Consider the following 52,677-nt stretch of genomic DNA (forward strand, 5'->3'; position numbering starts at 1 on the left):
CGGCTGACCGCCAGGTCGATGCCGAACATGCGCCGCCGCAGCACCGTGACGAGGATCGCGGCCGGGAAGAACGCCTGCGAGGCCAGGTGGGCGAGGGTCGTGAAGAGGCCCACGGCCGGGGCGGGTTCGCCGTCCGTCCACATGAGCAGCGGCACGAACGTCGAGGAGATCAGCGCGACGCCGATGGCCAGCCAGCCGAGGCCGCGGGCCGCCGGGTCCCGGTACCGGTGCACGGCCGCGTGCCCCGCGGCGGCGAGGCCGAGCGCCACGACGGCCAGCTGGATCCACCAGGAGACGGGCTCCGCGAGCCGCGCCCACGCCTCGTCGCGGACCGCGAACGGCGAGAACGGCTCGTCCGCCCCGGGCCACGGCCACGGATCGGCGAGCCGCACGACGAGCGTGGCGCCGATGGCCGCCGCGCCGACCCCGATCGCGGCGCGGGCCGACCGGCGCGGCCTCTCCTCGGCCAACAGGTACGGCACGACCAGCATCAGCGCCAGCGTCCCCGGCACCCAGGCCGTGCCCTGCAGGATGATCCAGCGCGGCGGCAGGCCGTCCGGCGACGCCCGGTACACCACGCCCAGTTGCGCGACGACGGCGGAGGCGCCCGTGCCCGCCGCCGTCAGGGCGACGAGCCAGCCCACCGGGTGCAGCCGGCGGCCGAGGACCACGGCCGCGACCAGCCCGTACACCAGCGCGTCGGTGGTGTCGACGAGGAAGAACCCCTGGTCGCTGCTCCAGGGCGCGCCCGCCCTGACGGCGAGCACGATCCCCGTGACCGCCAGCCCCCAGGTCGCCACGAGCACGCCGACGGCCACCCCCCGGTGGCCCCCGTCCCGCTCCCGCCGGCGCCCCGCCACCCCGAGATCCCCCAAGTCCCCCATGGGGCAAGGGTCCCAGGGCGGCGGGCCCTTGTCACAGGGTCAGGCCGGGACGCGCCGTCCCCAGGCGAACGCGGCACCGAGGACCAGCAGATACGGGACGCCGACCATCAGCGCCATGTACTGGAACGGGGTCACCTGCGTCACGGCGAGCAGCAGCCCGAAGACCACGCTCACCACCCCGATCCACCGCCCGACGGCCCCCTGCCGGAACGCGGCCACGACCAGGGCGGCGGCGGTGAGCAGCAGCCCGGACCACAGCCAGCCGTAGGTGCCGAGCTGGCCGAGCGAGGCCATGACGGTGTCCGGATCGCTCTCGGCCCGCTTCCGCAGCAGGTGGAACGCCTCGGTCCCCATCCCGCACCCGGCCAGGCTCATCGCCCCGGTGAGCAGCATCCCGAGGAACGCGGTCATCGGCACCAGGCTCCCCGCCGGGCACTGCCGCTCCAGCCGCCGCTTGAGCCCGGCCCCGAAGACCACGGCCCCGAACGCGGCCAGCGTGAACGCGAGCTGCGTGACGAACACCCACCACATGCCCGTGTCGTCGAACCGGGCCACCATCGCCGCGTTGTCGGCGAGATCCGCCTCCTCGAAGGGCCACAACGGCCCCGAGGCGACGATCACCCCGATCCCCGCGAGCCCGGTCACGACCCCGCCCCACGCCCAGGCGCGCCCGTCCTCACCCGTACCGGCCATGTCATCCCCCTACGACCCCGGGCGGGAGCCCTTCCCCCGCCCCCACCAGGGTCACCGGCCCGCCGTCCCGGGCGCACGGGCCCGGCGTCCCGAGCGGCCGGGATTTCGCGGGGACGGGGACGCCGGTACGGGACTGGGCCGCCGGTACGGGACCGGGGCGCCGGTACGAGACCGGGTCGTCAGTAGCGCAGGGCGGCGGCGATGTGCCGCTGGTCGGCGAGGGTGCCGCCGGGGACGAACTGGACCTCCGCGCCGGTCTCCAGCGCGTGCTCCACGATCTCGTCGACCATGTCGTCCCGCGCCCCGGCGTCGCCGGCGGAGGCGGGTTCGAGGTGGTCGGCCTCCTCCCGTACGACGGTGCGGTAGTCGTCCTCGACGGCGAGGAGGCGTACGCGGCCCTGCTTGACGGCCTGCCACACCTCGTCGATCCCGCCCGCGAACTGCTTCTGGCCCCGGGCGGCGTCGAGTTCGGCGACGACGGTGGAGACGGTCGCGGCCCGGCGGGCGGTCAGCCCCGGGGTGACGGCCTCGTGGACGGCGGCGGCGGGACCGGCGGCGAGACCGCCGTGCTGGATCGTCACGGCGCCGGCGGCCAGCGGGCCGAGCTCCTCCAGGAGGGCCAGGGCGGCGGCGGAGCCGATGACATAGAGGGGCCGGGGCTCGGAGGCCAGTACGGTGCGCAGCCGCTGGTGGGCGTCGCGCAGGAACTGCCGGGTGGCCTCGTCCTGGAAGGTGCTGGGGAGGTCGCCGACGCGTTCCTTGCGTTCGGGGTCGGGGTCCTCCAGGCTCCGCTCCAGCGGGAAGCCGTCCTCGGTGGCCTCGGTGGCGCGCTCGGTCTCGCCGCTCCACAGGGAGACCCGGTCGGCGGCCACGGCCAGCGCCCAGTACGGCTGCTCGGCGGCGCGGGCCGCGACGAGGTTGCGGGTGAGGAAGGTGTCCGACACCACGACGCGCTCCGGAAGCGTACGGGCCACCTTCCAGATGTGGTGCTCGCCGGGCGCCGCGTAGATCACCAGACCGTCCTGGGCGTGGACGAGGTCCACCTCCGTGAGGGCCTGCTTCAGCTGATCGAGCACGTCCAGGCGCCGTTCCCGGGTCACGTCCGGGTTGCTCTGCAGGGCCTTCTCGGCCTCGGCGACGAGATTGCGCAGCCGTACCGGGTCCTGGGTGTTGTCCGGCTCGCGACGGTGCGTCGGCATGACCAGGGAGACGGCCGGGTACGGGCGGGGCTGGCGCAGCCGGCCGAGTGCTTCATTGCTGAGCAAGGGGTCCATGTCGGGGGCCTGCCTTCTGGTTCGGGCGGACGAGTGGACCGGCGCACGGCGCGCCCTTCACAGGCCCACAGAGCGTCATCTTGTCCCGAGATGTCCTGCCCGGCGAGTCGGCGTGGGCGGCTGGGGGTGCCGTTCGGGTCCGGTCACCCGAACGGCGGCTTCCGGCCGGAACCCGCCCCGCCCCCGCTGCCCGGCCTTCCCCTGTACGTCTCCCTGTACGTCCCCCTGTACGCGGGGTCCGGCGCGGGTCGCGCTGTGGGTGCCGGGCGGGGCGGGCGCGGATAGCGTCGGCGGAGGGGCCGGGGAGCACCGCTCCCCACCGAAGCGAGGAAGGCGGTCGAAGTGTCCAGGAATCGCCGGTTGATCCTGAGCCCGCCGTCCCGCGTCTGGGGCCTGCTGGCCGACGGGCACCGCTACGGGGAGTGGGTCTCGGGTACGCAGCGGATCATCGCCGCCGACCCGCACTGGCCCGAGGTGGGCGCCCGGCTCCAGGTCCGGGTGGGCCTCGGTCCGCTCACCCTCGACGACACCTGCGTCGTCCGAATCTGCGAGCCCGAGCGCCGTCTTGAACTGGAGGCGAAGGCGGATCCCTTCGGGGCGGCCCGCATCGCCATGAACCTGATCCCGTGGGGCGAGAACACCCTCTTCCTGCTCGAATGGCATCCCCTGCGGGGGCCCGGCACCCGGATGCACGGACTCCCCGTCGACTATGTCGTCTCCATCCGCAACGGCATGATGCTGACGAAACTCGCGCGGATCGCCGTCCGCGAGCAGCGGGACCGCGCCGCTTCGCGGGCGTGAGCCCCGTCGGACGGCGGCGTCACCGGCCGGGCGCCCGCCCCATCCACCAGTTGCCCGGGGCGTCGGGGTCGGCGCTGGACCAGTACGCGACGACGGCGGACTCGAACTCGGCGGGCGACAGGGTGCCGTCGCCGTCGAGGTCCAGATGACGGAACGCCTCGTCGAGGTCGGCCTGGCCGATCGCCGGGAAGTGGCTGCGCTGGAACGCGTCGAACTCGTCCCTGCTGACCCGGCCGTCGCCGTCGACGTCGGCGATGGCGAAGAACGCCCGCGCCAGCGCGCCGACGGTGGCGGCGGCGGCCTCGGGGTCGGCGGCCAGCGTGAGGGTGCTGGCGACGAACTCCGCCTTCGTCATGCGGCCGTCGGGGCCACCGACGTGCGGAGCGTGCAGATCGCGCCAGACGGCGACGTACGCGTCGACCATCCGGGTGTGCTCGGCCGAGCCGCGCGCGTACCCGAGCTGGTCGGCGGCGCGGTCGCCCATGGTGACGTGATCGGCCTCGGTCAGGGCCCCGTCGCCGTCGGTGTCCAACAGGTCGAAGCCGTGGCTGATCTTCTCGCGCAGGATGTCCATGCCGTGAACGTAGCGCAGGAGTCACGGTCCGTGAGGTGTGTTCGGGCGGGTCGCCCGAGACGGGGATTGACCTGCCGTCAGGAGCGGCGGCGGCGCCCGGGTTAGGCTGCCCTGCCCACCCGGCCCCTCGTGCGTGCGGGCCGGAGGGACACGTCGTACCGCAGACGGGACGGCTTGTGTCCGACTCGTCCTACCGAGGAGTGTCTTGCCCAGACTTCGTCGCGGCCTCGCGGCCGCCGTCGCCCTGACGTCACTGATCGTGCTGCCGCCCGGCGCGTCGGCCGTGGCGGAGGAGCCCGGCGGCACCGCGCAGCACATGCCGCTGGGTCCCGCCGATCTCGAAACGGTGGCGGAACCCGTACAGACCCTGGCGCCCGGGATCACGTACCAGAAGTTCAGCCAGGGCCGGGCGTCCGACCTGTGGTCGGTCGAGGTGGAGATCGACGTCCCCGGCGGCACGAGCTGGCGGGTCGGCAACAGGACGTACGCGGACGCCATGGTGACGGCTCTGGCCGACAAGGGGTTCGCGGGGCGCGTCGACTCCCGGCAGGTGCCCGTCCTGACGGGCGGCGGCGGCTTCCTCTCCGAGAACATGGTGCGCGTCGGGCGCTTCGGCCCCGACGACCAGACCGCCGCGAGCCGGTTGAAGGGCTGGCTGGATTCCTCCGGCTACTCCAGCCGCGTCGTCTACACGGCCCAGGACGGGGCCGCCACCACGGGGCCGTGGCGGGTCCAGGTCGTCACGGTGGATCCCACGGCGGCCGTCGCCTTCAAGGCCGTCCACGGACAGGACGTCAGCACGACGCAGACGGTCCGCGACATGGCGAAGTCGGCCGGCGCCCTGGTCGCGGTCAACGGGTCCGAGTTCGACATCCACGCGCCGAGCTACGACGGCGACCCCGAGGGGCTGTACGTCCAGGGCAACAACCTCCTCAGCGAGGCCAACAACGGCCGCACCGCCCTGCTCCTGGAGGGCGCGGGCGCCCGGGTCCGCGTCGACGAGATCACTTCCAAGACCCAGGTGACCGCGCCCGACGGCCAGGTGCGGCAGATCGACGGCATCAACCGCGTGCCCGGCCGGATCCGCGGCTGCGGCGGGATCGGCGCGGACCACCGGTTCGACGGCAAGGGCGCCGACCCCGAGACCAGGCCGTGGCGCGGGATCCTGTGCGTCGACCCCGACGAAGTCGTCGTCTTCCGGCCCGAGTGGGGGACGGCGACCCCGCGACCGGAGGCCGCCGACAGCGTCGACGTCGTCATGGACGGCAACTGGACCGTCAAGGAGATCCGTCCGGCCGGGGGCCCGGTCCCGGCGGGCAGCAGGATCATGCAGGGCATCGGTACCGGGGCGGAGTGGCTGCGCGCGCACGCCGTCGTCGGGCAGGCCTTCAAGCCCGGCACCACCATCACCGACGCCCAGGGCAAGCCCGTGACCAGCCCGACCCTGTCCGCCGTCGCGGGCGGCGGCCCCGCCCTGGTCCGCAACGGCGAGATCATGCTCAACACCGTGGCCAACGGCATGTACGACGCCGTATGGGGGACGCCGACCACCGCCGTCGTCGAGCGCCACCCCCGCACGCTCGCCGGGGTCACCGCCACGGGCGCGCTCCTCCTGGTCACCATCGACGGGCGCGACCCCCGCACCAGCGTCGGCGTCACGATGCGGGAGGCCGCCGAGGTCATGAAGTGGCTCGGCGCCAAGGACGCGCTGAGCCTGGGCGCCGGCGGCGACACCACCCTCGTCGCCGGCGACACCCTCTACAACCGCCCCATGGACAGCTGGACCGCGGCCGGCCCCACCGAACGCAAGGTGGGCAACGCCGTCGTCGTCGTGAACAAGTAGCCCTTCACGGACCGGGTACGGGGCTCCCGCTCAGAGGTGGGCGTCCAGGAACTCCCGTACCTCGGCGGTGGTCATCGGCCCCGTGCCGTGCGCCACCGCCTCGCCCGCCTTCAGGAGGACGTACGACGGGGCTCCGGTCACCCCGTACCGCCGGGTCGCGGCCGGACAGCGCGTGATGTCCGTACGGACGGCCGTCAGGCGGCCCGTGTACGCGTCGGCGATGCCGCCGATGACGAGGTCCATCGCCCGGCAGGGTTCGATGGCCTTGGGCCACGTCCCCGTGAAGTAGGCGAGGACCGGGACGTCGCTCATCCCGAGGATGAAATCGAACTCCGCGTCCTCGCGGGGTTGGTGAATCCGCTTCGCCATGGAAGCTCCTGACCTCGCGTTCCGTCATTCCGTCCCCATCATCTCCCGCCGCGCGGAACGGGCGGGGCCCCCGTCTCCCGGGGCCCCGCCCTCAGGGGTCGGTCAGGGTGCCGTCAGAAGCGGTCCTGCCCGATCGGGAGGCGCTGCGGGAGCTCCGTGGAGCGCTGCGCCTGCCCGGCCGGGGTCCGGCAGGTGAGGTCGGTGGCCGGCAGACGGCCGGTGACCAGATAGGCGGTGGCGGTCGCGTCGGCGCAGGACCCGAGGCCGAAGACGCCGTGGCCCTGACCGCCCAGGACGGTGACCATCCGGGCACCCTTCATCGCCCGGCGCAGCCCCTGCCCGCTGACCAGGGGCGTCTGCGAGTCCCACTCGTTCTGGAGGACGAGGGCGGCGACGGAGTTGCCCACCTCGGTGGCGGGCTCGGCCCCGCGCCCCCAGAACGCGCACGGCTTGATGTTCGACGCGAAGTCCCCGTACAGCGGATACCTGGCCCTGTCGCGGATCGCGTCGCGCCGGTACCGCTCCGGGTCACGCGGCCACGCGCGGGTGTCGGCGCACACCACGGACCAGAAGGCCGCGTCCATGTTGTCCACGGGGACGGCGGGGGCGGCGGGGACGGCGGGGGCGGCGGGGGCGGCGGCCGGACCGGCCGGTGCGGCCGGGGTCTCGGCGGCGCGGGCGAAGGACGGAGGCGCGGGGGCGAACGGCGTGGCGCGCGCGGCGGGCGCCGGAGTCCGGCCCTCGGCGGCGTCCTTGAGCCGGACCACCGACTCGGCGGCGTACGCCACGTCGAAGAAGACGGCCCGCGCCCTGAGCCGGATCCCGTCGCCCGTCAGGGAGACGCCGTCCAGCTCGATCGGCTCACGGTCCGCCCGGGCGACCAGCGCCCAGAACGTCGCCCCGACCTCGGCCGGGGTGGCGCCCAGCTTGTACGTCGCGTTCCGCTCGGCGGTCCATGTCGCCCACCGCGCGAACGCCGGCTCCGCGCCCTCGGCCCACACCTGGATCATGCCGCGCCAGACACGCGCCGGGTCGACCGCGCTGTCGAGCACGAACCGGTCGGCGCGCCGGGGGAACATCTGCGTGTAGACGGCTCCCAGATAGGTGCCGTAGGAGTAGCCGAGGTACGAGATCTTCTTCTCGCCCAGCACGGCACGGACCACGTCCATGTCCCGGGCCGTGTTGCGGGTGGTGAGGTGGGGGAGGACGGCTCCGTTCCGCGCCCGGCACTTCTCCGCGACGGTCCGCGCCCACTGGACGTCCTTCTCGAACGCCGCCGCGTTGTACGGGCGTTGCCACGCCGTCTCTTCGTCGTTGAGGCCGCAGCTCACCGGGGCGCTCCGGCCGACGCCCCGGGGGTCGAAGCCGATCAGGTCGTACCGCTTCTTGACGTCGTCCGACAGCATCGGCGCCATCCAGACCGGCATGTCGAGGCCCGGCCCGCCGGGCCCGCCGGGGTTCAGCAGCAGCACACCGCGCCGCTCGCGGGCGCTGGTCGCCTTCATCCGGGAGACGGCGAGATCGAGGGTGCGCCCGTTCGGGCGGGCGTAGTCCAGGGGCACCTTGATCGTCGCGCACTCGTACGCGGCCGGTGCGGCGGCGTCGCAGCGACTCCAGCGCGGCTTCTGCTGTCCGTAGCGGGCCAGAGGGTCGGCCGATTGGGTGGCGGCGGTCGTGCCGGGCCGGGGCGCCGGTCCGGTCGCCGAGGCCACGGCGGGGGTGAGAACGGGAAGGAGCGTCGCGATGGCGCCTAAGGCCACGCCGGACGCTATTCGTCGGCTTCGCACGGTGATGGGGGTCCTCGCGTGAGGTGGACGTTCGGTCCCAAGAACCCTTTCTCACACGCGACTTGCCCGAATCCCCCCGAAGGAGGGCATCGCCTCCCCCCGAAGGAGGACCCGACCCCGACGGACGCCCCCTCACCCCGTCGGCACCGGGATGGATCCACCGGGTCGCGACCCTCCGTATATCGGGACAAGATGATGCCGTGTGGGCCCTGGCCACGACGGTCGCCGTCGTGCCGCCGACCCCCCAGCCGACCGGAGGAGACTGTCCATGTCCGAGCTGATCGTGATCGGATACGAGGGCAAGGCGGTCGCCGACAAGGCGTTCGCGGCCGTCCAGAAGCTGCGCGACGACAAGGTCCTGGAGTTCAACGGACTGGCCGTCGTGTCGGTGGACGAGAACGGCGAGACCCATGTCGACACTCCCGCCAGGAGTGAGGAGGTGGCCCTCTCGGCCACGGCCGGCGCCCTCTGGGGCCTGGTCTTCGGCATGGTGATCCTGACCCCGGCCATGGGCGTGGTGGGAGCCGCCCTCGGCGGCCTCATCGGCAAGCTGAACCAGATGGGCGTCGACAACAAGTTCCGCGGCAAGGTGCAGGAACTGCTCCGGCCCGGCCATGCCGCCGTCATCGTCATGGCGTCCGAGATCGCGGAGGACACCTTCGCCGAGGCCATGGCGCCCTTCGGCGGAACGGTGCTCAAGACCACGCTCTCGGAGGAGAGCGAGCGCGAGCTCGCCGAACAGCTCGCGGGACCGTCGTCGGACGCCTGAGGGGCGGTGCTCGGCGCGGTTGCGGGGGCGGCATCACATCGGGATGCCGCCCCCGCGACCGCGCAGACGTCGGCGACCGGACGTCAGAAGTCGACGGCGTCGCGGATCAGCGGGCAGGTCATGCAGTGGCCGCCGCCCCGGCCCCGGCCGAGCTCCGCGCCGACGATGGTGACGACCTCGACACCCGCCTTGCGCAGCAGCGTGTTGGTCTGGGTGTTGCGGTCGTACGTGAAGACGACGCCCGGCTCCAGGGCGACGGCGTTGTTCCCGCTGTCCCACTGCTGCCGCTCGGACGCGTAGACGTCGCCGCCCGTCTCGATCACCCGCAGCCGCGGCAGGCCGAGGGCCTCGGCGACGACGTCGACGAAGCGGGCGTCGCCCTCGTCGGTGATCTCGACGCCGGGCGCCGTGTCGCCGGGACGCAACGAGAAGGTGTGGACCGCGTCCATGATCGTCGGGTACAGGGTGACGATGTCGCGGTCCGCGAACGTGAAGACGGTGTCCAGGTGCATGGCCGAGCGGAGCTTCGGCATGCCCGCGACGATCACCCGCTCGGCGGCCCCGTTCTCGAAGAGCGCGCGGGCGACCTGGGTGATGGCCTGGCGGGAGGTGCGCTCGCTCATCCCCATGAGGACGACGCCGTTGCCTACGGGCATGATGTCGCCGCCCTCGAACGTGGCCTGGCCCCAGTCCCGCTCCGGGTCGCCCCACCAGACGGTCGAGCCCCAGTAGTCCGGGTGGAAGGTGTAGACCGCCTTCATCAGGAGGGTCTCGCCGTGCCGGGCCGGCCAGTACAGCGGGTTGAGCGTGAGCCCTCCGTACAGCCAGCAGGTGGTGTCCCGGGTGTAGAGGGTGTTGGGCAGCGGCGGCATCAGGTACTCCCGGGCGCCGACGCCCTCGCGGGCGAGGGTCACGTACCCGGACCGGAAGTCCTCCGGCAGGTCCGTGGTGGACAGACCGCCGATGAGGAACTCGGCGAGCTGCCGGGGCGCGAGGGAGTCGAGATAGGCGCGGGTGTCGTCGACGAGCCCCAGACCCACCTCGTTGGGGACGATCTTCCGGTCCAGGAGCCAGGCGCGGGCCTCGGGGAGGGCCATGGTCTCGGTGAGGAGGTTGTGCAGCTCGACGACCTCGACACCCCGCTGGGTGAGCTTGTCGACGAAGTCGGCGTGGTCCCGCTGGGCGTTCTCCACCCACATCACGTCGTCGAAGAGGAGGTCGTCGGAGTTGGTCGGGGTGAGCCGCCGGTGGGCGAGCCCGGGGGAGCAGACGAGCACCTTGCGGAGCCGTCCGACCTCGGAGTGGACACCGAGCGGGGGCTTGGCGCTACCGGTCTCGGGGGTGGTCATGGGCGGCCTTTCCGGTGGTGGGGCGGGGCGGCGGGGACGAGGGGCGGGGCGGCGCGGCGGAGGCGGGGCCCCACGCGTCACAGCTCGATCCAGTCGGCGGCGAGGGCGACGACGCCGACGACCGCCCCGGCCACGGAGACGGCGCAGATGACGGCCTCCCTGGGGGAGAAGAGACGCCGGTTCTGCTCGCGGCGGGCCTTGACGAACAGGAAGGTGGCGGGGGCGTAGATGATGAAGGAGACCAGGACGAACTTGAGCCCGGCCGCGTAGAGGAGGAAGGCCGTGTAGACGGTGGCGACGACCGCGACCACGAGCTCCGGCCGGGTGGTCCGCCCCGTCACCCGCTCCTTCTCCGGTCTCAGCGCGATCTTCACGGCGAACGCGGCGGCCAGCAGGAAGGGGATGAGGCTCAGCGCGCTGGTCAGGTCGAGGGCGAAGTTGAACGCGTCGTCGGAGAAGGCCGTGACGACGAGGACGATCTGACTGAGGGCCGTGCTCAGGAGCAGCGCGGGGACGGGGACGTCGTCGCCGCTCGACCGGCCCAGGAAGCGCGGCATGTCCTCGTCCTTGGCGGCGACGAAGAGCACCTCGGCGGCCATCAGGGTCCAGGCCAGATAGGCGCCGAGGACGGAGACGATCAGGCCGACGCTGACGAACACCTTGCCCCAGGTGCCGACCGCCGCCTCCAGGACACCGGCCATGGAGGGCTGGCGGAGCTCGGCGATCTCGCTCATCGGCAGGATGCCGTAGGACACGATGGTGACCGACGCGAAGATCGCGAAGACGCTCAGGAAGCCCAGGACGGTGGCCCGCCCGACGTCCTCGCGGCGCTTGGCGTGGCGGGAGTAGACACTGGCGCCCTCTACTCCGAGGAAGACGAAGACGGTCGCGAGCATCGTGCCGCGGACCTGGTTGAACAGGGAGCCCGCGTAGTCCGCGCCGGCGAAGTTGTCGGCGAAGACGGAGGGTTTGAAGAAGACGAGCGCCAGAATGATGAAGACGATGATCGGCACCAGCTTGGCGACGGTCACGATCCTGTTGATCGCCGTCGCCTCCTTCACCCCGCGCCGGATGAGGAAGAAGAAGGCCCACAGGCCGACGGAGGACAGGACGATCGCCAGCGCCGTGTCCCCGTCGCCGAGGGCGGGCGCGATGGCGCCGACCGTGGACATGATCAGCACCCAGTAGGTCACGTTGCCCACGCAGGCGCTCGCCCAGTAGCCGAAGGCGGAGAAGAAGCCGAGGTACTCGCCGAAGCCGGCCTTGGCGTACGCGTAGACACCGGCGTCCAGGTCGGGGCGCCGTACCGCCAGGTTCTGGAAGACGAAGGCGAGCATCAGCATGCCGACACCCGCCACCGCCCAGGCGATCAGCGCGCCCGCGACCCCGGTCTCCTGGGCGAACCGCCGGGGGAGGGAGAAGACGCCGGCCCCCACCATGGAGCCGACGACCATCGCCGTGAGCGTCGGCAGCGTGAGCTTGGCTGTCGGCGGGGACCCGTCCGGGGCTGTGCCGGCATGCTGGTCGGCAGGGGACATCGCGTACCTCGTAGCGCCGCGGGGCTGGAGAAGACCGGTCCGATGATGGACAGAAATCTATTCCCCAATACCCCTTTTGTCCCTTCTGTTGGCCCGAATGCGCCCCTGCGTGCGCCGCCGCCGATACGGGGTGCGGCGGCGCGCTGGAATTGCAGGGACGTGCCGGTCGGGCGAGGCTGGGGATCCGGAGCCTGAAGTGGAGCGGCGAGCCATGGGCAAACTGGTCGTGGTCGGTGTGGACGGTTCGACGATGAGCCTCACCGCGGTGGAGGCCGCCGCGGCGGCGGCGGTACGGCGCGGCGCCGAGCTGCGCGTGGTGCACGCCGAGGTCCCGGTCAAGCCCAGGCACTCGGTGCCGGACCCGGCCGCGAGGACCCTGCTCCAGGAGGCCGTCGCGTGTGCCCGTGAGGTGGAACCAGGGCTGGTCGTGACCGGGGCCGTGGTGCCCGGCGACGTGGTGCACGTGCTGGAGGCCGAGTCGCGGGCGGCGGACCTGATCGTCGTCGCCTCCCGTGGCATGGGGGGCATCGTGGGCCTGCTCCTGGGATCCACCCCGGTGTCCCTGGCCGCCAGGAGCCACTGCCCGGTGATGACGGTCCGCGAACCGCACCGGGAGTCGGCCGGCACGGGACCCGTGGTCCTGGGCGTCGACGGCTCCCCGGACAGCGACAAGGCCGTCGACGTGGCCTTCGAGGAAGCCGCGCGGCGCCGATCCGGCCTCGTGGTGGTCCACGCGTGGCAGCCGGACAAGGACCCGCCCGGCACGCCCCCGGAAGCGGCGGAACAACTCCTGGCCCAGGCGACCGCGGGCCGCGCCGACACCTACCCGGACGTCACCGTCCGCCGCGAGCTGACGGACGCCCCGCCCCGCGAGGCCCTGCTGGAGGCGAGCAAGGGCGCCCAACTCCTCGTGGTCGGCGCCCGGGGCCGCAGCGGCCTGGCCGGCCTGCTCCTGGGCTCGGTGAGCCAGGCCGTGATGACCCACGCCCACTGCCCCGTCATCACCGTCCGGGGAACGGCGTGAAGACTCGGCGCAAGTCCCCGTCCACCCGCCCCGCCGATGGGTAGTCTCGCGCCATGACCGCGACCTTCGCCGCAGCCGTCCGCGCCCGACTCCTCGCCCCCACGATCTGGTACGTCGGCACGGTGTCCGCCGACGGCGCGCCGCAGGTCAGCCCGATGTGGGTGGACCTGGAGGGCGAGGACGAGCTGACCTTCAACACCTCGGTGGGCCGCGTGAAGGAGGAGAACCTCCGCAACGACCCCCGCGTCTACCTCTCGCACGCGGACACGGCCAACCCCTTCGACCGGGTACAGATCAGCGGCGTGGTCGCCCGCTTCATCGAGGGCGAGGAAGCACACGCCCGCATGGACCGGATGACCCACAAGTACCTGGGCCACGACCGCTACCCATGGCTCATGCCGGGCGAACAGCGAGTCGCCGTGATCGTCCGCCCGCTCAAGATCCGCCACATCGTCGGCGTGGAACGCTTCCGCCCTGGAGGACCCGTTCCCGCTGCTTGAACCGGGCGGGAGGCCCTACTTGACGACCGCGACGCCCACGGCCACCACCGCGCTGATCACGGTGAGAGCCGTCGCGAACGCCTTCCCCGACCTGGCGACGCACTCGGGCAAGGGGCTGCCACCCCAACGAGCCACCGCGAACGCGGCCCCGGCCACCAGACACGAGAAGACCACCGCCAGGCCGACCATCAGCAGCAGCATCGCAGTGTGCGTCATGTTCACGCGTTCCCTCCAAGATCGCTTCCACCGGCGCAACGCCCCTCGCGCCGCGCGTGATTCGACGATCCACCACCCGAGCGCGCCGATGAACCGATTGGATGTTGTCGGCACGACAACGGGGGTTGTTCGACGAACAACCCCCTCCAAGGGAGGTGGCGTGGGAACGAAGCGGCCAGGCAGACCCTGGGCAGAGGCCCGGGGAGCGAGCAAGGAGATCAACGATCTCGTCCAGGTGTTGCAGGACTGGCTCTCCACATCCGGAACGTCCGCCGCCCGGCTGCATCAGCTCCTGACTCCCGAGCACTTCGCCGGCGGCACCGTGCCCTCCCTGTGGCGCCTTCGGGAACAGCTCAAGGGAGTCGGACTCACCTGGGAACTCGCCGAGGCCGTCGCCGACCTCTGCTTCCCCGGCGAGACGGGACAGCAGACGGCTGAACGTCTCCACCGGATCAAGCCCCTGTGGACCGCCGCGAGCACCGCACCGACCGCTCCGGACCCCACGTACGACCTCGTGGGCGCCCAGCAACGCACCATCGCCGCGCTGGAGGAACTCAACCTCGTGCGCCAGGCCCTGGAAGTGAGCGAGCAGGCCCGCCAGCAGGCACTCCAGGTGGCCACCGTGCTGTTCGCCTTTCTCGGACAGGCCCAGGCGCAGGTGACTCAGCTCACCCGCCGACTGGACGAGGTCCGCGCCTCCTCGGCGTCGGTGCCGGCCGAAGTACGGGCCGCGGAGGGCCGTCTGGACCGCGCCCAGCGGCAGACGACCGATCTCCGTTCCCAACTCGCGCGCGCGGAGGAGGAACGCGACAGGTTCCAGGCGGTCGCCGATCAGGCGGCCCGTCAGGTCAGCGCCCTCGAAGAGGAACTGCGCGGTCTGCGCGGCGACTCCGGGACGGCCCACCCGCCGCGAGGGCAGGCGGGCATCCAACTGCCGGGCACCGGCGGAAGCGCGGCGGACGACGCCGCGCTCGACGAGGTCGACGCCGTGCTGAGGAAGGCCCGCGACGTGCTCGACCGCGAACACGACGCGGTGCAGGAAGCGGCCGCCGAGGTGGGGCTCTGGAGCCCCCTCGCAGAGGAGACGCCCTTCGGCGGCACGGTGATCCCCGGGCAGGCGGTGCACCGCGAGCCCGACACCGTATCCGAGAACGAGGAGTTGTTTGAAACAACCCCGGACAACCCCACAGCCAGCGCCGATGAGCGAAGTCGGGCCTTGGCTCATCGGCAGGCGGGCGACCGCATGCGCTTCGTGGGAGCCGCGACCCGGCGGATCGCGCGCGGTCTCGACCTTGACGAGATCGTCCTCGGCCTGTGCCGGGCGACCGTGCCGACGTTCTCCGACGCGATCCTGGTCTATCTGCGCGACCCGCTGCCGGTGGGCGACGAGCGGCCCGTCAGGCCGTTCGTGCTGCGGCTGCGCCGCAGTGACCGGCTGCCGGTGACGGACGGGGAGGGCGAGGAGCTGCTCCTCGTGCCCGACTTTGAATCGGTGCCGATGGCGGAGCCGTGTGAGGTGCGCGCGGGCAGCGCGCTGTTCGAGGTGCTGCGCGGGGTGCGGCCGGTGCTTGGGGACTCCGCGGCCGCCCGCGCCGCGCTGACGGAGCTGCTCGGCCCCGACCAGCCGGTGCCCGGCGGGCAGCGGGCCATCCTCGCGCCGCTGCGCGGCCGTCGCCTGGTGATCGGCGCGGCCGTGTTCCTGCGCAGCCCCGAGCGGGGCGCCTTCGAGCCCAACGATCTCCTCGTCGCCGCGCAGCTTGCCACTCATACCGCTCTGTCCGTGGACAAGGCCCTTCTCGACGGGCAAGGGGCCTACATCGCGGACGAGCTCCAGCGCATCATGCTGCCGGACTCGCTGCCCCAGCTGACCGGCGTACGGCTCGCCTCGCGCTACCTTCCGGCGGCCGAGACGGCCCGGGTGGGCGGCGACTGGTACGACGCGCTCCCGCTGCCCGGCGGCCGGGTGGCGCTGGTCGTGGGCGACGTCATGGGCCACTCCATGACCTCGGCGGCCATCATGGGCCAGCTGCGCACCACCGCCCAGACCCTGGCCGGGCTCGACCTGTCGCCCCCGGAAGTACTGCGGCGCCTCGACGCCCAGGCCCACCGGCTCGGCGAGAACCGCATGGCCACCTGCCTGTACGCGGTGTACGACCCGGTCTCCCAGCGCATCAGGGCTTCGAGCGCGGGGCATCCACCCCCGATCCTTCTCCACCTCGACGGCCGGACCGAGGTGATCACGGTGCCACTGGGTCCTCCCATCGGCGTCAGCGTGTCGGACGTCCCTTACTACACCGCCGTCGAGTTCGACGCGCCCACGGATTCGACGCTGCTGCTGTACACGGACGGCCTGGTGGAGTCCCGGCTGCGGGACATGGGAACCGGGGTCGAGCGGCTGCGCGCGCGGCTCGCGTCGGCGGCCCAGCTCACGGGACCGGATCACGCACCCCCACTCCAGGCGCTCTGCGACGACGTGCTCGACATGCTGGGCCCCGGCGACCGGGACGACGACATCGTGCTGCTCGCTGCCCGCTTCGACGGGATCGCCCCGGCGGATTCGGCGTACTGGTTCCTGGAGAGGGGGGAGGCCGCTCCGGGCCGGGCCCGGCGGCTCGCCCGGCGGGCCCTCGAACGCTGGGGCCTTGAGGAGCTGTCGGACACGGTGGTACTGCTCATCAGCGAGGTCGTGACCAACGCCGTCCGGTACGCGGAACGACCGGTGACGCTGCGCCTGCTCCGTACCGACGTACTGCGCTGCGAGGTCGGTGACGACTCGCCCGTCATGCCACAGCTGCGGTGGATCAGGGAAACGAGCGAGGAGGGGCGCGGGTTGTACGTGGTTGAAGCGCTCTCGAATCGATGGGGAGTGGAACCACTGGCCGGAGGCAAGCAGGTCTGGTTCGAGGTGGAGCTGCCGCATGCCGCCCGCCGCGAGCAGTGACCGCGTACGACCCGCCGTAGGGTCAGCCGGCGCCCCGGCCGTCCTTCGGGACAACCGGGGCGGCCGGGTCCGGCGTCAGGGCGATGCGGGCCGCGACGGGGAGGTGGTCGCTCGGGGTCGCGGGGAGGGTCCATGAGGCGGTGGCGCTTGCTCCTCCGAGGAGGATCTGGTCGATCCGTACGGTGGGGAATCGGGCCGGCCAGGTGAAGCCGAAGCCGTCGCCGGACGAGGACTGGGCCGAGACCAGGCCGCCGGTGAGCGGGCGCAGCCCTCGGTCGTCGGTGGAGCCGTTGAAGTCGCCCATGACGAGGGCGCGGGGGGCGCGTTCGGCCCGTATGACGTCCGCCATGTGCGCGGCGGCCTCGTCGCGCGTGCCCGAGGTGAAACCGGTCGCCCCGACGCGGACGGACGGAAGGTGCACGACGTACACCGCCAGCGGGCCCTCGGGGGTGTCCGCCGTCGCCCGCATGGCCCGGGTCCACGGCATGATCGGCACGGCCCTGGCGTCCCGCAGCGGACGTGTGCTCCACAGGCCGACCGTGCCCTGGTAGAAGTGGTGCGGGTAGGAGGCGGCCAGGGCCAGTTCGTAGGCGGGCGCGGTGTCCGGGGAGAGTTCCTGGAGCGCGACGATGTCCGCCCCCGCGGCGAGCAGGCTCCGCGCGGTGCCCTGCGGGTCGGGGTTGTCCTGGTTGACGTTGTGGCTGACGACGGTGAGGTCCCCGCCGGGGGACGACTTGTCGGTGAGGGTGCCTCCGAAGACCACCGCCCAGGCGACCACGGGCAGGATCAGCGCGGCCATCGCCACCCGTGACCGGCGCAGCAGCGCCAGGGCCGCGAGCACCGGGACCGCGAGGGCCGTCCACGGCAGTAGGGTCTCGGCCAGGCTGCTGAGGCGGCCCGGCAGGTCGGGCAGCCGTTCGTGGCCGACGAGGGTGAGCGCGAGCAGCGCGGCGCAGACCGCGACGCCCACGCCTCGCCACTTCGCCCGTCCCGCCCGCGCCGGGTCCCGCTCCGCCTGCGGGGTGCTCCCCGGATGTGTCGTCGTCATCGTGGCTCAGCCTTCCCGGGTCAGGGCGTCGCGGAGCCCCTCGATCAGGCGGCGGCTGCTGTCGACGGCCGCCCGGAGCCCCTCGCCGGGTGTGGTGTCCGCCCGCTGGTGCAGCACCGCGCCGACGAGCAGACGGGTCGTGCCGCCGACACGGACCTCGCAGGCCCACAGCAGGTTGCCGCCCGCCGGAGTGCTGGAACCGGTCTTGATGCCGACGACCCCCGGCGTGTCCAGCAGGGGATTGGTGTTGGTGATCGTGCCGAGGCCGGGCACGGTCACCGACCGCGTGGCCACGATGGCCCGGAACACGGGGTCCTTCATCGCCTTCCGCGCCAGGGCGAGTTGGTCGTTCGCGGTGCTGGTGGTGGTCGCCTCGATCCCGCTCGCCCCGGTGTACGTGGACTGCTTCATGCCCAGTCGCCCGGCGGCCCGCTGCATCTTCTCCGCGAAGGCCTCCTGACTGCCGGAGTCCCAGCGGGCCAGCAGCCGGGCCACGTTGTTGCCCGAGGGGATCAACAACATCTCCAGCAGCTGGCGTTGGGAGTACTTCCGGCCCGCCTGCAACGGCACCGTGGACTCACCGCCGACGCCCACCTCGTACGCGGCCTGCTGGTCCACCTCGATCAGGGGGCCCGGCTCGCCGGGCCGCAGCGGATGCTCCTCCAGGATGACGTGCGCGGTCATCACCTTCGTCAGGCTCGCGATGGGGACGGGCCGCCGCTCACCCCGCGTGCCGACCGGGCCGGAGCCCTCCAGCGCGACGGCGGTCTGACCGCCCTCCGGCCACGGGGCGTCGACGTCGTCGAGGTCGGAGACGACGACGGGGGACCCGCCGCCGTCCCGAAACGGGACGACGCCGGAGCCGTCCCCGTCCCCCGTCCCGTAGACCGCGACGCCCAGCACCGTCACGAGACACAGGGCCAGGGCGCCACCCGCGACGCGGTTGCGGTGCGAGGGAGTACGGGAAAGGGACATGGGGCCACCTCCGGGGCTGCCGTACGAGATCGGTACGGCAGTCAGGCTGCGGGGGCGGTGTGTCGGGACGGTGGAGGGAAGGGCTTCAGGGGGGCTCGGGCGCCCGTCGGTCGTGTATCGACTGTGTATCGGGGATACGGGGGTACGGGGGTACGGGGATACGGGGAAACGGGGAAACGGGGGTACGGGGACGGGGCTGGAGCCGGGGCCCTGTGACCACTGCGGAGCCCCAGCCCCAGCCCCCGTCCCACCCCCGGCTACGCGATGGGCGCGCCCTTCTCCTCCCCAGGCAGCCGCAGCGTCGCCACCGCGCCCCCGTCCTCCGGATGGTTGGCGAAGTCCAGCTCCGCGCCGATCACCGCCGCCTGGCCGCACGCGATCGTCAGGCCCAGGCCGTGACCGCGCCCCCGCTCCGCGCTGCCCGTCCGGAACCGCTGGGGGCCGTCGGCCAGGAGGTCCGCGGGGAAGCCGGGGCCGTGGTCCCGTACCGTGATCGTCCGGTCGGAGACGGTGATCTCCACGGGGCCCGCGCCGTGCCGGTGGGCGTTGACGACGAGGTTGGCGACGATACGGTCAAGCCGCCGCGGGTCCGTCTCGGCCGTCGCCGCCCCGTCGGCGGACACACGGGCGGTCGTCCCGGTGCGCGCCACCGACTCGCGGACGAGCTCCGCCAGCGCCACCGGCCGGAACCGGGGCTGCTCGGCCCCGGCGTCGAGCCGGGAGATCTCCAGCAGGTCCTCGACCAGGTCGCGCAGCACCCCGACCCGGTCCCTGACCATGTCGGTGGCCTCGCCCTCGGGCAGCAGGCCGGCCGAGGTGACGAGGCCCATCAGCGGGGTGCGCAGTTCGTGCGCGACGTCGGCGGTGAAGCGCTGCTCGGTCGCGATGCGCTGCCGCAGGCTGTCGGCCATGGAGTCGACGACGGCCCCGATCTCCCCGATCTCGTCGACGCCACCGCCGCGCGTCCCGGTGCGGGCGTCCAGGTCGCCGGCCGTGATGCGGCGTGCGGTGCGGGCCACCCGGCGCAGCCGCCGCGCCGGCAGTTCGGTCGCGAGGATCGTGACGGGGACGACGATGCCGAGGGTGAGCAGCGAGTACTTCCACATGTGCCGGTCGAGGGCCTGCCGGGTGAGCAGGTCGGCGGTCATGTCGACCCGGGTCGCGTACAGGCTGCCGCCCTGCGTCCGGGCGGCCCAGAAGACGGGGGCCGGGGCCCGGTCCACGTACAGGGTGCCCCTGCCGTCGCGCTCGACCTGCCGCAGCAGGGCGTCGGGGAGCTCCCCCGGCTCGGCGGTGGTCCCCTCCCGCACGACGTCGGCCAGGGCGGTCTCGGCCTTGCCGGCGCCCTCGTGCATGGACCGCCTCAGGGTCGACTCGTGGACGAGCACGCCGACGGTGAGGGCCATGGTGGTGCAGGCCAGACCCACCAGCAGCACGATCTTCCAGCGCAGCGACCGGAGGTTGAGCAGCGCGCGTACGAAGGACATTCCGGGCTCCCCGTTCAGCGCCGCAGCTTGTAGCCGAAGCCCCGGACCGTCTCGATGCGGTCGGCTCCGATCTTCTTCCGCAGCCGCTGGACGCAGAGATCGACGACCCGGGTGTCGCCGTCCCAGCCGTAGTCCCAGACGTTGCGCAGCAGGCTCTGGCGGTCCAGCACGATCCCCGGGTGGGCGGAGAACTCCAGGAGCAGGCGCAGCTCGGTCGGGGCGAGGGCGAGCCGCTCGCCGTCCCGGCGTACCTCCAGGGCCGCGGGGTCGATGCTGAGGTCGCCGAAGACGAGCAGTCCGGCCGGCTCGGCGGGCGGCGCGTCGGACGTTCCGGGCCCGGTGGGGACGGAGGCGCGGCGCAGCAGGGAGCGGATCCGGGCGACCAGGACGGCGGTGTCGACGGGCTTGACCACGTAGTCGTCGGCGCCGGCCTCCAGCCCGGAGACCACGTCGAGGGCGTCACCGCGCGCGGACATCATGAGGATCGGGGCCGTGCTGGTCTCCCTGATCCGGCGGCAGAGCCCGATGCCGTCCAGGGCCGGCAGCATGACGTCGAGCAGCAGCAGGTCGTGCCGCCCCTCACGGAAGAGTTCGAGTCCGGTCAGCCCGTCGGCCGCGACGGTCATGCGGTAGCCGTATCGTTCCAGCGCCATGGCGACGGACTTACGGATCACCTCGTCGTCCTCGACGAGCAGGATCGCCACGGGCGTGGGCTCGGACTCAGACATGGGAGGGCATCGCATCCATCGGGAACAGGGGGTGTGATCAGCGGGCCTTCCATCATGCCGCACCCCCGACCGTCCGGGCGACGCTCGCCCTGGCGGCTGGACCTGCGACGTGGACGCGCGGCTCGGACGGGCGCGGCGTTCAGGCGAGGAGTTCGGCGAGCCGGGCGATCTCGGCGGGCGGGTCGATCACCGGCTGGATGAGGAGCTCGTCGACGCCGGCCTGTTCCAGGGCGGTGATACGGGTGAGGACGGCGTCGCGGGTGCCGACGAGGGCCAGGGTGTCCATCAGCGAGGGGAGGACCAGGTCCCGGTCCTGCGGTGCGATGCGGCCGAGGTAGCCGGGGTAGAGCTTGGTGTACCGGTCCGGCGCGGTGGAGGTGGTGCCGCGCCGCTCCAGGAGCGAACGCACGGCGGCGCGCTCGTCGGGGCCGAGTCGCTCCGCGACCGCGGGTCTGTCGGCGGCGAAGTCCAGCAGCGACAGGACGAGGTGACCTGTCGCGTCCCGGGCGGCGTCGCCGTGGGCGTCCTCGTTCTCGTGGAGCAGGTGGAGCGCGGTGACCAGGTAGGAGTTCACGGGGAAGTCGGCGTCTCGTCGGCGGGCGGTGTGCAGGTGGTGCCAGGCGGCGGGGTCGAGCAGGCCGAAGGAGATGAGGCCGGTGCCGAGGCGACCGGCGACGGCGGCGGCCCTGGGCCCGAGCGCGGCCACGACGAACTCGATCGGATCGGTGGTGTTCACGTGCGCCCCGGCGTGCAGGAACCGGACGTCACGGACCCGGTCGCCTTCGCGGTACGCGGCCGGGCGCCCGGCACACAGATCCCGCAGGGCCGCGGTGAAACGCTCCAGGTCGGCCACCGTGGTCGGCGGCATGCCGAGGGTGCGCCGGGCGGTGTTCCCGGTGCCGACCCCGCAGATGATCCGACCGGGCGCCAGGGCGTTGAGGCTGGCGAACCCGCTGGCCGCGGCCGGGGCCGAGCGCAGCAGCGGTGAGGTCACGCCGATGCCGAGCTTGATGCGGCGGGTGGCCCTGGCGCACAGCCCCAAGGCGACGAAGGGGTCACCGTGGACCATGGGGGTGTCATAGACCCAGAAGCTGTCGAGCCCCAACTCCTCGGCCCGCACGGCGAGATCCTCCACACCGGGCCGAGCGGCGACCACGACACCTGCACGCATGGAACCTCCCGGCACGAGCACCGACTCGACCGTACCCATGCTGGCAGCTCACGAGGCACGAAGCTCATGGCACGCCACGACACCGATGACGACAGGACATCACGTTCAAGCCGTGACGCGTCCGGCCGACCTGGCGGCCTGCTCGATCTTCGCGCGGTGGGCCGCGCGGGCCTGCTCGTCGATCTGCTTCTCGTGTTCGGCGCGCAGCCCGGTTCGGCCGTCCAGGTTCTCGCGCAGGATGTCGGCCTGCCCGGTGTGCCGGACGGTCTCGCCGAGGACATGGACCATGATGGCGAACAGGTTGGTGCGGGCGTGGGGCTCCGGCCACCACGGCACGTGGCCGGGGGCGTCGAGAGGAAGCCGGCTGATCGTCGCGTCCGCGTGCTCCCAGGTGCGCCGGTAGAAGTCGATGATCTGATCGCGGGTCTCGCCCTCGGCCGCCCACAGATCGCTGCCGTCGGAGTCCTGCCACCGGGGCAGCGGTTCCGGGGAGGGGCGGTCGAAGACCTCGCCGAAGTACCTGGCCTCGACGGTGGCCACGTGCTTGACCAGGCCGAGGAGGTTGGTCCCGGTCGCTGTCAGCGGCCGACGGGCGTCGTACTCGGACAAGCCGTCGAGCTTCCAGAGCAGCGCCTGGCGGTCGCGCCGCAGTCTTCCGTGCAGGTTGTCCTTCGCGAATTCATCGATCATGCGGCATGAGCCTGCCATGGGGTGTTCGTGGTCTCAAGATCGGGTACGGGGTCCTCGACGACCGGCGGAGCCGAGGCCTGCTCGATCACCACGCCGGTGAGGGCGTCCACGTATCCGCTGGTCATGAGGCCGTCCTGCGTCGCCTCGACGAACCAGGCCGGCATCCATGCTCCGTCGAGCCGGACGGCGACGAGCACGGCAGTCACGAAGCCGGAGGCGTTCTCCGCCGCCTGGGGGCCGAGCGAGCTCGGCGGATCCGCCGCCGGCTATCCGGGCCATCATCGTGCACGGCGGCCTTGACGGCCGCTTCCTGCGCGTCGTCGGCCCGCCCGATGGACAGGGTCCGGTCCACGACGTCCAGGTCGACGACGGTTGCCCACGTCAGCCCGACCACGGCGAGCGAGGCCACCGCGGCGCGGGTGTTGCGCCCCCTGCCACTGGTGCAGGAACCGGCTTCGTTTCCGGTGAACGCGGGCATCGCGACGAGCGCCCAGATCTCAGGACGTCAGCCGGTTCAGCTCCTCGCTGATCGTCTCCCGCAGCGCGTCGTGCCGTGGGCCGAGCGTGTGCTCCTCGTCGGTCCATCGCTCGCGCGGGTACAGCCATACCGGTCTGCCCACGAGATCGGCCGGCTCCCAGGCGTACCTCGGCCACACATGTGCGTGCAGGAACGGGTCGGTGTTGCCGAGGATCTCCAGGTTCACCCGTCTGAAGGCGGGGTCGAGTTGCGTGCAGGCGCGTTCGACGGCCTCGCCCAGCTTGTCCATGTCGGACAGGAAGGCCAGCCGCCTGCGCCTGGGAAGGTCCGACAGCCGCTGTACCGACGGGTCGTCCACGAGAAGGACGGAGTATCCCGGGAGGAACTGGACGTCCCCGATCACGGCGAACCCGGCCTCCAGCTCGCGGAGCACCGTGGGGTTGTCACCCCGAAGCGCGCTGCCGATCCGGTCCTTCCGCCAGTCATCACTCATCCTGGTGACCTTACCCAGTACTGCCGCCCCGGTCCCGGGCTCCCCTCCAGGAGCCCGGGACCAGCCCGCTACTTCTTGTTCCTCGGCCGGTCGTCGAGACGGTGGGACTTCTCCCACTTCGCCTTGTCGAGGACGCTCTTGTAGTAGACGTTCGGGGTCTGGCCCGTGGCGGTCCGCAGGCGGGTGTCCTTGCGGAGGGTTTCGCTGTAGCCCTTGAAGGCGGCCATCGACATGTGGAGGCAGTTGTTGGTGGTGACGTTGTAGCCCCGGTTCTTCACCGTGGTGTACCAGGACTGGGCCCGCTTCACGTCCCCGTCACGGGTGTTCACGCACCGGTAGCCGGTGTAGTACCGCGCCTTCCCGTCCTTGACGTTGGTGAAGTGCGCCCGGGCCTTCTTCCACGTGCCGCCCTTGATCCACCCCTTCCGCGGGGAATCGGTGGTGCTGCCGAACGAGCCGAACATCCAGTGGTCCTTCTCCCCGCGGACCTTGAACGCGAAGGCCGCGTGCCCCGCGCCGTAGGCGCCGTCGGGTGCCAGGAACATGCAGACCCGGCCCAAGGGGGCGGCCTCCGCCTCGGTCGGCGCGGTCGCCATGCCCGCGGCGAGGAGAGCGAGTGATCCGACCACGGGGGTCGCCACCCGGGCCATCTGCTGTCCGAACGTCATGCTGAAGTCCTCCTGGTGCGCATGCCGAGCCGGTCCTCGCGGCGTCCGGACGGGGCCCGAGCGGCTCGACTGCCAGGAGCTTTGCGGTGGTCTTGATGACCCGCCACACTTCTGGCTCCGGCAATCAACCGGTCATCAAGCCGGACGCGGGAGGGACCGATTGGTCAGCAAGCAAGGCCGGCAGGAAGCCTCGATCGACCCTGCCGAGGGCCCGCTGGCGGTGTTCGCCATCGGGCTGCGCGACCTACGCAGAGAGTGCGGGGATCCGACCTACCGGACACTGGCGACCTGGTCGGCGAAGGCGAGCCGGGGGCGTGGGAGCGGCAGCGGGAGCGCCTATTCCGACACCACCTTCTCCACCGCCGCCCGGGGGCACACCCGGCCCTCCCTCCCTGTGGCCCTCGCCTACGTACGCGCGTGTCTGACCTACGCCAAGGTCGACGAGGAGCGGATCGCCCGCGAGGTCGCGGAGTGGACCGCGCGCTGGGAGGCCCTGGACGACGGGACGAGCCCCGTGGAGCCGCCCGAGCCGGATCCGACCGCGCCTGAACCGCCCCCGGAGAGCCCGTCCCCGGAGAGCCCGCCCGCCGACGACCCGCCCGCGAAGGACGCGGCGTCCGCGCCGCGCCGGACCCGGGCGCGCCGAGGCGTGCTCGCGGTCCTCGGCGCGGCCGCCGTCCTCGTCGGGGTCGTGTTCGGAGTGCGGTACGTCTCCGCGCCCGGGGCGTCCGCCGCGCGGTCCACAGCCGCCGACGGGCCGGTGCGGACCGCTCCTCCTCCGGCCCTGGGAGTCCCCAACGACGCCGCGCGTATGCCCAGCACCGGAGGGAACAGCCGTTGCGCTCGGGTCCGGTACGCCGGTGGGATCGCCTGGAGCCCGTGCACCCGGGTCGACGCCGCCACGCTCGACTTCGCCGTCTGGCTCTCCAACCCGGGGAGGGAGCCGGTCACGGTTGCGGTCAAGCTGTCCTATGTGCAGGCCGGAGCGGTGCGGGCCTGCCCGGGGGAGTGGGGTGTCGGGGTACGGATCGAGATCGCGCCCGGCACGTCGACCACCCCGGACGCGGCGTGCGCCGTGGACAAGCTGCCCGCCCTCGCCTCCCAGACCAAGGCTTGGGTGGTCCTGCCCGGCGAAGCCTCCTGGGGGTACCGCGAGATGTCCCCGACCGTGCACGTCCAGGCGGACGGCCGCACGGCCCTGTGGGCGGACGAGGCATGAGCCGACACCGCCCGCGCGCAGCGGCCCGCGCCTCGGCTTCCTAGTGGCGCCCGAGCTCCTCCCGCGAAGCGACATCGCCGTCATTGAGGATGAGGAACTCGCGGTCATGGTCGGTGAGGACCTTGAGGAAGCCGGGTTCGGCCTCCATGACGTAACCGCGTATCTGCTGCCCGTCGGTGAGGGCGATCCGCTCCAGCGGCACCCACGGCGTGCTGACCGTGGCCGCGCCGATCAGCAGGGCGCCGACCATCAGGGCGCCGAGATGGCGGCCGGCCCACAGGGCGGCCGTGCGCAGAAAGCCGGTGGACTTCATCCCGTACGCGATGCTGAAGAACAGCGCGCCCACCAGAGCCGCGGCGACCGGCAGCCACCACGCCTTGAAGCTCCATACGTACGCGGCCACGGCGGCCAGCGCGATCACCAGCAGGGTCACGCCCTCAAGGTCCGGGCGCCCGGCGGGCAGACCGGACCGCTCGCGCTCCCGCCGCTCCTCGCCCGCCGCGCGGAGGCTCAGCACCAGGCGGAACACGGCGACGGGCACCAGCAGCGCCAGAAACAGCGCCGCGGCAAGGGAGCTGGCCATCACGGTGCCCAGCACGATGCTGATCCCGTCGTCCAGGTCCAGGGTGTGGAGGACGGCGAACGCGGTGTGCCAGTCGTAGCCGGCGACCGCGAACAGCCGCAGGATCAGGAACAGGAAGACGGCCGTGGTCACGGTCAGCCCCGTGCTGGGCCCGATATCCAGTTTTTCGGTCGTTTCAGCGGACATGGGCGCTAGCTCAGCACATCCGGGGTCCGCGCGCCCGCGTCGGCGTGGCGTTCCAGGCGCGATCTCTCGGATCTCTCGGATCTCTCGGCATCTTGCACAAGCCGCGCGTGCGTTGCTTGCCGCGCCTGCGCAGAGACTGGGTGCCAGGGGTGCTCCAGGATGTGCGGTCAGACAAGGTGTGGGCCGGGTGGGACATCCGGTTCACCGTGACGACACCGGGAGTCCGCTGTGCTCTGGAGAAGACTGCTCGTCCCTCTGGCCTCGATCCTGCTCCTCCTCACGGCCTCCGCCGGCGCGGGCGCCGCCGCCTCGTCCACGAGCGCGGGTGCGGCCGCCGTCGACTACGGCGCGCCCGGCCCGTACGCCACCGCGGTGGAGGTCGGGGTGGTGACCACCCTGTACTACCCGCGGGACATCGCGACCAGCGACCGCCGTCACCCCGTGATCGTGTGGGGGAACGGCACCTTCGCCTTCCCGGTGGTCTACCGCGACCTGCTGCTCCACTGGGCCAGTCAGGGCTTCATCGTCGCCGCCGCCAACACCCCGCAGTCCAACCTCGGCATCTCCATGCGCGCCGGGATCGACCTGCTCACCCGTCGCGACGCCGACCCCGGCAGCATCTTCCACGACCGGGTCGACCTGGAGCACATCGGCGCCTCCGGGCACTCGCAGGGCGGTGCCGCCGCCATCGTCGTCGGCGCCGACCCGCGGATCGACACCATCCTGCCCATCCAGCCCGGACCGCTCGCCGACATCGACGACGTGCACGTCCCCGCGCTCCTCCTGGCCGGGCAGAAGGACAGCATCGTCTTCCCCTTCCTGGTCAAGGCCTTCTACGACGACGCCGACCACATCCCGGCCGTCTACGCGGAGGTGCGCGGCGCCGATCACTTCACGGTCGTCGGCGACCCCGGCCCCTTCGCCGCGCCCACCACCGCCTGGTTCAAGGCGCTCCTGATGGGGGACCAGGCAGCGCGTGCGCAGTTCCTCGGGCCCGACTGCGGGATCTGCGCCGACAGCGGCACCTGGTCCGACGTCCGCCGCAACGCCCTCGCGAGCCAGTGACCCCCGCCGGCCGCCCCCGACGCTTCCGCGCCCAGGGGCGGCCGGCCCCCTCCACGTACAGAAGGACCGCCATGGACCTCATCGCGACCACCGGGCAGGGCAAGGTCCGAGGCCGTCTCCGCGACGGGATCGCCACCTTCCTCGGCATCCCCTACGCCGCCCCGCCCTTCGGCGCCCACCGCTTCCGCGCCCCCGCCCCCGCCGAGCCCTGGGACGGCGTACGGGACGCCCTGGAGTACGGGCCCACCGCCCCCAAACGGCCGTACCGCCCGCCCCTCGACCGGCTGATACCCGACCCCGTCATCGCCGGGGACGCCTGTCTCAATCTCAACGTTTGGACCCCGTCCGTCGCCGAGGGACGGCTTCCCGTCATGGTCTGGATCCACGGGGGTTCCCTGCGCAACGGTTCGGCGAGCCTGCCGCTCTACGACGGGGGCGCCTTCGCCCGCGACGGCGTGGTCCTCGTCTCCGTCAACTACCGGCTCGGCGTCGAGGGGTTCGGGGTGTTCCCCGACGCCCCCGACAACCGGGGCCTCCTCGACCAGATCGCGGCCCTGACCTGGGTACGCGACAACATCGCCGCCTTCGGCGGAGACCCGGACAACGTCACCGTGTGCGGGGAGTCCGCCGGTGCGATCAGCATCGCCGCCCTCCTGACGAGCCCGCGCGCGACGGGGCTCTTCCGCCGGGCCATCCTCCAGAGCGGCCCGCCGCACACGGTGTCCCGCCGCGAGGGTGCGAAGACCGTACGCGCGATGGCGAAGCGGCTGCGGATTCCGGCCACCGCCGAGGCGTTCGCCGCGGTGGACCGGGACCTGCTGCTGGACGCGCAGGCCGCCGTCGTCGACCGGTCCGACCCCATCGGCGGCGGTCCCGGCTTCCACATCGTCGTCGACGACGACGTGGTGCCGGCCACCCCCGCCCCTCCCGAGGCCGACCTGCTCCTGGGCTGCAACCGGGAGGAGTACCGGCTCTGGTTCGTACCGGGCGGGACCGTGGACCGGATCAACCGGCTCACCCTCCGGCTGGCGCTGTTGAAGGCCCGCGTCCCGCAACGGCTCGCGCGGCTCTACCGGGCCACCCGGCCGCACGCCAAGCCCGGCGAGATCCTGGGCGAGATGGCCACCGACCTGCTCCTGCGGGGGCCGCTCAACCGCCTCGCCGACTCCCGGCCCGCCCGTACCTTCGTCTACGAATTCGGCTGGCGCTCGCCCGTGATGGGGCTCGGCGCGTGCCACGCGCTGGAACTCGGCTTCGTCTTCGACAACCTGCGCGCCGCCGAGGACCTGACCGGGCCCGGCGCACCCCAACCGCTCGCCGACGCCATGCACCGCGCCTGGGTCGCCTTCGCCACCACCGGACAGCCGGGCTGGGCCGGTTGGAACGCCGACCGGCCCGTCATGGTCTTCGACCACCCCGGCGCCGGCCCGGTCCTCGCACCCCGGCACGAGGAACTCCGCGCCTGGCTCTGACGGATGGCCGATCACGGGGAGGGGGGGACGCGGAAGGGGGGCGCGCCCCCGGCCCCCGTCAGATCCCTGGCCACGAGCGCCGCCTCGATCAGCCGTGCCTGCGCCGGATCCGCGAGGCTGAGGCCCGTCAGCGCGGCCACGCGCTGCAAGCGGTAGTCCAGGGTGTTGCGGTGGACGCACAGCTCCGACGCCGACCGGCTGCGGTTGAGGCCCTGCGACACGCACACGCGGACCGTCTCCAGCAGGTACGGATGCTCCTCCAGAGGGTCCAGCTTGGCCGCCAGCCGGACCAGGCCTTCCCCGGGGCGCGCGAGCTGGTGCTCAAGCAGCACGTCGTCGAGGCGGTAGCAGCCGGGCGGGCGTCGCAGGCGCCGGACGAGGTCCAGCACGCGGGCGGCCTCCTGCGCCGCCGACGAGATGGTCTCCGGGTCGGAGGCGTGGGCTGCGGCGGCGCGTACGGGACGGCCCACGTCCTGCTCCAACCGGGCCACCAGGCCCGGCACATCGCTCCTGCCAGGCAGCAGGGCGATCCGGGCGACGTGGTCCATCAGGACCGGGATCCCGGTGAAGGCGTCGAGCGAGGACTGCACCAGTCTGCTCGGCGGATCGGAGTCGAAGGCGAGGGCGACCACCTCGTACGCACCCGCCACGGCCACCCGCGCCGCGCCCGCCAGCTCCTCGTACGGCCGTCCCGCCAGCAGGGCGTCGAGCAGTGCCCGCCGTACGCGCCTGTCCTCGCTGTGGAGGTCCTCCCGGGCGTTCTGGTGGGCGAGGACGACCGCGGGCAGCGCGGCGTGCAGGCAGGCGAGCAGCGTGCCGCCCGCCCCGGCCAGCTCACCGGGCTCCGCGACCTCGGTCAGCGCCTGCCACCACACCTCGGCGCCGATCAGGTACGCGGTGATCGCCGCCTCCAGCGGGACGCGCTCCTCGGCCCGGCGCGCCGACCACTCGATGAGCCGGGTCAGCTCGCCCGGCCCCAGCGCACCCCCGGCACCGCCGTCGCGCAGCGCCCGGAGCAGCAGCGCGTGCACCGCCGCGATGGACCGCGTGACCTCGCCCTGGAGGGTGGCGCGGGGCAGCGCCGCGTAGAACGGCGCCTCCGCCGCGCAGCGCGCGACCACGACGGCCGTGAGGTCACCGACCCGGGCGGCCATCCGGGCGTACAGGTCCGACATCGGCGCATCGTCACACCGCCCCGTCCGCGCCGTCAATCGGAGTCCCCGGCCCGCCCGGACCGGCGGCGGCGCGGGCGGTGCGCCGGGCGCGTCCCCGTACCGCTCCCGGCGGCGGTCACGCCCCGGCTTCCCGCAGGTCGCGCTTGAGCACCTTGCCGCTGGGGCCGAGCGGCAGCTCGGACAGGAAGCGCACGACCCGGGGGTACTTGTGCCGGCCGAGCCGCTCCCGGCTCCAGGCCACCAGATCCTCCGCGGTCGCGGTGGCGCCGTGCCGCAGCACCACGGCGGCGCAGATCTCCTCGCCCCTGGCCGGATCCGGCAGGCCGATGACGGCGACCTGCGCGACGGCGGGGTGGCGGGCGAGCACCTCCTCGACCTCGCGGGGGTAGACGTTGAAGCCGCCCCGGATGATGAGGTCCTTCTTGCGGTCGACGATGGTGAGGAAGCCGTCCTCGGCGCGCACGCCCAGGTCGCCGGTCCTGAACCAGCCGTCGACCAGGACCGCGGCGGTCGCCTCGGGGTCGTCGAGGTAGCCGGCGAAGACGTTGTGCCCCCGGACGACCACCTCGCCGACCTCGCCGTCCGGCAGGAGCGCGACACGCCGCTCCCGCTCGGGGTCGGCTATCGCGGCCTCGACGCCCCACACCGGGTGACCGACGGTCCCGGGGCGACGGCCGGTGGCGCGCTGGTTGAACGTGGCGGCCGGGGAGGTCTCGGTCAGCCCGTACCCCTCCAGGATCTCGGTGCCGAAGGCCGCCTCGAAGCGCTCCAGCAGGGCGACCGGGAGCGCCGCGCCCCCGGAGACGCCCACCCGGAGCGCCGCCGGGCGGCGGTCGTCGTGCGCGATGGCCTCGGTGAGGGCGTGGTACATCGTCGGGACGCCCATGAAGACCGTGACCCGTTCGCGGACCATGGTGTCCAGCGCGGCGGGGCCACTGAAGCGGGGCAGCAGGACGAGGGCGGCACCGGCGCGCAGCGTGGCGTTCATCGCGCAGCTCTGCCCGTAGCTGTGGAACAGGGGCAGACAGCCCAGCACCGTGTCGTCGGGCGTCAGGCCGAGCAGGTCGCCCGCGCAGACGGTGGCGTTCATGACGAGGTTGAGATGGGTGAGCAGCGCGCCCTTGGGCCGGCCCGTGGTGCCGCTGGTGTAGAGGACGGCCGCGATGTCCGTCGCCGCCGACTCGGCCGCGCGGGGCAGCCGTTCCTCCCCGGCGGAGACCTCCAGCACCTCGATGCCCGCCGCGGCGGCGGCCGCCTCCGCCACCGGCCGCAGCGCCCCTCCGGCGACCAGCGCCTTCGCACCGCTGTGCCGCAGTACGTACGCCACCTCGTCGGCCACAAGGAGCGCGTGCACCGGCACCACGGTCGCGCCCGCCGCGAGCACCGCGTAATAGGCGCGGGGGAAGTCCGCGGTGTTCCCCAGCAGCACTGCCACCCGGTCGCCGTGGCCGATCCCGCGCGCCCGCAGGACGGCGGCGAAGCGCAGGACGTCGTCCCACAGGCGCGCGTAGGTGAGGCGGACCTCGCCCTCGACGACGGCGACGCGGTCCGGGTGGCGTCGGGCCGAGTCGGAGAGCAGGGTGGCGACGCTGAGCTGCACGGCGGCTCCTTCGTACGGGGTAGGGGGCACCGCCAGGATCGGGGGCGGCCCGACCGCTCGGCCATGTGCGGACGCACACCGTTCTCGCCGCGTACCTGGGCAGCGGCAACGGGTCTTCCGCCTGGACGGTGCATCCGCCTAACCTGCCCGCATGAACGACGAGGAGCGGGCGCTGCGCCGGGAGCTGGCGACGGTGCTGCTCGCGGACATCGGCCGGCTCACCGACGACCTGACCGCCGACATCCGCGCGCACAGCCCCTTCTACGCCGCCGGCCGGCCCGTCACCCACGAGGACCTGCGGGTCACCTGCCGCCGCAACGTGGAGCTGGCCCTCGACGACTTCGGCGAACTGCCCTCCGGCGGCCGCCACATCGAGGCCGCCGCCACCGAGACCGGACGGCTGCGCGCCGAGCAGGGCGTGCCGCTGGCCACGGTGCTCCACGCGTTCCGACGCGGCGGCAGGGTGATCTGGCAGGCCCTTGCGGACCGGATGCGCGACCGGCCGGCGGCGCAGCAGCGGATGCTCGGGGACCTCGCGGGCGCGCTCTGGGAGACCATCGACCGCTTCTCGTCCGCCATGGCCGACGCCTACGCGCTCACCACCCTCGAACAGCAGCACCGGGAGGACTCCCGGCGCGGCGCCCTCTTCGAGGCGCTGCTCGACGGCCGTGGCGGTGACCCGGCCGTGGCCGCCGCGGCCGCCACCGCCCTCGGGGTGCCCGCGCGCGACCGGTACGCCGTGGTCGTCGTCACCCAGGACCCGGCGTCGCCGGCCGAGCCGGGGCCCGCGCTGGCGGCGGCCGGGCTGTGGTCGTTCTGGCGGCCGCGCGCGGAAGTCGTCGTCGGCCTGGTGCGGTTCGGCCCGGCCGGGCCCGAGGAGCTGACGGACCTGCTGCGCGGGGCGGTGCGCCGCCGGGCGGGGGTCTCACCACCGTTCGAGGAGCTGACCGCCGCCGACGAGGGGCTGCGGCTGGCGGGGCGCGCGCTCGCGACCCTCCCGCCGGACAGCGCCGAGGTCGCCGCGCTCGACGACCGGCTGGTGCACGCCGTGCTCTGCGCCGACCCGGAGATCGCGGGACGCACCGTACGGCGCTATCTCGACGGCGTCCTGCGCAGCGGTACCGAGCGGGCGGTGCTGCTGCGGACCCTGCACGTCTGGCTCGACGAGGGCTGCTCGTCCTCCCGCACCGCCGAGCGGCTCTACTGCCACCGCAACACGGTCCGCGGCCGCATCGGCCGCGTCGCCGAACTCACCGGCTGGCCGGCGGAATCCGGCGAGGCCCGCCTGGGCTGGGCGCTGGCGCTGCGGGCGCTGGGGGTGGCGCGCTGAGGTGCGCCGACGTACGCCGACGTACGCCGACGTACGCCGAGGTCATCGGTCGGCATCAGGCCGCCGGGCCCCGGCGTCCTTCGCGCAACGGCTGGGAAACGCGTACCGCCGCGCGGTCAGCGTCACGGTCAGGCACACCACGAGGAGAGCCAGCGCCGTCCACGGCAGGGCCTGGGGACCTGACCGGTCGAGCAGCGCCCCGCCGACGACGGCGCCACCGGCGATCCCCGCGTTCCAGCACGTCACGAGGAGCGACTGCGCGATGTCCGAGGCGTCGGCAGCCGCGTCGGCGACGGCCGTCTGCAGGAGCGTCGCCGCGCCGCCGAAGGAGAGCCCCCACAGGGACGCGCAGGTGAAGAGGAGCCAGGGCGAGCGGGTGAACAGGCCGAGTACGAGCGCCGCGGCGCCGAACAGCGCGACCGCCACGAGCAGCAACGCGCGCAGGTGACGGTCGATCAGGGCGCCCGTGATCCAGATGCTCGCGAGCGAGAACGCTCCGAAGACCAGGAGCACCGCGTCCACGCGATCCTCGATCCCCGCCGCCGCCGCGAGCGCCGCGACGTACGTGTAGAGGATGTTGTGCGCCAGCACGAAGGCGGCCGTCACCACGAGGACCGCGCCCACGCCCGCGATCCGCAGCACCCGGCCGACCGACCCGGCCGGGGCGTGCCCGTTCCGCCCCGGCGGGTCGGGCAGCCGCCGCAGGATCCAGCAGGCCAGCACGAGGGCGAACACGCTCATCAGCCCGAACGTGACGCGCCAGCCCGTCAGTCGGGCCAGGAGCGTTCCCGCCGGCACCCCGACGGACAGGGCGACCGGCGTGCCGGCCATGGCGATGGCCATGGCCCGCCCGCGCCGCTCCGGGGCGACGATGCCGCGCGCGTATCCGGCGAGGAGGGCCCAGAGCAGCCCCGCGACCAGGCCGGCGAGGAAGCGGGCGGCCATGGTGACCGGATAGCTCGTCGAGAAGGCCGTGACCGCGTTGGCCACGGCGAAGCCGCAGATCGCCGTGAGCAGGAGGCGCTTGCGCGGCCACGACGCGGTGGCCTTGGTCAGGGGTACCGCCGCCACGACGGAACCGAGCGCGAAGAGCGTGACCGCCTGTCCGGCACGCGACTGGCTCACTCCGAGGTCGGCGCTCATGGCCGGGAGGACACCCGCCGGGAGCGCCTCGGTCATGACGGTGACGAATCCGGCGGTGCCGAGCGCGAGCAGGCCCGACAGGGGCAGCCGTTCGGCGCGCCCGCGTACGGGAGGAAGGTCGGGGGATACGTGCAGCTGTTCCATGGACCGGATCGTCTATCCTTGACATCAATGTCAAGGTCCACTCGGTCCTGCCCCGACCGGACATGAGGTAGCTCACATGCGCATCGGTGAACTCGCCCTGCTGACGGAGACCTCCGCCAGGTCGCTGCGGTACTACGAGTCCGAGGGGCTGATCACTCCCCACCGCGAGGCCAACGGCTACCGCGACTACGACCCCTACCTCGTCGAACGCGTGCTCCAGATCCGCGGCCTGCTCGACGCCGGACTGCCGACGCGGATCATCAAGCAGGTACTGCCGTGCCTCGACGCCCCGCGGGCGATCCACTTCGCGGACGCCACACCGGAGATGATCGCCACGCTCGAACGCGAGGGCGAGAAGATGACCCGCCGAATCGACTGCCTCACCCGCAACCGTGACGCCATCGGCGAGTACCTGAAGGTGGTCAAGAGCATGGCCTGACCTGTCGGGGAGGTTCGCTTGACCTTGACATCAGTGTCAACGTTGCAGGCTTCGATCATGAACGACACCGCCCTCTGGCACACCGAGCACGGCGACGGCACACCGATCGTCCTCATCCACGGATACACCATCGACCACCGGCTGCTGCTGCCGCTGGAGCCCGCCTTCACCGGCCGGCCCGGCTGGCGCAGGCTGTACCCCGACCTGCCGGGACACGGCAACAGCCCCCGCCTGTCCGGCCCGACCTCGGCGGCCACGATGACCGAGGCCGTCGTCGACTGGATCCGTACGACCGTCGGCGACCAGCCCTTCGCCGTCCTCGGGCAGTCCTTCGGCGGGCAGATCGCCCGAGCCGTGACCGCCCGCTTCGGCGAGCAGGTCCTCGGCTCCGCGCTCCTGGTGCCCGTCGTCCGCTGGGGCGCCGCACGCACCCTGCCCGACAGCACCGTCGGCACCGTCGCCGAGCGGGACGACGCCCTCCTCGACCGCCTCGCCCACGAGGAGGACCTCGGCCTGTTCCGTAACGTGATGGCGCGCCACACCGAGGAGAGCTGGGCCCTCTTCCAGGAGCACATAGTCCCCGGCTGGCGAGCGCACGACCGCACCGCCGCGGCCGAACTCGACAAGGACTTCCTCCTGCCGCACTGGCCCGAGCACCTCGGCGCGCCCCACCAGGGCCGCCACCTGCTGCTCACCGCGCGCCAGGACGCCCTCGTCGGCTGGCACGACCAACTCGCCCTGCTCGACCACTACCCCCGGATGACCGCCGTCGTCCTGGACGGCGCCGGCCACAACCCCCAGGTCGAGTGCGCTCCGACGGTCCGCGGCCTGATCGGGGACTGGCTGGACACGCTGGAACACCCCCGCGCCGTTACTGCCACGCGGGGGTGAGGTGATACGGGGACGGCGGGAGCGGTCAGGCCACGCCGTCCTGCCACCACCAGGACTGCGACCCGTACGGGTACTCGACCCGGGAGTCGACGTGCTGCCACGACACCGTGTAGGTCTCCAGGCCCGAGTAGCCGCAGGTCTCGGCCTTCTGGTAGATGCTCTTCGTGGCCAGGCCGGAGATGGCGACGTCCGCGGCGATGCCGTACAGGTGCATGGAGTTGGCGGCGCCACCCACCGACGCGTTGTGCGAGACGCTGCGGAAGCCGGAGTTGACCGTGACGGCCCGGTCGCCGCACTTCTTGCGCAGCGCCTCCAGCTTGTACATGTTGCGGCGCACATTCTCCTTGACCGTCGCGGCGCTCACCTTGCCGCCCGAGAAGCCGGAGCCGTCCTTGCTCTCGAACTCGGAGAACTCGAAGTGCGCGGTCGAACCATCGGCGCTCTCCAGGGCGTTGAGCTGGCTGAAGGTCTGCGCCCCCGCCACGCCGTCCGCGGTGAGTCCGTACGCGGCCTGGAACCGGCGGAGCGCCGCCTCGGTGCCGGGGCCGAACGCGCCGTCGCAGGAGACGAAGGTCTGCTGGGCCGTGGCGGCGGCCCAGCCGGCGATCCGGATCTGGAGCTCCGTGACGGCCGCGCCGCTGGAGCCCTGGGAGAGCTGCGCGGGCCAGCCGTAGGCGGCGGCCGGTCCCGCGAGGGCCAGGCCGGTGCCGACGGCCAGACCGGTGGCGGCCACCGCGCCGGCGCCGTAGCGCAGCAGCGAGCGTCGGGAGAGATCGGACGTCATGATGGACTCCTCGTCCTCTAGTACCAGTTGTGGGACTGCCAGAAGGACCAGGCCGCACACGGGGTGCCGTACCGCGACTGGATGTAGTCGAGGCCCCACTCGATCTGGGTGGCCGGGTTGGTCTGCCAGTCCGCCCCCGCCGTCGACATCTTGTCGCCGGGCAGGGACTGCGGGATGCCGTACGCGCCGGACGTGGGATTCGTCGCGTACACCTGCCATTCGCTCTCGCGGATCCAGAGGTTGTCCAGGCAGCCGAACTGGCCGCTCACGGACCAGCCGTGTTCGGCGGTCTTCCACTGGCCGGTGATCCGCACCGTGCGGGCGACGCGCATCGCGTCCATGGTCGCGGGGCCCGTGATGCCGTCGGCGGACAGGCCGTTCGCCTGCTGCCAGGCCGTCACCTTGGCCTTGGTGGCGTCGCCGTAGGCGCCGTCGGCGGTGGCGCCGGCCTTGCGCTGCACCTCCTTCACCTTGTTGTGCAGGGCGAGTTCGGTGCGACTGCCGTAGTCGCCGTCCTCGGCCAGCCCGTTGTCGTGCTGGAACGAGCGGACCGCGGTGCGGGTCTGGGTGCCGTACACGCCGTCGACGGCACTGGCCGACAGGTAGCCGATTCCCGCGAGATTGCGCTGGAGCCAGGTGGTGGAGTCCAGCGCGTGCGCGGGGATGGAGGGCGCCAGCACCGCGAGCAGGGCGGCGATCAGAACGAGTGCCGCGCGGGCGAGGGGCAGACGGGGGGCCGGCCGCAGGGAGGCCGGAAGGGTCGTACCGGTGGGTATCACTCCGAGTCCTTTTCTTCGCGGGTCGAGTCCGGTGTGAAGGCGCGCCGAGGCCGCCAAGAGGCATGTGTCGCGATCGACTTGGCGGCCGAACCCATGGTGCTGCCGAGGCGCGTGGTCCGGGACCCCCGGGGAGCGACACGGGATGGGGGCGGGACGCGCGGGATGGGATGGGACGGCGCGGGAAGGGTTCCCGCCACGGCGTCATCTGTGTCGCCGGTGTCGCCGGTGTCGCTGGTGTGCTGGTGTGACAAGCCTGCCCGACGGGTAGCGGGAAGTCTGTCGGTGAACTCCCTCGCTGACGACAGAGGTTCATGACGGAGAGGTGCTTCGGGTGACTTCTGTCGTGAAGCGGGCCCAGGACGAGCAGGAGCGGGACGCCGAGCTCAGGGCCGTCCGTGAGCAGGTCCTGGCCGGGATGCGCCGTATCAAGGAGGAGTTCGGCCTCAGCTACGTACGGCTCGCCGAGAAGACCCACTACAGCCGCTCGTCGTGGGAGCGCTTCCTCAACGGGAAGCAGTGGCCGCGCCGCGCGGCGATCCAGCAGCTCGCGGAGGTCGTGGGGGAGGACCCCACCGGGCTGATCGAACTCTGGGAGCGCGCCGAGGAGTTGGTACGCGAGAGCCGACGCGCGACGGAACGGGCGAGCGGCGGCGGACCTGAACGGTCCGGGGGACCTGAGCCCCGGCCCGGCGATACCGCGTCCGGGCCGACGCCGAGCTCCGCGCCCGGACGGGGGAGACCGCTCGTCCACATGGCGATCGGCGCGGTGCTGGGGGCCCTGACCGTGATCGCCGTCCTCGGGGTGAACACCGCGGTGGGCGGCCCACTGCGAGGCGTCGGCATCGCGCCGTCCGGTGAGCGGACGCCGGGCGCGGCGGCACAGGGCCCGACCGTGCGCGCCTCGGCGACCGTGCCTGACCATCCCGGACCTGGCTGCTCCGGAGAGACCTGCCTCGGCCGCGAGCCCCAGACCATGAACTGTCAGTGGGACGCGAGTACCGTGCGGCAGTTGTACCTGCGCGGACTGCGGATCCAGCTCCGTCACAGCCCCGCCTGTCAGGCGGTGTGGGGTCGCCTGGAGAACGGGGCGATCGGCGATGGAGTGATCGTCACGGACAAGGGCAGCCGCACGGAGGAGGCCGCCATCCGGGTCGACCACGACACGTACACCCGCATGCTCTCCGTGGCCGAGTACCCGCTCTCGACGATCTCCATCTGCGGGGTGATCCCCAAGGCCGAGGAGCGGGAGTGCGACCCGGTGCAGGCTTCCCCGCAGCCCTGACGGACCAATCCGACCACATCCGGGCCGCGGGCCCTACTCTCCTCCCTCGCGTCCCGAGATGCCTCCCCGCCCAACCAGGGGTTGCGCGAACCCCGTTGGGACACGAAGGCCGCTCGTACCATTCGGTCGCGGATCCGCCGGACCGGCGGCCGCCGAACACACGGGGAGAGTCGTCACGACTCCCGTCACGAGAGGGATGGCACCATGCTCCGACCGTCCGGACTGCGTCAGCACAGCTCCCGGGTCGCCTTGCTCCTTGCCGTGATCGCGGCCCTGCTCGTCCAGGCCGGTGCACCGGCCCAGGCGTTCTCCGGGGCCTTCTACCACCTCCAGAGCGCGGGCAACCGAGGCAGCGACGTCGTCGCCGCCCAGTACCTGCTGGGCGCGCACGGCCTCACGGTGGGCACCGACGGCGTCTTCGGCTCCGGCACGGCGTCCGCCGTCAGATCGTTCCAGAGCGCGCAGGGCCTCACAGCGGACGGCGTCGTCGGTCCCGACACCTGGGGGCGGCTCGTCGTCACGGTGCGCGGGGGCGACAACGGGCCCGCCGTGAAGGCCGTGCAGTACCTGCTCAACGCCAAGCGCGCCGCGGGCCTCACCGTCGACGGCGACTTCGGGCCCGCCACCGTGACGGCGGTGAAGAACTTCCAGAGCCACGCCGGCCTCACCGCCGACGGCGTCGTCGGCCCCGACACCTGGCGCAACCTCGTCTGGCACTACGAACTCATCGACTTCGCGGGCGACATGTGCGACCAGAACCCGGACGGCAACGCGTCCGCGAACTGGGCCACCGCCGCGGCCGTCGCGCAGCTGGAGTCCGCCGCGTCCTCCTTCGCCGCGACCGGCCGGGGCAGGGTGCCCGTGGGGGACGCCGGCTTCGAGCACGGCGGCGACATCCCGGGCCACGCGAGCCACGAGGTCGGGCTCGACATCGACATCTGGCCGATCCGCACCGACTCGGCCCAGTGCACCGCGGACCGGATCACCTGGCAGTCCGGGACCTACGACCGGGCGGCGACCCGCAAGCTGGTGCAGGCCGTGCGCGCGGCGGCCCCCGGACACGTCGAGCTGATCTACTTCAACGACCCGACACTCATCTCCGAGGGCCTGACCACGCAGTACCCGAACCACGACAACCATCTGCACATCCGCTACCGCTGACGCGGAGGACCTGACGGCGCGGCGTATGCGGAACCGGTAGCGTGGCGCCGCGAGGCGATCTACGGAGGTGGCGCGATGACCCAGGGCGGCTTCGGCGGCGAGGACGAGGACGGCTTCTGGATGTACCCCGCGGAGCAGGAGCTCGCGCGGTACGGGGAGTTCCGGATCACGGTCGTCGAGTCACCGTTCCCGGCGGGGGCGGACAGGGCGCTGGCGCCGCATGACCCGGAGCGGGCCCGGGAGCTGGCCGAGGCGCTCGGGACGGTGGACGGCGTGCTCGCCGAGGTGGACCGGATCGAGGCGGTGGAGCGGATGCCGTTCGGCACCCGGGCCGATCTCGACCTGGTCGGGATCGGGCACTGGGGCGATCTGATCGAGATCAACGATCCGGCCCTGGCCTTCATCGGGGGCGACTTCCCCCTCGCAAAGGTCGCGGAGGAGCTCTCCCGGCGCCATCCCCGGGCCGCCGTCATCGGCTCGACGACCGTCCACCACCACGCGACCCATCACACCCATGTGATCCACCACCCGGGCGGCACCCGGCTGTTCGCCTCGGGCTGGGCCGGCGAGAGCGACTGGGACCTGGTGGGCACACCGTACGACATCGCCGTCACGTTCGGCCTCGGTGCCGATGAACTGGCCGAGCGGGGCGTCGACCTGGAGGCCGAGCCGGGCGATCAGGCCTGGGAGGGGCTGACCCGGGCGGCGCTGCGCAGTGTCGGCCCGCTGGCCCGGGCCGGCCGTTCGCTCTCGGTGTTCCGGGTGCGGCGCGACGAGCGGACCGCGGGCGACCTTGAGGAGACCTGGATCGACTGAGGCGGGGCGGGAGGCCGGAGCCGGGGGCCGGGGGCAGCGGCCGTGGGCAGCGACGTACGCGCAGATGACATGTGAAAATCCTGCAAAGTTGACGGGGACACACCATGAGAGTCACGGAGCTCCCCGTCACCGCCCCCCTAAGGTACGCAACTAGCGGCGTTTCGCGACCAGTTGACCTCGGAGCCCACTCGCGCCGCGTACCTCCCATGTCATCTACTGGGTTCCCAGGGGGAGAAGCCAGTGAGCACACGCATACGCCGAGGCAGCCGCGGCAGGCAGGTGTGGGGCCGTCTCGCGATGGCCTTCACGGCCGCCGCCGCGATCACCTTGACCGGCCTGCCCGCGCTGGACGAGGCGGTGGCGGCCAAGCCGCCGAACGTCAAGCCGGTGCGCTGCGACGAGAAGTTCCTCGGACGCAGCTTCCCGTCGACGCCCGCCAACTCGGGCCCGCCGGACAACCTGCCGTACGACGCCTGGCCGACCGACGAGAACTACACGTACGACAATCCGGCGAAGGCGTACGACGGAGTACTGCCGCCCACGGACCAGCAGCGGCAGACCGCCGGCACCAACTACCGCAAGTGGCAGCGGAAGTTCGAGAAGTCGCAGAACCCGGCCGACCGGGTCATGGAGATCTACGCCCGGTACAACAGCCAGTACAACAGCGACCGCGGCTACAAGGAATTCAAGCGCTTCCTCGACGTGCGGTACATCGGCGCCCACGGCAACCCGGCGCGCGGCGAGGCGTTCGAGGCGCGGATGGTCAAGAAGTACAACATGGTCGGCCCGGACTGGTGGTGTCAGGACACCCTGGAGTACACCGACCCCGAGACCGGCGAGAAGCGGTACCGCGTGATCGACGCCCACAACCGGGCGACGGAACGCAAGGTCGAGATGAAGTCCAACGGCAAGATCGAGAGCGACCAGCTCAAGGCGGACCGGCAGATCGCCAAGGAGCGCCCGAAGTCGACCTTCCGCTATCTGACCGGTGCCCGGACGGAGAACTCCACCAAGGAGGCGATCCGGAAGTTCGACGAGGACCTGCGGCGCGACCGAGGCACCTCGCGTACCCAGGCCGGGGTCAACGAGCGCCGCTCCAACGCCATCGAGCGCACCCAGAAGCCGAACGTCTACACCAAGTACGACAAGCGCTTCAACGCCGACCCGCTCAAGGGCGGCCGGGGCCCGATCGTCGACCAGGCGCTGCGCTCCGGCAGGACGCCCGCCGAGGCGCGCCGTATCCAGGCGATGTACAACCAGAACAACAGCGGCGGATACTTCGGGCGCGGCCCCGGCGGCATCGACTTCTCCACCCTGGAGATCAATTACGTCGGCACCCCGGTGAAGGGCAAGGGGCTCGACTACTCGATGCGGGCCGACTACGTGAAGGACCCCGACACCGCCCCGGGTTACGGCGGCGACGCGAAGCTGCAGCTCGCCTCGGACTCCTTCTTCACCTGGCTGGCGCTGACCCCGGACCGGTTCTGGGTGAACCTGAACCCGATCCGCCCGGACGTGGTGATGGACAAGGAGTTCGCGAAGACGGACGCGGGCCGTGTCCTGCTGGAGGCGGACCTCACCCTCAAGCACGACTACGCGGACGCGATGAACCCCGACAAGTACGAGCGCGGGGAACGGTTCTGGCGGGCGGCGCCCCGGACGCCCGAGGGGATGCCGTGTCTTCCGATCATCCGCCAGTGGATCACGCCGAAGCCGGCGAAGGTGCGTGAGCAGGACGGCGGCATCTACATCCTGGACGCCCCCATGAAGGTCAACATGGAGGTGCCGCACGGACCCGACGTCCCGGCCGGCGGCTGCAGGCTGACGGAGGCGCAGACCAAGCAGGCCGAAGCGCTGATCCTCCAGATGATCCAGCCCGAGCTGGAGCGTCGGGTGAACGAGGACCCGTCGTACGCCGATCTGCGCCGCGTGTACAAGTCGCGGGTCGCCGCCGAGTACGTCCGGCGCCAGGACGCGGTCGCCCCGACCGACTTCCGCAAGATCATCAACAGCAACGACGTCAAGCGGTGGCCGCTGCGCGACGAGAACAAGAACTGGGACAAGAAGACCGTCTACGACAAGTACGTGTACTCGTTCAAGAACGGCGACTACAAGTTCGAGCGCGTGTACGACGGCAAGGTGTGGATCCTGTCGATGGGCGGCGTGGACTTCTCCAAGGCGCCGAAGAAGGACATCACCAAGACCCAGTTCACCACCCAGTACAAGGGGCTCGACACGACGACCAGGACGTCCGTGCGGACCGAGGTGACCTACCGGGACGGCGACACCGCCTACTTCGGCGGTTCGAGCGCCGAACAGCCGACCATCCCGGGCCCCAAGCCCACACCCACCCCGACCCACCCGGACGACCCGAAGCCGAGCCACACCCCGTCGACCCCGGCCCCGTCCACCCCGGGCGGCGACCACACCACCGGGCCGACCCGACCCCCGGGCGGCGACCTCGCCCACACCGGCTCCAGCACGCCGGTCGCCCTGATCGCCGGCGTGGCCTCGGCCCTCGCCGTGGCGGGCGTCGCGCTGATCTGGTGGGTCCGCCGACGCCCCGCACCGAGCGGACGTCACTGACCCCGACACCCACGGGTCCACCACGCCAACGGGCCCCGCGCCCCGCCGACACGGCGGGACGCGGGGCCCCTCGGCCTTTCGGGCCATCTCCAGTCAGCCCCACATGCCCAGGGCGATCTCCTCGAAGAACTTGCTCCATTCGCCGTCCTCGGAGGCGAAGGGCGTCTCGTCGACCCGCGAAACGCGCTCCCGCAGCCCCTCGACGGCCGCCGCACGCGCCTGGGCGTCGCGGTGGGGGAGCTTCTTGAGCTCGGCGAGGCCCGTCTCGACCGCGATCAGGGTGTGGACGAGCGAGGAGACGTCCGCGTGCATCGGGACGTAGAACTCCTCGCCCTCGCCGAACGAGTAGACCCTGCCCGACGCGGGGTCGAGGGCGACGGTCGCGTACTGGAACTCGCCGAGGACCTCCCACCGCCCGGCCTCCTCGGGGAGGGTCGCCCCGGCGGCGTCGAAGTCGGCCTGGAGGGAGGGGCGGCAGGAGAAGCGGTCCGGGGTGTCGAGGTCCAGCTTGGTGGAGAACAGCTTGCTCGACGGCAGTCCGACGGTGGCGAGGAATCCGGCGGTGCCGGCGTGCAGGTCGCCGCCGACGGCATGGGGGAAGTAGGTGACACCGGTCGGCCCGAAAGCGGTGACCACCTGGTCGGCACGGATGTCGATCAGCACGGCTCGGCCTTCCTACGGTTTCTTCTCGGCCTTCTGGCGCTCCTCCAATTCTGTCATGTAGATGCGGTGTTCCTCGTCGCGGCTGTTGCGGTTCTTGTTCGACTGGTCGTAGCTGTTGGCGTACGTGACCTCCAGGTCGGGGTTCTTGGCTTTGAAGTGCACCTGTAACCACTGGTCGCATTTCGGGGAGAGCTGACAGGGTTGGCGTTCCGTGTACACGGCGGCGAGATTCGCTTCGAGGCCCTTCTTGAGCAGCGGGTACCCGATGGTGCGCTCGGAGTGCGGGCCTTCGCTGTCGCCGACGAGGATGAGGGGCTTGCCCGTCGTCGGGTCGATGTACCGCCCGGCGGCGAAGTTGGTACCGCCGTAATCGCCCTTCGTGTACCGCGCGATCTCCGTCGCACGGGACAGATCGGTGCTGCCGGGGTCGATCTTCGTCGAGGTGACCTTGTCGCCGCTCTGCCCGACGGGGGAGGTGAACTCGTGCTTCTCACGGTTGGCGGGCCGCCACGCGGTGCCGTCCGGCTCCACGATGCTCCAGATGCCTGACTTGTCGCCGGCGTCGAGAGGACTGCGGGTCCCGTCGTAGCCCAGCTGCTGCACCGTGCCGTCGGCGTTCACCAGGTACATGGGGACCTCGTCGCCGTCGTCGCACTTCTCGAACTCGTCCTTGACGTCGTCGTCGTGGTCCTTGTGGCTGGTCTTGCTCTTGTCGATCTTGCCGCCGTGGTCCTCAAGGGTCTTGACCATCTCGTCGGCCTTCTTCTCGACGGCGTCCTCGGCCTTGTCCATGACCACGGCCAGCTTGTGGAACCTGCTGTCCTTGCGCACCGACGCCTTGCGGTTCCCGCCCTTGCCCTTGAACTCGCCGCTCTTCTGGTCGAAGTTGCCGGCCGTCTTCCGGTAGTCGCCCGCCGCGCGTTCGAACTCGTCGAACTCGATGACGAGGTCCTGCGCCATGCCGGCCGCGCCCAGCGGCATCGAATCGTTCGCGGTGCCGCCGCCGAGCTGGTCGGAGAACAGCTTCTCGATCTCGGCGAGGACCTTCGCCTCGATCTTGTCCGTGACGATGGACGCGATCTCCTCGACCGCGTAGTCGATGGCCTCCTGGATCACGATGCGCGCCGCGGCGATGGCGGCGGCGGAGAGCAGGGCGCTGAGACCGGCGGAGAAGATCATGCCGATGACGCCGGCGGTGGCCGCGGCCGCGGTCGCGCTCAGCTTGGTGATGATGGCGATCTTGCAGCCGACGATGAGACCGGCACACTCGTCGAGCGCTCCGGCGAGTTTGTCGCAGCCCTTGGCGAAGGTGGTGAGGTCCCGCGTGGTCAGCTTGCCCCACCGGAGGTCGATCGCCGTGACCGTCTCGCCCTTGCTCTTGCCGGCGACGATGTGGGAGCAGGCGTTGTTGCCCTCCTTGATGGCGTCCCGTATGCCTTCGGCCAGATGCCGGTAGTCCTTGGCGGACGCCCTGACCTCGTCCTCGTCGATCTCGGGCCAGTCGATCCCGATGAGGTCCAGGACCTCGACAAGGTCGCCGGGCAGCTTCTTCCCCATGTGTGTCCCCCCGCACAGACGGTTCGCACTCACCCTCGACGGGTGAGGTGGGTGACGTCAACTCCCTCTGTAGGACGGAAGTTGATAGTCAGTCAGTTGCGGGGGTCGGGTCCGGGTCCGGATCCGGGGCGGCGTCGGCGTCGACCGGTGACAGGGACAGGCAGATCAGAGCGTCGTCCAGGCCGAGGAGTACGTCGCCGGCCGGCGTCACGCACACCGCGCGGACCGGGCGCCCCGCGTGGAACTCGCGTACCCGACCCGAGGCCGGTGCGCACAGCTCAAGGAGCCCGTCCGACCAGACGACGGCCACGAGGAGGCCGTACGACGTCCACGCCGCGTGGACGGCGGCCACGGCACAGGGGCGGCGCAGATACGGGCTGTCCATCGGCTCGCCGCCCGGCGCCCAGAGCCGGACCGTACCGTCGGCGCCGCCGCTGTACACGAGTACGGCCGACCCGCCCTCGCCCACGGGCACAGCCGCCACGGCGACAGCCGTCACCGGACCCTCGTGAAGCGGCGCCTGACCCTGGACGGCTCCTACGACGAGCACCTCGCCGGTCGCGCGTCCCAGCGCGACCACATCGCCGTCCGGGCCCGGAGCCGAGGCGAGAGCCGTCCCCTGCCGCCCGCGGAGGGCGGCGGCGAGGGCGTCCGCGACCGGGACGCGCTCGTTCAGCAGGGCCTCGATCCCCGCCGAGGCCGTACGAGCGGACCACGCCGCCTCCACACCGACACCGCCCGCGTCGTGGAGGCAGAGCACGGACCCGTCGGACAGCGCGCACACGGCGATGGCGGGAGCCGACGCGGGCAGCCTGCCCTGGGGAGCGCCGCCCGCCACCGAGAGACGGCGAATCGTGCCCGCCGGATCGAGAGCCAGAACGGCTCCGGGAGACCTGTCTCCACCGGGCGCCAGGGCGACGACGGGACCCGGCCACAGTGGTACGGGATTCCCCTTGGCGAGCACCCAGTTCACCCGCCAGGGCGAGCCGACGGCCACGGCCTCCAGGCCGGCGCGCAGCCGTGGCTCACCGACCGGGCCGAACGAGGACAGTAGGACGACCGCCCGCTGCACCGGCCCGATGTCCCGCACGAGGGCCGGCCCGACACGAAACCAGGCGGCACGCAGACGACCGTGGCGCGTACGCGCTTCACCTTCACCTTCACCTTCACCTTCACCTTCGCCTTCGACCTCGGCTTCGACTTCGAGTAGGGCGGTGACGTCCTGGGGGTCGGCGGCGCACAGGGAGTGGGCATCGGCCAGGTCGACACCCGCAGGCGCGGGGTCGGCCTCGGCGCGCCCCTTCGGGACGGGGAAGCCGGGGAAGCCGGGGGAGCCGGGGGAGCTGGGGGAGCCGGTGGGTCCGGGGGAGTCCGCGTCGCCGCCGAGGTCGGCCGAAACCCACCGCGCGTAGCTCCCCGCATCGGTCCACTGCGGCAGGTCGAGATCGAGTACGGCCGCCGGGTGCCCGGCGAGGGCCCGGTGGGCGGGACTCCCCGTCCTGGCTTCCACGATCAGGCGAACCCCTGGAGAGCCCGCCAGCAGCACGGCAAGCCGGGCCACGGGTTCCCGCTCGACGTTCGGCAGCACGATCACGGTGCGGCGCCCGTCCCGAGCCAGCAGCGCGGCCAGCTCCTGGGCGGATCCCGCCGGAAGCCCCAGTTGCTCGCCGAGGGACCACACGGACCCCGCGACGGAGCGGGCGGCGACGGGGACGACCGCGTGCACGGTCCGCTCCGTGGCCGCGCCCGTACGGCTGCCATGGCGTACGAGCCACGCGAGCAGCGACGACTTCCCGCATGCGGGGGACCCGGACACCACGCACAAGGAGGGCGCGTCCGGATCGGCGAGCCAGCCGAGTAAGGCCGCGGCCGCGGGCTCGCGTCCCCCCTCGGGCCGGCCCCACCCGCTCACGGGCGCTCGGGCCGGCGTGCCGAGTGGACGATCAGTTCGCGGAGCCCCCGCTCGCGCGACTCGGCCGCTTCCCCGTAGTCGAAGCTGTGGGTGAATTCTGCCCGCGGGAACAAGAGGGCCATCCACACCGAGCAGTAGTGCCCCGGCATCACGCACGGCTCCAACTGGCTGTAGACGCGCCGTACATGACGAGCGTCGACCCCCTGCCCGGCGAGCCGGTTCCAGATGGCCTCCTCGGGGTGCGGCAGACCCGGACCGGCGGACTCGGTCACCGTGTGCCGCTCGCCCTTCTCGTCCTCGTACTCGAAGGTCGCCGAGAAGGGGAAGTTCACGGTGTGCCGGACGTCGTCCAGGACCCGGGGCCACCAGCTCTCCCGCTGCGCGAAGGCCGCCGGATCGATCCGCCGCAGCTCCTCGTCGAGACGCCTGAACACCCCGGCGGCCTCTGCCAGATCGCCCGAGGCCATGAGGGCGGGGAGCGCAGAGTCCAGGGCCTGGAGCGAGGCGTTGAACGTCGACACATCGGTATTGACGAACATGTCGTCCGCCACGTCCCTCAGTACGACCGCCTGCACCGCGCCGTCCGGGCGCACACAGAGATGAGCCATGCCGTCGCCACCGATCCGGGGCCATCCGCCCATCTCGACGGGCGGCCTCGGCTGCCCCAGCTGGACCGCGACCGTGTCGAGGGCGACGGGATCTGTGGTGGCCGCACTGCGGAAGTACGGCAGGACACCGAGCGGCACGCCCGTCCCCGTCAACATCAGCCGACTCGCCTCGGGAAGCCGCGCCCCCGCCAGACTGCTGTGCTCGAACCGACGCAGGCCATCCGGGCCGAAATGCTGCTCAGCGGACGTCATCGACTTCCTCACCTAGCTCGCCGCAACGGTCAGCAAGACCCTAACCCCGTCCCGCAGAAGAAGGACCGGACCGGCATCGAACGAGACGAGCGGTCTGCCGTCCCCGTGGCGGCGGAGCAGGTGGCGAAGGGCGGGTAGTACCCGTCGGCGGCACCGTATGCCGGAGGCTACGAGGTCACGCATTTCCGCTGGTCAGCGAGTGTCGTGTAAGGTTCTGAACATCCCGCGCGATTAGCTCAGCGGGAGAGCGCTTCCCTGACACGGAAGAGGTCACTGGTTCAATCCCAGTATCGCGCACCACACGAAGAAGCCCCCGACCGCAGCTCGCGGACGGGGGCTTCTGCGAACTCCGCGAGGCGCGGCGCCGAGGTGCTCCGCCGTGAGGCGCTACGAGCGCGCGGCGTTGCGGACGGGGACTTCCTCCGGGAGCGCGGTCGTGCCGGTGCCGGGGGGCGTCGTCTCACCATCCGAGTTGTGCCTCGCCGAGGACCTCGCTGTCGATGCGCGCGGCGAGCTCTTGGGCTCTGGTCAGGGCCCCCTGGTGTGTGGCGCCGTGGACGAAGACAGTGTGATGCTCGGTCCACTCATCCCACTGGGCCTCTTCGCCGTGGAAAACGATCTGGACTCCGTCGTATTTCGCGCTCGCGTATTGCTCCGCCTCCGGCCGCTCCGGCCACAGGCCGCGCCAGCTGATGTCGGCGATGCCCTGGCCGAGAGCCGCCACGAAGCGCTCCTCCACCGTCCCCGTCGGCACATCTGTCGTGACATCCAGCGGCAGGTGGGCCTCCAGCGCGGCGGCGCCTGCGGTCGCCACGTCGAGGTCGAACCGGACGACCTCACCGGTCGGACCGGTACGCATGTCCGTGTAGTCGAAGTTCGCCCCGGGCAGGACCGCCGCCATCCGTCGCACGTCTTCGACCGTCAGCAGCTCGGCATAGAGACTGGTCTCGGCCTCGCACTCCGCCATCAGCGTGCGGAGGCGCTTGGCGTGCCTGTACGCCATGGTCGCGTCGGTGGTCTGGAAGACGGCATACGCCCTGGAATTGCCCATGGACCGAACCGTCACATGTTCCCGGATACCTCCGCCACCGCATTTCGCGTGGTCACCGCGGTCAGCGAACCCGGCGCGCGCGCCGTTCGCCGTACGAGTGCGAGTGTGAGTGCTGCCAGGCCGCCACGGTTCCCCCCCCCTCGATTCCCCCCCCCGATCAGGGGAGGTGCGGGTGAGGGTGCGGGCCCGCGCTGCTGATGAGGAGGAGGACGGAGGCCCGGGGGCCAGGCGACAGGGTGCGCATCTTGTGCGGCGTCGTCGCGTCGAAGTAGACGGAGTCGCCCGGTTCCAACTCCACCGAACCGGACGGCAGAAGCAGCTCGGCCCGGCCTTCGTGCACGAAGAGGAACTCCTCGCCGGGGTGGTCCCGGAAGGGGCTGCGGCCCGCGTCGTGCGCAGGATGCAGCATGAACGGCGTCATCCGCTTGCCGGCCGCCTCCAGCGCGATCCCCTCGTACCGGCTGCCCGCCTCGTCTCCCGGCGTGAGCGCGCGTCGCTCGGCGGCCCGGGTCACGGTGACGCCGGCTCCCAGGCCTTCGGCGTCCACGAAGACGGTGTCGAGAGGTACGCCCAGGGCGCGTGCGAGCGCGGCCGTGACGGCGATCGAGGGCGTGCTCTGGCCGCGCTCCACCTTGGACAGATAGCTCTTGGTGACGCCCGCGCGCGCCGCGAGTGTCTCCAGGCTCATCAGGCGCTCCTTGCGCAGCTGCCGTACCCGGTTGATCACTGGTCGTTCCTCCTGCTCCCGCGCCGGTTCGGCGTGCGGCGATGGATCGGTCCGCCGGGTCGGCGACCAGGGTAGCTCTCGCCGACTCCACCACCGTCGCGCACCCCGTACGCCCTCCTGGGTCGAGCCCGTACCCCGCGCGCCGACCCCGGCCCCTCTTCCGTCATGACACAAGGTGTCCTATGGTGAACATCGTATCCAGCGAGATGGAGTCACGCCATCGCCGTGACCCCGCCCCGCCCTGTCCTGCCGAGCCACTGCCTTACCCCGCTCACACCAAGGAGGTGCGTCCACATGGCCACCACGCTGAACGACACCAAAGACGTCCTGATGGACCGGGCCCATCGCCGCATGGCCGGCGAGTTCTCCGTATCAACCTCAACCCTGACCGTTCGCCAGAAGACCGCCCTGACCTGTCGGATCCTCTCGGACGCGGGCCACGACTCCGGCCTAGCCGGCCAGATCACGGCCCGGGGCGAGGAGCCCGGCACGTACTGGACCCAGCGCCTGGGTCTGGGTTTCGACGAGATCACCGAGGACAACCTGCTCCTCGTAGACGAGGACCTGAACGTCCTCAGCGGCACCGGAATGCCGAACCCGGCCAACCGTTTCCACTCGTGGATCTACCGCGCCCGCCCGGACGTCAACTGCATCGTGCACACGCACCCGCTGCACGTCGCTGCCCTCTCCATGCTCGAAGTCCCCCTGGAGATCAGCCAGATGGACCTGACCCCGCTCTACGACGACTGCGCTTTCCTCGCCGAATGGCCGGGCGTCCCCGTCGGCAACGAGGAGGGCGAGATCATCTCCGCCGCGCTGGGGGACAAGCGGGCGGTCCTGCTCGCCCACCACGGCCAGCTCGTCGCGGGCGGCACCGTCGAAGAGGCGTGCCACCTCGCGGTGCTCATCGAACGGGCGGCCCGGCTCCAGCTCCTCGCCATGTCCGCGGGCACCATAAAGCCGCTGCCGCCGGCCCTGGCCGCCGAGGCCCACGACTGGACCTCGTCCGATGCCCGTAACCGCGCCAACTTCGCGTACCACGCCCGCCGCGCCCTGGTCCGGCACCCCGACTGCCTGACGGCGAACCCGCCCTCCCCGACGAATGCCGCGACCAAGACGGCCACTACCAACCCGGGAGCCTGAGCCATGACCGAGACCCCGCTGCACGGGATCATCGCCTACCCCGTCACCCCCTTCCACGACGCCTCCGGCCCGCAGGCCGGCGCCCCGGACCTGCCGACCCTGCGGCACATCGTCGACGGACTCGTCGCCTCCGGCGCGCAGGCCGTCGCCCCCCTCGGCAGCACCGGCGAGGCCGCCTACCTCACCGACGCCGAATGGGACTCCGTCTGCGAGACCGCGCTGGACACGGTCGACGGCCGGATCCCCACCCTCGTCGGCGTCGGCCACGTCAGCACCGCCGAGACCGCCCGCCGCGCCCGTTTCGCCGCCCGGCACGGCGCGACCGCCGTCATGGTGCTGCCGGTCGCCTACTGGAAGCTGACCCGCCTGGAGACCGAGCGCCACTTCGCGACGGTCGCCGAAGCCGCCGGCGTACCCGTCATGCTCTACAACAACCCGGGGACCTCCGGTACGGACCTCACGCCCGCCGAGATCGTCGCGCTCGGTGCCCGTATCGAGAACCTGACCATGGTCAAGGAGAGTTCCGGCCGTGTCGAACGGTTCCGCGAGATCCTCGACCTCTCCGGCGGCGACCTCGCCGTCTACAACGGCAGCAACCCCATCGCCCTCGACGCCCTCCGCGCCGGGGCCGCCGGCTGGTGCACCGCCGCCCCCGGAATCGTCCCCGGGGGACCGCGCGCCCTGTACGAGGCCCACATCGCCGGCGACACCGAGCGGGCGGACGCCGTCCTCGCCGAACTCCTGCCCCTGTTGCGGTTCATCGTCGACCGGGGCCTGCCGCGGGCTGTCAAGACAGGCCTGGAAATCCTCGGACTCCAGGCAGGCGCCCCCAGGCCCCCGCTCGCCCCACTGACGAGCACGGACGCCGACCACCTCGCGACTCTCCTGAAGGACCTCGCGCCCTACGCATGAGCAGGGCATGACTACGGCCCGTCGGGATGTCCCACCCGACGGGCCGTCTCAGCCCCGCCACAACTGCGACCATCGCGGGACGGCTAGGGGGTATCGGCCGGGTCAGCGCTGACCGTGGCCGATGACCTTGGCGACGACGTCGGTGATCAGCGGGCCGCATCCGCCGGGCGCACGGCCTTCGAACTCCAGGGTGAAGTGGTCCTCGCTGCCGGTATAGACCTGCAGAGGCCTGTTGATCGAGGCGAAGCGGGCGCCGATGGGTGTGTAGGAGTCGCCCACGGGGTCCGAGCTGGGCGGGGGGACCACCTGGGCGCTGTAGGACTGGTCGCCCATGTCCTTGGCGCACGCCGGGTCGGTGTTGCGGGCGTGCTTCCAGGTGACGCTGACGACGGAGCCGGCGTCCGCTTCGAAGTCCTGGGAGAGGGTGCCCGGGCCGATGTCGACCGCCTGGTAGGTGTACTGGGTCAGGGCGCGGCTGTACAGCGTCACTCCGCCGCGGGGGGTGGACGATCCGACCTGCCACGGGCCGATGTTCTCGCCGTCCTCGTACTCGACGTAGCCGCCGGCCGGGGCGTTCGGTTCGGAGAAGGTGCCGTTCTTGATGAGGTTCCCGGCCGCTGCCGCGGGGGTGAGGGCCGCGGTGGTGGCCAGGATGGTGGCGCCCAGCAGGGCACCGACGGACATGTGCTTGTGCATGTGATTCCTTCATGCGTCGGGGGGGAGAGAGGGGCCGCCGCTTCACGGGTGCAAGGGCGGCGGTTGGGACGGGTTCCACCCACGGGGGCCGGGGACCGTGGCCGGGCTGATGCTCGGGTCGGGGCCCCGGTGCGGCGCCCACCCGATCAGGAGGCCGCCCGTCAGGCCGCCCGCCGTGAGCACGATCGCCTCGGTGAGGAC

The 52,677-nt window shown here is 72.2% G+C and carries 50 protein-coding genes and 1 tRNA gene (1 of these 51 running past the window's edge); 19 read left to right on the top strand and 32 right to left on the bottom strand.

From position 1 onward, the window contains the following. From ABTZ54_RS24235 to ABTZ54_RS24245, 3 genes are all read right to left on the bottom strand, one after another. On the bottom strand, positions 1–884 hold the beginning of the coding sequence (locus tag ABTZ54_RS24235; protein WP_351666725.1) for a sensor histidine kinase. It extends 1,150 nt beyond the left edge of the window; the window shows 884 of its 2,034 coding nt (coding positions 1–884); it begins with the start codon at positions 882–884; the stop codon falls past the left edge of the window. Between the two features lie 39 nt (positions 885–923). Further along, a complete protein-coding gene (locus ABTZ54_RS24240) occupies positions 924–1,577 on the bottom strand; it encodes a hypothetical protein (RefSeq protein WP_351666727.1) in 654 nt (217 codons plus the stop codon). Between the two features lie 179 nt (positions 1,578–1,756). Continuing rightward, entirely contained in the window at positions 1,757–2,851 is a 1,095-nt protein-coding gene (locus tag ABTZ54_RS24245) for a baeRF3 domain-containing protein (RefSeq protein WP_351666729.1), read from the bottom strand. A 342-nt stretch (positions 2,852–3,193) separates the two neighbouring features. On the opposite strand from ABTZ54_RS24245, the gene ABTZ54_RS24250 reads away from it, so the two are divergent. Then, positions 3,194–3,652, top strand: a complete 459-nt coding sequence (locus ABTZ54_RS24250) for an SRPBCC family protein (RefSeq protein ID WP_351666731.1) — start codon at positions 3,194–3,196, stop codon at positions 3,650–3,652. Positions 3,653–3,671: 19 nt separating this feature from the next. Here ABTZ54_RS24250 and ABTZ54_RS24255 read toward each other — a convergent pair whose 3' ends face one another. Beyond that, positions 3,672–4,226: an EF-hand domain-containing protein gene (locus ABTZ54_RS24255; RefSeq protein WP_351666733.1), complete on the bottom strand. Its 555-nt coding sequence runs from the start codon at positions 4,224–4,226 to the stop codon at positions 3,672–3,674. Positions 4,227–4,431: 205 nt separating this feature from the next. Between ABTZ54_RS24255 and ABTZ54_RS24260 the strand changes: the two genes are divergently transcribed. Next, positions 4,432–6,069, top strand: coding sequence for a phosphodiester glycosidase family protein (locus ABTZ54_RS24260; protein ID WP_351666735.1), 1,638 nt, complete (start codon positions 4,432–4,434; stop codon positions 6,067–6,069). 30 nt (positions 6,070–6,099) lie between these two features. Here ABTZ54_RS24260 and ABTZ54_RS24265 read toward each other — a convergent pair whose 3' ends face one another. Both ABTZ54_RS24265 and ABTZ54_RS24270 read right to left on the bottom strand, forming a co-directional pair. Then, complete coding sequence (locus tag ABTZ54_RS24265) at positions 6,100–6,438, bottom strand: thioredoxin family protein (protein WP_351666737.1); 339 nt, start codon at positions 6,436–6,438, stop codon at positions 6,100–6,102. A 113-nt stretch (positions 6,439–6,551) separates the two neighbouring features. After that, a complete protein-coding gene (locus ABTZ54_RS24270; RefSeq protein WP_351666739.1) occupies positions 6,552–8,225 on the bottom strand; it encodes an alpha/beta hydrolase in 1,674 nt (557 codons plus the stop codon). A gap of 268 nt (positions 8,226–8,493) precedes the next feature. Between ABTZ54_RS24270 and ABTZ54_RS24275 the strand changes: the two genes are divergently transcribed. Further along, on the top strand, positions 8,494–8,994 hold the full coding sequence (locus ABTZ54_RS24275; protein WP_351666741.1) for a DUF1269 domain-containing protein: 501 nt from the start codon (positions 8,494–8,496) through the stop codon (positions 8,992–8,994). A gap of 83 nt (positions 8,995–9,077) precedes the next feature. On the opposite strand, the gene ABTZ54_RS24280 is transcribed toward ABTZ54_RS24275, so the two are convergent. Next, positions 9,078–10,343: an arginine deiminase gene (locus ABTZ54_RS24280; protein WP_351666743.1), complete on the bottom strand. Its 1,266-nt coding sequence runs from the start codon at positions 10,341–10,343 to the stop codon at positions 9,078–9,080. A gap of 77 nt (positions 10,344–10,420) precedes the next feature. After that, the gene (locus ABTZ54_RS24285) at positions 10,421–11,881 is read right to left on the bottom strand and encodes a basic amino acid/polyamine antiporter (RefSeq protein WP_351666745.1); all 1,461 of its coding nucleotides are present in this window, start codon (positions 11,879–11,881) and stop codon (positions 10,421–10,423) included. A 211-nt stretch (positions 11,882–12,092) separates the two neighbouring features. Here ABTZ54_RS24285 and ABTZ54_RS24290 point away from each other — a divergent pair, with 211 nt between their 5' ends. Together ABTZ54_RS24290 and ABTZ54_RS24295 are read left to right on the top strand one after the other, a co-directional pair. Further along, on the top strand, positions 12,093–12,905 hold the full coding sequence (locus ABTZ54_RS24290) for a universal stress protein (protein ID WP_351666747.1): 813 nt from the start codon (positions 12,093–12,095) through the stop codon (positions 12,903–12,905). A gap of 53 nt (positions 12,906–12,958) precedes the next feature. Continuing rightward, a complete protein-coding gene (locus ABTZ54_RS24295; protein ID WP_351666749.1) occupies positions 12,959–13,405 on the top strand; it encodes a TIGR03618 family F420-dependent PPOX class oxidoreductase in 447 nt (148 codons plus the stop codon). A 15-nt stretch (positions 13,406–13,420) separates the two neighbouring features. Here ABTZ54_RS24295 and ABTZ54_RS24300 read toward each other — a convergent pair whose 3' ends face one another. Then, positions 13,421–13,621, bottom strand: coding sequence for a hypothetical protein (locus tag ABTZ54_RS24300; RefSeq protein ID WP_351666751.1), 201 nt, complete (start codon positions 13,619–13,621; stop codon positions 13,421–13,423). A gap of 868 nt (positions 13,622–14,489) precedes the next feature. On the opposite strand from ABTZ54_RS24300, the gene ABTZ54_RS24305 reads away from it, so the two are divergent. Continuing rightward, entirely contained in the window at positions 14,490–16,562 is a 2,073-nt protein-coding gene (locus ABTZ54_RS24305; RefSeq protein WP_351666837.1) for an ATP-binding SpoIIE family protein phosphatase, read from the top strand. Positions 16,563–16,584: 22 nt separating this feature from the next. Here ABTZ54_RS24305 and ABTZ54_RS24310 read toward each other — a convergent pair whose 3' ends face one another. From ABTZ54_RS24310 to ABTZ54_RS24355, 10 genes are all read right to left on the bottom strand, one after another. Continuing rightward, the gene (locus ABTZ54_RS24310) at positions 16,585–17,610 is read right to left on the bottom strand and encodes an endonuclease/exonuclease/phosphatase family protein (RefSeq protein ID WP_351666753.1); all 1,026 of its coding nucleotides are present in this window, start codon (positions 17,608–17,610) and stop codon (positions 16,585–16,587) included. Between the two features lie 6 nt (positions 17,611–17,616). After that, positions 17,617–18,585 (bottom strand): D-alanyl-D-alanine carboxypeptidase family protein, encoded by a 969-nt coding sequence (locus ABTZ54_RS24315; protein ID WP_351666755.1) that lies wholly within the window; start codon positions 18,583–18,585, stop codon positions 17,617–17,619. Positions 18,586–18,842: 257 nt separating this feature from the next. Then, positions 18,843–20,072 carry an ATP-binding protein gene (locus ABTZ54_RS24320; protein ID WP_351666757.1) on the bottom strand — a complete coding sequence of 410 codons (1,230 nt, stop codon included), beginning with the start codon at positions 20,070–20,072 and terminating at the stop codon, positions 18,843–18,845. Between the two features lie 14 nt (positions 20,073–20,086). Beyond that, positions 20,087–20,800, bottom strand: a complete 714-nt coding sequence (gene cseB, locus ABTZ54_RS24325; protein ID WP_351666759.1) for a two-component system response regulator CseB — start codon at positions 20,798–20,800, stop codon at positions 20,087–20,089. Between the two features lie 139 nt (positions 20,801–20,939). Continuing rightward, a complete protein-coding gene (locus ABTZ54_RS24330; RefSeq protein ID WP_351666761.1) occupies positions 20,940–21,971 on the bottom strand; it encodes an LLM class flavin-dependent oxidoreductase in 1,032 nt (343 codons plus the stop codon). A gap of 105 nt (positions 21,972–22,076) precedes the next feature. Further along, positions 22,077–22,661 carry a DinB family protein gene (locus tag ABTZ54_RS24335; protein ID WP_351666763.1) on the bottom strand — a complete coding sequence of 195 codons (585 nt, stop codon included), beginning with the start codon at positions 22,659–22,661 and terminating at the stop codon, positions 22,077–22,079. Further along, positions 22,658–22,867 (bottom strand): hypothetical protein, encoded by a 210-nt coding sequence (locus ABTZ54_RS24340; protein ID WP_351666765.1) that lies wholly within the window; start codon positions 22,865–22,867, stop codon positions 22,658–22,660. Before ABTZ54_RS24340 ends, ABTZ54_RS24335 begins: the two co-directional genes overlap by 4 nt. After that, positions 22,864–23,139, bottom strand: a complete 276-nt coding sequence (locus tag ABTZ54_RS24345; protein WP_351666767.1) for a hypothetical protein — start codon at positions 23,137–23,139, stop codon at positions 22,864–22,866. Before ABTZ54_RS24345 ends, ABTZ54_RS24340 begins: the two co-directional genes overlap by 4 nt. Before the next feature lie 19 nt (positions 23,140–23,158). Beyond that, positions 23,159–23,632 carry an HIT family protein gene (locus ABTZ54_RS24350; protein ID WP_351666769.1) on the bottom strand — a complete coding sequence of 158 codons (474 nt, stop codon included), beginning with the start codon at positions 23,630–23,632 and terminating at the stop codon, positions 23,159–23,161. A gap of 68 nt (positions 23,633–23,700) precedes the next feature. Then, positions 23,701–24,300: a hypothetical protein gene (locus ABTZ54_RS24355; RefSeq protein ID WP_351666771.1), complete on the bottom strand. Its 600-nt coding sequence runs from the start codon at positions 24,298–24,300 to the stop codon at positions 23,701–23,703. Between the two features lie 160 nt (positions 24,301–24,460). Here ABTZ54_RS24355 and ABTZ54_RS24360 point away from each other — a divergent pair, with 160 nt between their 5' ends. Continuing rightward, on the top strand, positions 24,461–25,519 hold the full coding sequence (locus tag ABTZ54_RS24360) for a hypothetical protein (RefSeq protein ID WP_351666773.1): 1,059 nt from the start codon (positions 24,461–24,463) through the stop codon (positions 25,517–25,519). A 40-nt stretch (positions 25,520–25,559) separates the two neighbouring features. Here ABTZ54_RS24360 and ABTZ54_RS24365 read toward each other — a convergent pair whose 3' ends face one another. Beyond that, positions 25,560–26,234: a hypothetical protein gene (locus ABTZ54_RS24365; RefSeq protein WP_351666775.1), complete on the bottom strand. Its 675-nt coding sequence runs from the start codon at positions 26,232–26,234 to the stop codon at positions 25,560–25,562. A 282-nt stretch (positions 26,235–26,516) separates the two neighbouring features. Here ABTZ54_RS24365 and ABTZ54_RS24370 point away from each other — a divergent pair, with 282 nt between their 5' ends. Then, a complete protein-coding gene (locus ABTZ54_RS24370; protein ID WP_351666777.1) occupies positions 26,517–27,353 on the top strand; it encodes an alpha/beta hydrolase family protein in 837 nt (278 codons plus the stop codon). Between the two features lie 71 nt (positions 27,354–27,424). Further along, on the top strand, positions 27,425–28,825 hold the full coding sequence (locus ABTZ54_RS24375; RefSeq protein WP_351666779.1) for a carboxylesterase/lipase family protein: 1,401 nt from the start codon (positions 27,425–27,427) through the stop codon (positions 28,823–28,825). 11 nt (positions 28,826–28,836) lie between these two features. Here the strand turns inward: ABTZ54_RS24375 and ABTZ54_RS24380 are convergent, their stop codons facing one another. Further along, a complete protein-coding gene (locus ABTZ54_RS24380) occupies positions 28,837–30,000 on the bottom strand; it encodes a PucR family transcriptional regulator (protein WP_351666781.1) in 1,164 nt (387 codons plus the stop codon). 115 nt (positions 30,001–30,115) lie between these two features. Then, positions 30,116–31,600 carry a long-chain-fatty-acid--CoA ligase gene (locus ABTZ54_RS24385; protein WP_351666783.1) on the bottom strand — a complete coding sequence of 495 codons (1,485 nt, stop codon included), beginning with the start codon at positions 31,598–31,600 and terminating at the stop codon, positions 30,116–30,118. 151 nt (positions 31,601–31,751) lie between these two features. Between ABTZ54_RS24385 and ABTZ54_RS24390 the strand changes: the two genes are divergently transcribed. After that, the gene (locus tag ABTZ54_RS24390; protein WP_351666785.1) at positions 31,752–32,930 is read left to right on the top strand and encodes a PucR family transcriptional regulator; all 1,179 of its coding nucleotides are present in this window, start codon (positions 31,752–31,754) and stop codon (positions 32,928–32,930) included. A 42-nt stretch (positions 32,931–32,972) separates the two neighbouring features. Here ABTZ54_RS24390 and ABTZ54_RS24395 read toward each other — a convergent pair whose 3' ends face one another. Then, entirely contained in the window at positions 32,973–34,217 is a 1,245-nt protein-coding gene (locus ABTZ54_RS24395) for an MFS transporter (protein ID WP_351666787.1), read from the bottom strand. A gap of 76 nt (positions 34,218–34,293) precedes the next feature. On the opposite strand from ABTZ54_RS24395, the gene ABTZ54_RS24400 reads away from it, so the two are divergent. Together ABTZ54_RS24400 and ABTZ54_RS24405 are read left to right on the top strand one after the other, a co-directional pair. Beyond that, entirely contained in the window at positions 34,294–34,656 is a 363-nt protein-coding gene (locus tag ABTZ54_RS24400) for a MerR family transcriptional regulator (protein WP_351666789.1), read from the top strand. A 57-nt stretch (positions 34,657–34,713) separates the two neighbouring features. Then, the gene (locus ABTZ54_RS24405) at positions 34,714–35,547 is read left to right on the top strand and encodes an alpha/beta fold hydrolase (RefSeq protein WP_351666791.1); all 834 of its coding nucleotides are present in this window, start codon (positions 34,714–34,716) and stop codon (positions 35,545–35,547) included. Between the two features lie 25 nt (positions 35,548–35,572). Here the strand turns inward: ABTZ54_RS24405 and ABTZ54_RS24410 are convergent, their stop codons facing one another. Both ABTZ54_RS24410 and ABTZ54_RS24415 read right to left on the bottom strand, forming a co-directional pair. Next, positions 35,573–36,331 carry a D-Ala-D-Ala carboxypeptidase family metallohydrolase gene (locus tag ABTZ54_RS24410; RefSeq protein ID WP_351666793.1) on the bottom strand — a complete coding sequence of 253 codons (759 nt, stop codon included), beginning with the start codon at positions 36,329–36,331 and terminating at the stop codon, positions 35,573–35,575. A gap of 17 nt (positions 36,332–36,348) precedes the next feature. After that, positions 36,349–37,110, bottom strand: a complete 762-nt coding sequence (locus tag ABTZ54_RS24415) for a peptidoglycan-binding domain-containing protein (RefSeq protein WP_351666795.1) — start codon at positions 37,108–37,110, stop codon at positions 36,349–36,351. A gap of 331 nt (positions 37,111–37,441) precedes the next feature. On the opposite strand from ABTZ54_RS24415, the gene ABTZ54_RS24420 reads away from it, so the two are divergent. From ABTZ54_RS24420 to ABTZ54_RS24435, 4 genes are all read left to right on the top strand, one after another. Continuing rightward, positions 37,442–38,392 (top strand): DUF2690 domain-containing protein, encoded by a 951-nt coding sequence (locus tag ABTZ54_RS24420; RefSeq protein ID WP_351666797.1) that lies wholly within the window; start codon positions 37,442–37,444, stop codon positions 38,390–38,392. Between the two features lie 204 nt (positions 38,393–38,596). After that, complete coding sequence (locus tag ABTZ54_RS24425; RefSeq protein ID WP_351666799.1) at positions 38,597–39,553, top strand: penicillin-insensitive murein endopeptidase; 957 nt, start codon at positions 38,597–38,599, stop codon at positions 39,551–39,553. Positions 39,554–39,628: 75 nt separating this feature from the next. Further along, positions 39,629–40,369, top strand: a complete 741-nt coding sequence (locus ABTZ54_RS24430) for a DUF6333 family protein (protein ID WP_351666801.1) — start codon at positions 39,629–39,631, stop codon at positions 40,367–40,369. A 240-nt stretch (positions 40,370–40,609) separates the two neighbouring features. Beyond that, positions 40,610–42,955 carry a hypothetical protein gene (locus tag ABTZ54_RS24435; RefSeq protein WP_351666803.1) on the top strand — a complete coding sequence of 782 codons (2,346 nt, stop codon included), beginning with the start codon at positions 40,610–40,612 and terminating at the stop codon, positions 42,953–42,955. 93 nt (positions 42,956–43,048) lie between these two features. Here ABTZ54_RS24435 and ABTZ54_RS24440 read toward each other — a convergent pair whose 3' ends face one another. From ABTZ54_RS24440 to ABTZ54_RS24455, 4 genes are all read right to left on the bottom strand, one after another. Further along, positions 43,049–43,618: an SUKH-4 family immunity protein gene (locus ABTZ54_RS24440; RefSeq protein WP_351666805.1), complete on the bottom strand. Its 570-nt coding sequence runs from the start codon at positions 43,616–43,618 to the stop codon at positions 43,049–43,051. Positions 43,619–43,630: 12 nt separating this feature from the next. Beyond that, complete coding sequence (locus tag ABTZ54_RS24445) at positions 43,631–45,175, bottom strand: WXG100-like domain-containing protein (RefSeq protein ID WP_351666807.1); 1,545 nt, start codon at positions 45,173–45,175, stop codon at positions 43,631–43,633. 88 nt (positions 45,176–45,263) lie between these two features. Next, positions 45,264–46,991 (bottom strand): WD40 repeat domain-containing protein, encoded by a 1,728-nt coding sequence (locus ABTZ54_RS24450; protein ID WP_351666809.1) that lies wholly within the window; start codon positions 46,989–46,991, stop codon positions 45,264–45,266. A gap of 92 nt (positions 46,992–47,083) precedes the next feature. Further along, on the bottom strand, positions 47,084–47,947 hold the full coding sequence (locus ABTZ54_RS24455) for an SUKH-4 family immunity protein (RefSeq protein ID WP_351666811.1): 864 nt from the start codon (positions 47,945–47,947) through the stop codon (positions 47,084–47,086). A 225-nt stretch (positions 47,948–48,172) separates the two neighbouring features. Between ABTZ54_RS24455 and ABTZ54_RS24460 the strand changes: the two genes are divergently transcribed. Beyond that, positions 48,173–48,247: transfer RNA gene (locus tag ABTZ54_RS24460), tRNA-Val, on the top strand. Between the two features lie 160 nt (positions 48,248–48,407). On the opposite strand, the gene ABTZ54_RS24465 is transcribed toward ABTZ54_RS24460, so the two are convergent. Together ABTZ54_RS24465 and ABTZ54_RS24470 are read right to left on the bottom strand one after the other, a co-directional pair. After that, positions 48,408–48,998 (bottom strand): hypothetical protein, encoded by a 591-nt coding sequence (locus ABTZ54_RS24465; protein ID WP_351666813.1) that lies wholly within the window; start codon positions 48,996–48,998, stop codon positions 48,408–48,410. Between the two features lie 157 nt (positions 48,999–49,155). Next, positions 49,156–49,725 (bottom strand): helix-turn-helix domain-containing protein, encoded by a 570-nt coding sequence (locus ABTZ54_RS24470; protein ID WP_351666815.1) that lies wholly within the window; start codon positions 49,723–49,725, stop codon positions 49,156–49,158. Positions 49,726–50,019: 294 nt separating this feature from the next. Here ABTZ54_RS24470 and ABTZ54_RS24475 point away from each other — a divergent pair, with 294 nt between their 5' ends. Beyond that, on the top strand, positions 50,020–50,868 hold the full coding sequence (locus ABTZ54_RS24475; RefSeq protein WP_351666817.1) for an aldolase: 849 nt from the start codon (positions 50,020–50,022) through the stop codon (positions 50,866–50,868). 3 nt (positions 50,869–50,871) lie between these two features. Further along, the gene (locus tag ABTZ54_RS24480; RefSeq protein ID WP_351666819.1) at positions 50,872–51,780 is read left to right on the top strand and encodes a dihydrodipicolinate synthase family protein; all 909 of its coding nucleotides are present in this window, start codon (positions 50,872–50,874) and stop codon (positions 51,778–51,780) included. A 102-nt stretch (positions 51,781–51,882) separates the two neighbouring features. On the opposite strand, the gene ABTZ54_RS24485 is transcribed toward ABTZ54_RS24480, so the two are convergent. Then, a complete protein-coding gene (locus ABTZ54_RS24485) occupies positions 51,883–52,476 on the bottom strand; it encodes a hypothetical protein (protein WP_351666821.1) in 594 nt (197 codons plus the stop codon). Positions 52,477–52,677: the final 201 nt, after the last annotated feature.

This window comes from Streptomyces sp. NPDC094032, assembly GCF_040303965.1.
Taxonomy (GTDB): Bacteria; Actinomycetota; Actinomycetes; order Streptomycetales; family Streptomycetaceae; genus Streptomyces.

Coding starts and splice junctions, on each gene's coding strand:
- ABTZ54_RS24240 (WP_351666727.1), bottom strand. CDS start 1,577: ATGGCCGGTACGGGTGAGGACGGGCGCGCCTGGGCGTGGGGCGGGGTC.
- ABTZ54_RS24245 (WP_351666729.1), bottom strand. CDS start 2,851: ATGGACCCCTTGCTCAGCAATGAAGCACTCGGCCGGCTGCGCCAGCCC.
- ABTZ54_RS24255 (WP_351666733.1), bottom strand. CDS start 4,226: ATGGACATCCTGCGCGAGAAGATCAGCCACGGCTTCGACCTGTTGGAC.
- ABTZ54_RS24265 (WP_351666737.1), bottom strand. CDS start 6,438: ATGGCGAAGCGGATTCACCAACCCCGCGAGGACGCGGAGTTCGATTTC.
- ABTZ54_RS24275 (WP_351666741.1), top strand. CDS start 8,494: ATGTCCGAGCTGATCGTGATCGGATACGAGGGCAAGGCGGTCGCCGAC.
- ABTZ54_RS24280 (WP_351666743.1), bottom strand. CDS start 10,343: ATGACCACCCCCGAGACCGGTAGCGCCAAGCCCCCGCTCGGTGTCCAC.
- ABTZ54_RS24285 (WP_351666745.1), bottom strand. CDS start 11,881: ATGTCCCCTGCCGACCAGCATGCCGGCACAGCCCCGGACGGGTCCCCG.
- ABTZ54_RS24290 (WP_351666747.1), top strand. CDS start 12,093: ATGGGCAAACTGGTCGTGGTCGGTGTGGACGGTTCGACGATGAGCCTC.
- ABTZ54_RS24295 (WP_351666749.1), top strand. CDS start 12,959: ATGACCGCGACCTTCGCCGCAGCCGTCCGCGCCCGACTCCTCGCCCCC.
- ABTZ54_RS24300 (WP_351666751.1), bottom strand. CDS start 13,621: ATGACGCACACTGCGATGCTGCTGCTGATGGTCGGCCTGGCGGTGGTC.
- ABTZ54_RS24310 (WP_351666753.1), bottom strand. CDS start 17,610: ATGACGACGACACATCCGGGGAGCACCCCGCAGGCGGAGCGGGACCCG.
- ABTZ54_RS24315 (WP_351666755.1), bottom strand. CDS start 18,585: ATGTCCCTTTCCCGTACTCCCTCGCACCGCAACCGCGTCGCGGGTGGC.
- ABTZ54_RS24320 (WP_351666757.1), bottom strand. CDS start 20,072: ATGTCCTTCGTACGCGCGCTGCTCAACCTCCGGTCGCTGCGCTGGAAG.
- cseB (WP_351666759.1), bottom strand. CDS start 20,800: ATGTCTGAGTCCGAGCCCACGCCCGTGGCGATCCTGCTCGTCGAGGAC.
- ABTZ54_RS24330 (WP_351666761.1), bottom strand. CDS start 21,971: ATGCGTGCAGGTGTCGTGGTCGCCGCTCGGCCCGGTGTGGAGGATCTC.
- ABTZ54_RS24335 (WP_351666763.1), bottom strand. CDS start 22,661: ATGATCGATGAATTCGCGAAGGACAACCTGCACGGAAGACTGCGGCGC.
- ABTZ54_RS24345 (WP_351666767.1), bottom strand. CDS start 23,139: ATGCCCGCGTTCACCGGAAACGAAGCCGGTTCCTGCACCAGTGGCAGG.
- ABTZ54_RS24350 (WP_351666769.1), bottom strand. CDS start 23,632: ATGAGTGATGACTGGCGGAAGGACCGGATCGGCAGCGCGCTTCGGGGT.
- ABTZ54_RS24355 (WP_351666771.1), bottom strand. CDS start 24,300: ATGACGTTCGGACAGCAGATGGCCCGGGTGGCGACCCCCGTGGTCGGA.
- ABTZ54_RS24375 (WP_351666779.1), top strand. CDS start 27,425: ATGGACCTCATCGCGACCACCGGGCAGGGCAAGGTCCGAGGCCGTCTC.
- ABTZ54_RS24380 (WP_351666781.1), bottom strand. CDS start 30,000: ATGTCGGACCTGTACGCCCGGATGGCCGCCCGGGTCGGTGACCTCACG.
- ABTZ54_RS24390 (WP_351666785.1), top strand. CDS start 31,752: ATGAACGACGAGGAGCGGGCGCTGCGCCGGGAGCTGGCGACGGTGCTG.
- ABTZ54_RS24395 (WP_351666787.1), bottom strand. CDS start 34,217: ATGGAACAGCTGCACGTATCCCCCGACCTTCCTCCCGTACGCGGGCGC.
- ABTZ54_RS24400 (WP_351666789.1), top strand. CDS start 34,294: ATGCGCATCGGTGAACTCGCCCTGCTGACGGAGACCTCCGCCAGGTCG.
- ABTZ54_RS24405 (WP_351666791.1), top strand. CDS start 34,714: ATGAACGACACCGCCCTCTGGCACACCGAGCACGGCGACGGCACACCG.
- ABTZ54_RS24410 (WP_351666793.1), bottom strand. CDS start 36,331: ATGACGTCCGATCTCTCCCGACGCTCGCTGCTGCGCTACGGCGCCGGC.
- ABTZ54_RS24425 (WP_351666799.1), top strand. CDS start 38,597: ATGCTCCGACCGTCCGGACTGCGTCAGCACAGCTCCCGGGTCGCCTTG.
- ABTZ54_RS24430 (WP_351666801.1), top strand. CDS start 39,629: ATGACCCAGGGCGGCTTCGGCGGCGAGGACGAGGACGGCTTCTGGATG.
- ABTZ54_RS24445 (WP_351666807.1), bottom strand. CDS start 45,175: ATGGGGAAGAAGCTGCCCGGCGACCTTGTCGAGGTCCTGGACCTCATC.
- ABTZ54_RS24455 (WP_351666811.1), bottom strand. CDS start 47,947: ATGACGTCCGCTGAGCAGCATTTCGGCCCGGATGGCCTGCGTCGGTTC.
- ABTZ54_RS24465 (WP_351666813.1), bottom strand. CDS start 48,998: ATGGGCAATTCCAGGGCGTATGCCGTCTTCCAGACCACCGACGCGACC.
- ABTZ54_RS24475 (WP_351666817.1), top strand. CDS start 50,020: ATGGCCACCACGCTGAACGACACCAAAGACGTCCTGATGGACCGGGCC.
- ABTZ54_RS24480 (WP_351666819.1), top strand. CDS start 50,872: ATGACCGAGACCCCGCTGCACGGGATCATCGCCTACCCCGTCACCCCC.
- ABTZ54_RS24485 (WP_351666821.1), bottom strand. CDS start 52,476: ATGCACAAGCACATGTCCGTCGGTGCCCTGCTGGGCGCCACCATCCTG.